The following is a 57,671-nucleotide window of genomic DNA, read 5'->3' as shown; positions in this document are numbered from 1 at the left end:
ATCCTTTTCAAACAAACGCCTCCTCATACAATGAAGAAAGTTAAACAAATCGATATCCCTGTTTGTTATGGTGGGCAGCTAGGACCGGATTTACTTGATGTGGCGCAGTACACAAAGCTGACGCCGAAAGAAGTCATCCAATTTCATTCTGAGCGTACATACACCGTCTATATGATTGGCTGTGCTCCTGGCTTTCCTTATTTAGGTGAATTAAATCAAAAACTTCATATCCCGCGACGTACGAGCCCTCGCCTATTTGTTCCAGCAGGCTCTGTCGGAATCGGCGGTGAGCAAACGGGCGTATACCCGCTCGATTCACCTGGGGATTGGCAGATAATCGGTCAGACACCTCTTACACTATTTCTTAAAAATGCTGAACCACCGTCTTTACTGAAAAGCGGCGATCAAATACGGTTTGTACCAATTTCAGAAGCAGAATACGCCACTTTACGAAACAAAGAGGGGTAGATAATGAGGATAAGGAGTTGTATAAAACGATGTTTACTATTATCAGGTCTGGCATGTTAACGACAATACAAGATTTAGGACGTCACGGCTATCAACAATACGGGGTCAGCGTTTCTGGAGCGATGGATACATTTGCCCATCGAATCGCCAATCTCTTAGTTGGAAACGATGAACAGCAAGCGACGCTAGAAATGACCCTTATTGGCCCCGCCATCCTTTTCGAGGAAGATACATTTATCTCTATTTGTGGAGCGGATTTGTCTCCAACCATTGATAATGAACCATTGCCATTATGGCGACCGATTTTTGTTCGCAAAGGCAGTAAGCTTTCATTTGGCTTTTGCAAAAACGGCTGTCGCTCCTATTTAGCTATTGCAGGAGGAATCCATGTTGCAAAAGTAATGGGCAGTCGCTCCACTTTTTTAAAAGCACGCATAGGAGGTATACAAGGACGCGCCGTTCAAAGCGGCGACCAATTATCAAGTTATTCTCCCTCTCCCTACATAACCAAACTTATCGAACGATTTACTTGCATGACGATGAAAAACTACCTTCCATTAAAATGGCATATTGCTTATGAATGTATCCCGCATTTCAATAAGAAGCGTATCGTTTTTATTATGAAAGGAAAACATTTTTCACAGTTTACACGAGATAGCCAAGAACAACTTTTCACGAAACCTTTTACCATTTCCATGAACTCAGATCGTATGAGCTATCGTTTAAAAGGAACTCCTCTATCATTAGCAGCGCCAAAAGAATATTTGTCTGAACCCGTTACATTCGGTTCGATTCAAGTTCCTACTAATGGCCGCCCAATTCTTTTAATGGCTGATCATCAAACAACAGATAACTATCCACGAATCGGTGAAGTCGCATCAGTCGACCTGCCGCTCATCGCTCAATTAAAGCCAGGTGACGTCTTATCCTTTCAAGAAATCTCTGTTCAGCAAGCACAACGACTCTTACTTGAACGAGAAGCAATGATAGGTGCCCTTAAACAAGGAATTAAATTAGCACTTAAAAGAGCAGGAAATTAGTGACCTCTTAAATATGACGCAATTGTTCATATTTTGAATCTAAACTTTTGAAACCTCGATAACTTCAATAAGAGCGATCGAGGTTTCTGTGTGAGATTGAAGTTTCTAAAACTCTCCAGTATTCCATTATATAATCTCACTCTTTGAATCTCTCTCGCACTCTTTCACCAACTTATACACAGTCGTCTTTTTAATCCCTAACTCCTCCATTGCTTTAACAGCTGTCATTTCCCCATTTTTCCACCGGTGATAGACTTGTTTAAACTCTTCCGCCATCCAGGATAGAATTTGCAATACAAGGGGGAGCGTCAGGATTTTGACAATTTGCAGCGTTAAGCACTCATGAAAAATAAATATTGTTTTTCCACAACGATAATATTTTAAAACGAGTCTTATTAGAAAGTGAATAAGTGGAGCTTTAATTAAATAAGCAGTAAAAGTTCTTCAATGGAAGGTCCCTTTTTATTGCCGATAAATAAAACTTATGTAAAGCAATTTTATATATAGTATTCATCTTTATCTATTAGAACTAATGATATAAAGCGTAGTACAGTAGTACAATCATTTTTAATCTACTTACATACAGTAATAGAAATAATAAGTGAGTAGGTGACCAATAGTGTCAGATTACAAACGGAAAAAATCCTCACCCGCCTATGGCTACGTTACCCTCATAGGTTCCAAGCCCATCATGGTTCAGTCGGGTGAAAGTATAACATTTAATCAAAACGGTTTATTAAATAATATACAGTTTAGCCCTCCTAGCGACACTTTAATAATTCGTAAATCAGGTGACTATAGGATTGAATATGTATTATTAATCGATGGTCCTGCTTCCTCTTCAACATATGGTTTGATCTTAAATGATTCTTTAGTACAGGGAAGGCTCACTAATGAGGGGTCACTATAGAGGAATTGTCAAGGAAATACGAAATTTCACGCACCGCTTACACTTCGATTACTTTTATGTAAGTATGTACCATTATCATTCATTCAGCGTAGATTCCTTATTAAGTAAACACAGTAGCAAAACCACTCTGGTAGTTGAAAAACTTTTGAGTATAATAGCTATTAAGAAAAAGCATATATAAACACAAATAAGGCCTAGTCATCAATTGACTGGGCATCTAATAGGAAAAGTATTAACTCTGTTTAAGTTTCAATTAATAACCCCTACCATTGCAATCACCACAAGTCACCGTTGTTTCACCCCATCCAACATCTACAGTGATTACTCCTTCACCATCACATTCTGGACAGTTTTCTACGGCCATTTAGCAACCTCCTTTTTTTCTTTTTATACCATTCATATTATTCTCTAATATATTGTCATATTCCTTTTATTTATCAAACCATTGAGGAAAACAAATACAATCCTTGCACCAGAACCACATAAAGCACCTTATCAGCAGTCACTTCTTCGTAAATCATACGCTTAGGTATAAAAAAAAGACTAGTTTTTCATAGTCCACTTTAATGTATAATCCATACATTCCTAGTTACCATATAATAAATCTTATTGGCAACCAAAAAAGGTTGCTTCGTCGGAATCATTCTGGTTACGTTACAGAGTCACCCTTCAGTCTATTCGTCAGATTTTCCTTTAAGTATTTTTACTGCTTTTTTAATGACCTCAGGCATTGGTATGTTTAATCTTCCTGCATTTTCGATAATGGACAATAATTCATTCGATAAGTAAAAGTAAAGAGTAACGTCTCTGATAATATGTCCTCCCAAAAACTTATCAAGTGAATGAGCGATTGCAACAATAAATAACATAAATATTTTTTTAAAGATACCTATAAAGCCAAATGAACTGGAAAGTTTCCCCTCATATGCTGATGCCATCATTCCAGATATATAATCCACAATCATAAATAGAACAAGTGTGTCTAAAAGTAGAGACATCGGACCGAAGAGATAGCTTGTAAATCCACCTATACAAGCGATACATAACTTAAATAATAATGAAATGTGTTCGATTAGCACTCCCTCCCTCTTTTTTATAGTATATGGTGATGATAGAAATAGGATTGAGTAGGAGTCTATAAAAAAAAAATAAGAGTGAAAAAAATCTGCTAGTTTATATAACCGATCTTTCAGGAAGTAAGAATGCTAAAAACCCTTTGAGCGCCAAAGGGGTTAACATCTTTCGTTGTAAATTTAAGTTTTTTAACCAGTAGCAGGTGTCGTTGTATTTGTCCTTTTTCCTAATTCTTGATCCAATAATAAAAGAGCAGACGGATTATTTTCAGCAAGCTTTAGACGATTAACAATTGTTAGACTCTGCGATAAGAATTTGTAACAAATTGTTCATGAGCTAATACCTTTTGAAAAGTTTCTAATGGTGTTCCGAAGTCGCTTGGTTGGGCAGGAATATTATTAAGTTTTACAGTTCCATCCTTATCAACAACATAATCAATCAATTTAAGCATATGAGTTCTTTCTTCTTCTGATTGCAAACGTAACCAGTGTGCCATGCCTGTTAAATTCAACCTACCCATATACGCAGACATTGTAAGATATAGCGTTGTTGAAACATGTTCAATTTGAATTAAATTGTTAATTAACTTTTGAAGTTCATCATTCATTTTTTACACTCCTATATAACTTTCTAACTACTTCATTTAAGTTATGTTCCACATAGGTAAATGACACAGTTTATTTAAAGGGTAACCTTGCAGTCTATAACGTTTGCCTTATCTGACTAATCTCCCTCGTTCGTTGAAGGAGATCCCTAAAGAGATATGTACACAAACCTAGTTCACATAATCCGATGTTATTGGTATGAAAAAAGGATCTTCAGTTTTGAAGACCCTTTTAGCTACTTGTTTAATTAAAGTGCCCGTTCGTATTGAATAAAGTAAAATTTTAATCAGTAAAGGAATTTTCATTTAGACCAGCGTTTATAAAATATATTTTACAAGATTACCTGCATACAAAACTCTAAGATTCAATTATGAGTATACATTCGCATTTATCCAAAAATTAAATTAAAAGCTTATTTGGAAGGGTTACAATTAAGGTTGTACCGATTCCATCCCCACTGACAATTTGAATGGTACCACGATGCAGGGCTACTATTTGTTGCACGATTGTTAGTCCTAGTCCATTCCCTTTAACAGCTACATCGCTTCCTTGGTCAACCTTATAAAAAGGAGTGAAAACAAGCTTTTGTTCACTCTCTGGAATACCAGGACCAAGATCCTTAATGGAGATTTCAATTTTATCCATATCTAATTGCTTACCACATACATATATTTCACCGTTTTCAGGAGAAAATTTTATAGCATTACTAATAAGATTCACCCATACTTGTTGTAATAAACTCTCATCAGCTTTGATTAAAGAACGTTCTAAATCAAGTGATATTTTTAAGTTTTTCGCAGACCATTGGGGTTCTTGGGTGATCAATACATTGCGTATTTGTTCATCAAGGGAAAACGTAGAAAGTACGAGTTGATATTGTCCATGCTGCAAATGAGATAATCTTAAAATATCTTTACTGAGATATGATAATCGCTCACTTTCGCTTCTGATAATGGATAAATAACGTTTTCGTTGTTCCTCTGTAAGCTGCTTGTGCTGAAGTGCCTTGGTGAAACCTAAAATCGATGTAATAGGGGTTTGAAATTCATGAGATACGTTCGATACAAAATCCTCTCTCATCTTAACGAGTAAGCTTAATTCCTTTGCCATTTCGTTAAAGCTTTCTGAAAGCTGGCCAATTTCATCTTTTCGCTTCGTTTGATAGGTTGCATCAAAATTCCCTTGTGCGAGTTGTTTTGTTGCTTCTGTTAACTTTGTAACAGGAAAGACAATGCTTCTTGTGACGATAAGTATAAAGATGGTTCCTATCAATATAGCAATCCAAGTAATGTCGAAGAGGGATTTAAATAACATAGACATTCCAATATCACTTTTCTTAAGAATTAAAGCAACTTTCTCACCTTCAATTGTTATAGGCAGTCCAATATACATATTCGATCCTGGTATTGGGTTATAAATTTCTTTACCGGAATAAATTTCTTCCAATTCATCTTTTGGGATATCGTCTGAACTCTTTCCGTATGGAATGAAATCAACTTGATAGTGATAAATTAATTGAATATTTTCTTTTATCTCATTGATATTTGCATATTGCAATTGCGCTTCAATCGATTGTTTTACATCTGATATTTCATTTTTCATTACTTCTTCGAAACGATTTTTATAAAAATACGAAGTTACTGAAAATGCAATGAGAAAGCTTAGGGCAACAATTCCAACAAATGTAACGGCAAGTCTAATGTATAAGCTTTTAACCATCCTGTACCTCAATTCTATAACCAATTCCCCTGAGTGTGACGATTTGCTTTGCTAGATCATAAGGTTCTAAACGTTCTCTTAGCTTGCGAATATGCACATCTACAGTTCGGTCGACTCCAATAAAATCCATACCCCAGATTTTTTCGAGCAGCACTTCTCGAGTAAATACTTGGCCTGAACAACTACCCAACAGGAAAAGAAGCTCAAACTCTTTTAAAGGCAGGATTTCCTTCTCACCAGTTGGGTAAGTGATTTCATAAGTTGTCCGGTCTAGTGAGATTTTGCCTATCGTTAATATTTGATCTGTATGTAAACGCGCTCTTTTTAACAGCGCTTTAACACGAAGAACCATTTCTACTGGATCAAATGGCTTTGCTAAATAATCATCCGTACCGGCTTGAAATCCTTTAATCCGATCCTGTGTTTGATCCTTTGCAGTAATCATTAAAATAGGAACATCATATAGTTTCCGAATTTCTTGACAAAGCTTAATACCATCCATTTTAGGCATCATAATATCTAGGATAATAAGGTCAACACGATGCTTTTCTAAATATTCATACGCTAATTGCCCATTGCTTTTCTCAATGACTTCAAAATTTTCATCTTCTAAATACAATTTCATTAATTCACGAATGTGCATATCATCATCTACAATCAAAATTTTAATCAATATTAGTCCTCCCTTGACCATTTTATCTTGAAATATCCTCTGTTTTTAATCTTTTATACCTTTGATTAGTATATATAAAAAAGCGATGTAGTTGTACGATTGTACAAAACATCACTTTTTTAAACAAACTTATTGAAATCTTCAGGCTACATTTAAAGTTCTAACGAAGGCCGCGACGGTTGAATTTCTTTACCCCAAATATGGCAAGAAGTAAGATGAATAGTGAACCTAGGGTCAATGCCAAACTTTTCATAGAAGAGACAGGATCAACATTCTCACCTGCATCTCTCATTTGTCCTGGGCCCATTCCTTCAGGCATAGTATCTGGGATGAACCCTTTAGGAGGATTCATCCCCTCAGGCATATTACTTGGGTCGAAACCCTCAGGAGGATTCATCCCCTCGGGTTTCTCACTTTGACCAGAACCATCTTGAGTTGATTGGTTTTGGGGGAATTCCTTTGGTTCCGCATTATTATCAGCAACTGGATCTTCTTTAGTAGCATTCTTCTCAATGACCAGCTCTCCAGAAAGCTGCTTTAAGATGGAATCTGACCTTGCACCGGCAAAAGCGGCCAAGCTATTTTCGCCGCTTACACCTTCTAGAAATTGTTCTGTCGTCCCTAATTTGGATGGATCCGCTTCTACATACGTTAAAATGGTTGCTGACACTTCTTTTGTTATACTACTTACATTTTCTTCTGTAAAATATTTGGTGGATACTTCTTCTAAATACTTTTCATATTTAGCTAAATATTCTTCATTTTCTAACAGAGCATTCAATAAAGGGCGATCCTCTAAAGTAGTGCCTTGAACTGGATTATAAATATCAAAGTTAATGGCTTCGTCTGTCATAATCTCTTCATTTGTTAATCCATCCAACATGTTTTTACCTTTAAAGCCTTCTGGCATTTCTTGTCCTTCAGGAAGTTGCATTTCTCCGCTAGGCATGTCTGGTTTGTCCTTTTTACTGAATTCTGAAGGGGCCATTCCTTCAGGCATCATCATGCCACCCATACCGAAACCACCGAATGCCATATTATAATCCCATGGGATTATGGAAAACTGGCCATCCTCTTCATATAAATAGTAGTTATGCTTCATCATGCCCTGATAGCTATCCATGCTGACAAGAGCTGTATTTGTGGCAAAATAGCGCAGCATGTTATCAACATCGATATATTTTTCTATGTCTCCGCCATTATTAATGACATCAATCATGTCCAGAATATTGGATTGATCGAGATTGTCTTCGTTTGTTTTCGGATTAAGACCTGAGTAATCCTCAATATCTGAGCTTATATATTTCAAATCACTTCCAGTTCCATCAGGCTTAAACAAAAAGCCGTCATTGCTTCCATAGTTTTTAGCAAGGAAGGTCTCATCGACTACTTCTACTCCCAGCATCAGTCCATAATCCTCACCATTGACCGTAACATACATATAGGAATGCTCTGGAGCGGCTAGTCCCATTGATTCCATCATTTCATAAGACATATACTCTTTCATCTGGGTTGTATCACTGAAATTATTATTTAAATTCAGTTTTTTTAACCCATAAAAGCTTTGTGTGCTATCATAATAGTCAAAATCTATTTTTAAACTATAACGATTTGAATCACTATTCGCTACCGACGTAAGAGATGAGTTTCCTTTTGTTCTGACTGCCACATTCTCGATTTTCTTGCCATTGATTGTTACTGCAGCTTCTTTGAATTCCTCTTCAGTCGGATTCTCTAAAATATCTGCCCAATCTTCTTCGTTTATTTCAATATTGATTGTGGTAACTTTTTTATCATTAAACAGTTTTGTTTCATAAGAAAATTCATCATTCCCAGCTTCAACACCTAGATTCGGCAGGACCATGAGGACGATTAAAAAAAGAGCGATTAACCCAGCCATTATTGAGTATACAATTTTATTACTTATCATCTATTGCACTCCTTTTAAAAATAGGAAACCTGCCGAAACAGATTTCCTAAAGACTACGTTACGCTGTAAAGTTACCATCATAACTTAGCATGACAGCAGAGGCTACGCCTTTCACCTTGGCAATACTATTTACAATCTGTGAATCATTTTCTTTTACGCGTACTTCATATGTGGCTTCGGTTTCACTCGTCATCATTATAGATTTTGACTTTAAACTAAATTTTTTAGTTTTCTCTTTTAAAATCGTTTCAATTTCCTGGCCTGTTGCTTCTGAGTCAAACTTTACGACAACTAGATAGGGATTTTGAACCGTAATTTTGTTTGCGAACACAATTAATACTATCCCTATAACAATGGATCCTATTACAGCTAATAAAATGAATCCGGCTCCACACAATATACCAACTATAATGGACCAGAATAAATAGACTAAATCCATCGGGTCTTTAATTGGTGTACGAAAGCGAACAATTGATAATGCACCAACCATACCTAAAGATAATAAAACATTTGAGCTAATCCCCATTATGACCAAAGCAGTTGCCATTGTCATGATCATAAGTGAAATATTAAATGAATGTGAGTAAATGACTCCGTTAAATGTCTTTTTGTAAACGGCATAAACAAATAAGCCAAGTAAAAAAGCAGATAGTAATCCTAGCAAAGAATCTGTCAGTGAAAATGAAGTTGTTTTTTCTATGAAGCTTGATTTGAAAATATCATTGAAATTCATTGTATTTTTATCCATCATGTCACTCCTTCTAATTAAATCCTAAATTAAACGTACATTCGACTTAATTGGTATTTTGAATAGGCCTCATGCTTAGTATTGATGCCTTGCAGCATATACCGTATGATTTCTGGCAAATACCCGTCATATTTAACCTCAAGAATGAATTCGGTTGGCTCGAGTACATCTACCATTGGCAGATGTTTATTGAACATATCAGTATTCCTAAGGCTAGACTGCACTTTGCTGTCAAAAGTTACACGAACATTACCATATAAATAAATGTAGGCTTCACGTTCATAATCAACCACTGTCATTGGCTTCAGCTGATATTGCATCATTTCGATATATAAATCACGCATTAGCTCACGGTCATCACCCTTCATCCAATCAATATCGCCAACACGAATCTTTTCAAATTCTTCTCTCGAAGTTTTGCATTTCGACTTAAATGTCAAGTTATTTCTTTTGCTTTTTCTCTCTAAGTTTACAACCTCTGCACTTTTTCCATAAATACGAACACGGTATTTATCGCGATTCAGGTAGCCCTCTTTTTTCTCATTCAAAACTTTGTTATTAATATTGTCAAAATAGCAAGATCGAATGAGATATTTACCTTTTGGACCAGCGTTAGGGTCGAGTTTCATTACATGCCTTAGCTTATTCTTTAACAGCATGTAATCAATATAAGAAATCCCATACTTTAACTCTTGTCGACCGTTTGGATTAAATGAAGTGTGAATCGGCATATAAATGGTTCTCCTTTCTTAAATAAATTTCATAGGTTTGTCGTTTTATTGCTATGACGACCTAATGAATCATAACAACTTACATAAGGATAGCTGCCTAGCGTTTTAAAGAGTTTGTCTGAAGAAAACTAATCTTTTGAGGGGGAATTTTCCTCAACTGATTTTATTTAACAGAAACTTGATACATATAAGATAGACTAGTAATGTTAACTCAATATTAACTAAGTAAAGAAAATCATTTTTTTGTAAAAAGTAAGTAATCAGTAGATAAAGAAGAATGGGAGAAGAAAAAGAGGATTCCTATAGCGCAACCGAAAATTCCGAATTTATTTACGATTTTGTGGGACATTTTTAAATAGAGTTTCTTCTATACCGCGAAGAAATTATCAAGTATCTACAGACATTCTAGTAAAAGCTGAATCATCTTCTTCTGAGCTTTTTCATTAAAAAAAGCTATGTTATTATGATACTGTTGATTTTTGGGTCATTTCGTGGAGCCTGAGCTAAAATGAGCCAAAAATCGTTTAATCAACAAACAATAGGGTTTAACACAGCCAATAAGAAAAAAAGCCGTTAATAAATAACAGCTTTTTTCCTTATATGACTTTCACTACTTCTCTATTAGCAATTTCCAATGTTAGTTCATGAAGAGTCATTTCAGGTCGGCTTCCTACACGGATATTAACACCTGTTTGACCAAGTCCTTCACTGATATAGAATGGCTTTCCATCCCGCATATGAAATCCTTTAATAATATTCATTCGTGCCAGTTTCCCCATTTTTACAAGGTGATACGCTTTTGGATAGCAAATTTGTCCACCATGAAAATGACCGGCAAGCAAATAATCAAAATGATAGTTCTTCATATTCAAAACAATATTTGGATCATGAGTTAATACTAAGTTTGTTCCAAATGTAATTCCTTTATAAGCGGCTTCAATGTTGCTTCGTTTTGTACTAAAGTCATCGATACCAATAATATTGACTCGTGTACCTTGGACCGAAATGATATCCGTTTCGTTTTGTAAAACCTTACAGTTATATTTTTCAAGTGTTTCAATTAATACCTTTAAATTTTTGGAGCGTAATACATAATCATGGTTGCCTAAGACAGCATAAATGCCATACTTTGGCTGTAATTGGTTTATTGTTTTTAAATACGGAATAAGCTTGGGGATTGTACGTTTGCGATCGAGAAAATCTCCAGTGAGTGCAATTAAATCAATCGGTTCGTCTTTTAACTTCTCATACAATTCATTAGGGGAAATTGATATATTTTCGAGATGCAAATCAGAAAGCTGCAGAATATTTAATTTTGGATGGTGTTGATTGGATGATTGTGCATTGATTTTCAATTTATTTATCACGATATCTTTCGTGTTTTTATATGCTTTTTTAATGAAACAATAAAGAATAATCATTAAAGCAAACATCAATAATATTTTCAATAATCACGCCTCCTTCCTAATAGATTATATAGGAAAAAGGCTGTTATTTTTACAAGAAATAGATGGGATAAATGTTGTTACCATATGGCTTCCCTTTATTTTGGACAAAAAATATATAAGTCCAAATTGATTTTTCTGACATTATCCCATCTAGCCAGCGGAACAATTCCTGTCTCCTGCCTGCTCTAGCTCCATGAAATGATGAGGTAGTAAACCTTTCACTTTTCTTCTTCTTCCCAAAATAAATCATTTAACGTACGAGATAATGCTTTGCAAATATTAATGCACAAACTTAATGAGGGATTATACTTTCCCGATTCAATCAATCCAATTGTTTGTCTAGAAACACCAACAATCTTGGCTAGCTCTTCTTGCGACAAGTCCTTCTCTACTCTCGCAAGCTTCAATTTCATATTTTTCAAAAGACTTCACCTACAACTCTTTATCATCTTCTTGATTTCTCATACTAACTTTCTTGGCCAGCAAGTATATACCGCCAAACAAGAGCAGTAAAATAGGCAAATAGATTATAACGGAAACAAATGATACTAATGTAAAATACCATAAACCTTGAGAACTGCTATCTGCATAGGATACAGCACTATTTATGCCCATCACTACAGCTATAATAAACGCTAAACCAATACTACTAAAAATAGTCTTCATACTCATAGATGTTTTGCTAGTACGATCATGCATTTCGACTTCATCCCAGAATACTCCTAAGAAAATAGAACGAGCTAAAAAGTATACTCCTCCGCCAATCAAAATCACTAATTCTAGAACTACCTCTTCAATGCCTGCACCATACTTATACATTTTCACGACAAAACTGATTAAGCAAATCGCCATAATAACATGATACATTTCTCTATAAATTTTATTTCCAACATTTTCAATTCTTTCATCCGTTGTTTTTTTCGTTCGTTTAAATAGATTCATTTTGTATCAACCTCCTGTTTTATTCCATCACTTACCACTATTATATACTTTATTTAACTTTTTGCAATATATATATTACATTTAGAAAATTATATATTGCGAAGTGTATGAATAAAAGAATGATCAAACTTTATTTAAAAGCAACAAATTCAACAAGTTTTATAAAAGTATTTGGGGAAGAGGAATAAAAAAGAAAAAACGAACACCTTAAAGTGGCAAACAAAGAAAATTTATGTTATATTTTGGTTTCCATATAGTATCTAAAAAAGAGGTGTATCAAAATGAATAAAACCGAATTAGTACAAGCTGTATCCGCACAAGCTGAAATCACACAGAAAGATGCCGCAAAAGTAGTTGATGCATTGTTTGAAACGATTTCTAACACACTTGCTAAAGATGAAAAAATCCAATTAATTGGATTCGGTACATTTGAAGTACGTGAACGTTCAGCTCGAAAAGGTCGCAATCCACAAACAGGTGAAGAAATAGACATTGCTGCTTCTAAAGTTCCAGCTTTTAAACCAGGTAAGGAATTAAAAGAAGCCGTTAAATAAAATTACTATACATTTAATGTAATAGACTCTGGATATGGGACAACCTCCAGAGTCTTTCTTCTTTATATTATAGAACGTTATTGATTTCTACTCGCTCCGCTCCACGAAACTCTTAGAAAGAGGACACTGGCTCTTACTTCGAAGTGCCCGTAGGTTTAAATAAAAAAACCCTTCTCGATTAAAAAGGGCTTGATATCAAACTTTTATTAATTATCCAAAACTTTAGCAATATAATTTAGCTATTACTCCGAAGACTTACGTGGCTACATGTGTATTATATACCTTTTTGAATTTCACATAACTTATGATTCTCCATAACCCAACATACACAAACAGAGAAATGATGGATAGGGCATTTAATGTCAAAACATCCATGTCTGACAAAAAGTAATTAACTAATCGTCGGCTAATAAATACTGAGATTAAAGCAATTACAAAACCTATGCTCTTTTTTGCATATATTTTCCCATCCTCTCGAATCTCATAACCAGTTGTATAAATCAATGGAGCAGATAGGATGATACCAAATATCACAGAAACCACAATTTCTATTGAAGCCATATGTACGGAAGGTTGTATCACTACAGAAAAGGCAGGTGACATATAGAGCAGCGGTAACAAAATTCGCAAACCAGAACCTTTAATTGGGCGGACCATCGCTCTTGTTCGCCTCCAAAGTATCAATCCAAAAATAACAAGTAAAATTGCATACATTCCATATTGCTGCATGTTTATTATTCACTCCATCCTGTATACTTCAATTGGAATCGAACATCTAAATTGATAATGGAGAATATCGTGTAAATTTACGAACTTCATTTTAAATATTCAATGAACAAAGGTATAAATCCTCTTTGGATCTATTCTTATTAATCTGTACTGCCAAAACATCTACCAATTAATTTTTTGCCAACTAAGTTTGCAAAGAATCTAAAAAAGCAGCCAAATGTTTAATCTGACTGCTTTTTTTCATCCTTATAATATTGGTGATAATAATCTCGATAATGATTCCTTCATACGTATCTTTCTAGAACGTTTTTCATACAATTCCCTCGTTAATTCTGTGGACACCTCGATATCTTTGTAAAAAACAGCTGTCAGCGTCTGGGCAATACTTTCATCATAAATGAAGGCATTGACTTCAAAATTCAATTTAAAGCTTCTTACATCAATATTGGCTGTGCCAACCGATGAAACCTCTTCATCTACTACAATCATTTTGGCATGAATAAAACCGTTATCATAAATATATACTTGTGCTCCAGTCTTTAATAACTCCCCTGCATAATACGTCGTCGCCCAGTACACAAACACATGGTCTGGCTTATTCGGAATCATAAGCTTCACGCTAATTCCCGAAAGGCTCGCAATTCTTAGTGCATCTAACAAGCTGGAATCCGGAATAAAATATGGTGTTTGAATCAAAATCGACTTTTTCGCTGATGTAATTAATTTAATATACCCATTTTTAATTTGTTCCCATTCTGAGTCTGGGCCGCTTGTGACAATTTGTAAACCAATAGAGCCATTTGGTTCAAGCACAGGAAAATAATTTGGTTGATACACAATATCATGATGTTTAGACGCTTGATTCCAATCGAGAATAAACCGAGTTTGAATCGCATATACCGCTGAACCCTCTATCCGTAAATGGGTATCACGCCAATAGCCGAATTTTTGAACTAATCCTAAATACTCATCCCCTACATTAAAGCCTCCAACATAGCCAATTTCCCCATCGATAATGACTAATTTCCGGTGATTACGGAAATTAAGACGCGGATTAAAAAACTTTACTTTAGACGGAAAGAACACTTCCACACGTCCACCGGCTTCGCGGAACTCTTTAAAAAACTTCTTCTTCAACGTTCGCGATCCTAAATCATCATATAATACGCGAACTTTAACCCCTTCTCTAACCTTAGCTGTTAACGCTTCAATAAATCGCTTCCCTAAAGAATCATTTTGAATAATATAATACTGAATATGTATATGATTTTTCGCTTGCTCAATATCTTTAAACAATTGCTCGAACTTTTGCTTACCATCCGTAAAAATCGAAACTTCATTATCTTCCGTTAACACGGCATCATTTGTCCATAAATGCATATAAATTAAATCGCGATAGTCTCTAGTGGAATCATTCCTAAATAAAAATTGGTTATTTGTTAAGCCTGTTAACTGTCGATCTAAAATCTTTTCAATTCCAATTTTCTTCTTATCCTCCCAATAAAATAAATGGGAGCGGCGTAATGTGCGTCCAAATAAAAGGTAAAGAACAAAGCCAGCAACAGGTAAAAAATATAACACTAATAACCAAGCCCATGTTGTACTCGGCTCTCTTCTTTCAATAAAAATAACAATCGTCGCAAATAAAAGATTTAAAATGAGAATTAAAATAAGGAAAATCGATGTAATTGACATAGTTAAATCCTCACAAACAAGTTTTATCTTCTTCTGTTAAGGATAACATTCATTTCTTATTAAAAAAAGAATTAAACGTCGTTTCATAAGGACCATTTCACTAAAAAAAACAAGAGACCCATCCAAAAACTATGGAAAGCCTCTTTCTATAACGGCAAAAAATCAAGTGACTCCATTATTGCTCACACAATATCAATCCATATTTTTATTGCTGTCGCAGAAATTAAGAACGCAAGGAGCACTTGCAAAACCTTTGTATTCATTTTCTTACCTGCTTTTGCACCAAGCGGGGAGGCAATTAAACTTGCAATAATCATAATAACAGCTGGGTATAAATCTACTTGTCCAGTAGACACCTTACCAACTGTTGAGCCAATAGAGGAAATAAACGTAATCGCTAAAGAAGAAGCAATCGTCATCCTTGTCGGAATTTTTAACACGGTCAACATAATCGGCACGAGTAAGAAAGAACCTGCCGCACCAACAATTCCTGAACCAATTCCAACAATAAACGCCAATCCTGTTGCTACCCATTTATTAAATGTAACTTGATTAAATGATTGGTCGTCTATATTCTTCTTCGGTATAAACATCATGACAGCGGCAATCAAAGCAAGAATGCCATAAATAACGTTAATCCCCGATTCGGACATCCAGCGTGATCCATAACTGCCAATGAGGCTTCCTAATAAAATACTAATTCCCATATAGCCAATGAGTGTTTTATTTAAATAGCCGCCTTTTCGATAAACCCAAACACCGCCAATCGTAGCAAACAATACTTGTACGGCACTAATACCGGATACTTCATGGGCGCTAAATGCTGCAATGCCAAATAGAGGCGGAATATAGAGCAGCATCGGATACTTAATGATGGACCCGCCGATTCCAATCATCCCCGAAAGATAGGAGCCGATAAATCCAATTAGAAAAATAACAATCATAAATCCTATATCCATTTTAAACTCTCCCTTTAAGAAAAGGGACCAAATAAGGGGCCCTTTTCAAATTGATTCTGTAACCGACAATAAGCTTTACAGAATAAAGGTTGTTTTTTATCCCACACTTAACGGGCAGTAATACCCCGACCTCAAGCTTATGATGAGGAACCAAAGAAGAAAGGTGGGGAATGAGGGGCCCTCACTAATGGAAGTTTCACTTTATCTTACAGCACAGCGATTAGGGCCAATCTCCATTTCTCTTTGCTCTTCTTCATCCGGTATGATTTTCCCCATATTAACTTCACGAATTTGTTGATACGCATTTGGTTGTGGCGGCAGATTCTCCGATACAACGCTTCGAAATACCGCTTCATCTTTAATATTTAGCCCATGATTTTCAGCAAATAGTTTGCCTAATTTCTCAGAAACCGTACCATCTTCATTAAGCTCGCTCACAGTCATGAAATGAGCCGGTAGAACAAGTAACTCATCCGATAGTGCACGGTAACGTTTATATAATGTTTCACGTAAATCCCCCACCCAATCGTCTGCTAAGCCTGCTAAATCAGGACGACCAATCGAATCAATGAAAAGGATATCTCCTGATAATAGATATGTGTTATCGACTACAAAGGAAGTAGAACCAATTGTATGCCCTGGAGAGTATAGTGCTTCAATTGAAATAGCTGTACTTCCAATCATTACTTCACGGCCACCTTCAAGCTTGTTATAGTCAAACGTTACCTCAGCCGCATCTTTTGGAGGTAACCAGTAACTCGCACCTGTTTCTTTCGCAATGATTCGGCCGCCAGAAATATGGTCTGCATGTAAATGTGTGTCAAATACATGCTTAATAGTTGCTTGTTTTTCTTTAGCAAAATGGAGGAACACATCCGTCATTCTTGTCGCATCAATCACAGCAGCTTCACCATCTGAAATGACCATATAAGAAAGACAGCCTTTTCCAATACGAACGAATTGATAAATCTCGCCACCGTCTTTTAAATCCCCAACCCGCACTGGTTCTAAATGTTCACTCCACGCTTTCATACCACCTTGTAAATAGCTAACATCTCGCTCAGCTTCAGAAAGCATGTCAGCTACCATGACCGAAGATCCTTCTTTGGCACAAACGACTAGAATGTCTTGATCAGTCGGAAGCTTCGGCAGTACTTCTTCTACTCCGTCTAATAAGTCAAAGTAAGGAATATTTAAATGTGTGAAATTAGCTCCTTCCACTTTCCAATCTTCAAAATCACTTGTATTTCGTACATCTAAAATAAAAAGTGGCTCTTTATTAAAAATCTTTTTCGTTACTTCTTTAGCTGTCATTGGTTGATACGTCACCCTATATACCCCCTATAGTATTCAAAAGTGTATTTTTTTACTACTCCTATTAACTAGGAGTAGTTATTTACTTCAGATTAACAGCAAGTCAATCTCCTCAATAAGTAAAGCTTTCCTTTATGCTTTATAACGATTCCGTTGCCCCAGTCCATTGACTCATTCCAGGCACGACATTTATAACATGTTGAAAGCCTTGTTTCGCTAATTGTTGAGCCGCCAAATCACTTCGGTTTCCGGTACGACATACCACATAAATTTCAGCCTCTTTATTTAACGAAGATGCTTCTTTTTCTAAATCTCCTATTGGAATAGATACAGCACCAGGTATATGAGTAAATGCATACTCTGCTGCTTCACGAACATCTACAATAATGACGGAAGAATCTTGTAACTTCTCAACCAACTCTTCATTTGAAATTACATAGGGATGTTTTTTCTCTGTTTCTTCTTCTCCGTTAGACTTACGTAAATAATGCTTTAACACTGAACCTTCTTCGATGATTCCAATATATTGATGCCCGCTGCTAGCAGCCCAGGCCTGTAAATCTGCTTTAGATCCTTTATCTGTCGCTAGCACTTCTAAAACTTGCCCGGGTTCCATCGCATTCATCGCTTTTTTTGTTTTCACGATGGGCATTGGACAAGCTAATCCTATTGCATCAAGTGTTACATTTGTTTGAATAGCCATTTCAAACCTCCCACTATACCTGTATGGGTATATTTCAAATTAAAATTTTTTATTTCATACTTCATAAGCAATGCCCTATGACTGATGTAAATTTCACTTTATTCTACATCGCCTTCCCAAGCAAGCATGCCGCCATCCATGTTTATCACCTTAAACCCTCGATGTTCTAGAAATAATGCAGCTTGAGCACTGCGTCCACCCGAACGACAAACGATAATATATTCTTTCGTTTTATCTAAATCTTGAAGACGAAATTCTAATAAACCAAGAGGAATATGACAAGCGGTCGGAATTTTTCCCTCTGCCACTTCCTTCGCTTCACGTACATCAATTAAATGTAGTTGCTCCCCTTTTTCTAAAAGAGACTTCACTTCTTCCGCTGAAATAGTTTTCATTATACTCCTCCTCATTTAAATAAATAAATTAACATGTCCCTCTTCTGCATCGGCTAAATAGGCAGCTACGCCTGCATACTCAATGCCCTCTAACAATTCTTCTTGCTGTAAGCCAAGCAAATCCATCGTCATCGTACAAGCCACTAACTTCACGTCTTGCTCCTGAGCCATTTCAATTAATTGTGGTAAAGTCATCGCATTATGCTTTGCCATTACATGTTTAATCATTTTTGGACCGAATCCTGCAAAATTCATTTTAGAGATGCCCATTTTATCTGCTCCACGCGGCATCATTTTTGCAAACATCTTTTCAATGAATCCTTTATTTACTTTCACTTCTTCCTCTTTACGAAGCGCGTTCAATCCCCAAAATGTATGAAAAATTGTCACTTCATGATCATAGGCCGCTGCTCCATTCGCAATAATATAAGCTGCCATCGCTTTGTCGTAATCTCCACTAAACAAGATAATCGTTGTTCTTTTCTTTTCAGTCACTTGTTTACCCTCTCTCTACATACATACCCCTATAGGTATATAGAAATATAAAAAAATTAATGCTTTTTAATTAGAAATTGAATGACATCATTCTCCTCTGTCACTTCTATTAATTCGTGACCCGTTGATTTAGTCCAAGCTGCAAAGTCATTTTTTGATCCTTTATCCGTTGTATGCACTTCAAGAATTTGTCCTTCTTCTAACTCTTGAATCGCCTTTTTCGCTCGAACAATTGGCATTGGACACGCTAAACTTTTTGCATCTAAAAATTTATCTACTTTCATGTTTCATTCCTCCAAGTGTCATTTTATACCCCACAGGGTATATTATATATAAAATAAAAAAGGTTGCAAGCCTTTTTTTATTTTATCTACTTTTCACAAGTAGATTCACTGCCTCTTTGACAAGTTCTTCAGGATTTTTATCACCTGTTTCATTTGCCATACGAACACATTCTACAAGATTAGAACTAACAATTACACCAATTGTACGATCAATCGCGGAACGTGTGGCTGAAAGCTGTGTTACAACATCTTTACAGTCTTTATTCTCTTCCATCATTTTCAGAATACCGCGAAGTTGACCTTCAATTCGCTTGACTCGATTTTTCACTTGAGCATCGTATTCCATGCGGAACGGCCTCCTTTACTGCTTGTATGTAGGTTACCCTATTATACAAGCTCATTATGAAAGAAAACTACTACACTCAATATATACCCTTGCAGGTATGTTGTCAACGTTCAAAGTTTCAATAAAATATCTCCTAAATCAGCCGATTCGCTAATATTAGGAGATATCGTTAACCACTCACAAAGAGGTTGGGCGTTTTATTTCAAATGTTTGACCTAATTTACTGTAATTGTTTCCAGCTAGTCGGGCTACAGGCTTTAATGCTTCAGCATTTATTCGGCCCGCTTGATAGAGCGACGGTTCGATATGATAACAGACGATTTTGCCAATTAATAAATCGCAACCAACTTCTCCACTTTGGCCTCCAAGCTGAATCGCTTCTTCCAGCTTACATTCAAAGCGAATTTTTGCCTCTTTCACAGCAGGTACAGCAATTCGTTCACTCTTCACTAACGTAAAATTAGTTCGTGATAACTCACTTTCATTTGCTGGCAATTCAGCCGCTGTTTCATTCACATCCGCAACAATGTCTTCATCAACAATATGAACGACAAACTCTTTTAACTTTAATGCATTTCTTGCGGTGTCTTTCATCGCTCCATTTTTTCGTTGAACCGATACTGAAATAAGCGGGGGATTGGCACTGACAATATTAAAATAACTAAACGGCGCGGCATTCACCACTCCTTCGTCCGATTGTGTCGTGACAAACGCAATTGGACGGGGAATAATACTCCCCGTTAAAAATTTATAATTCTCTCTTTGACTCATACTTTCTGGAGTAATAGAAATCATCTGTAACCCCCCTCTTTATTATCCTTAACTAAAATTTTTTTGAAACCAACTAGCGGCTGCCTCTACTTCAGAACGAGTCAGCTGATGCCCAAAGTTTTCCCAAATTACACTTACATCCGCATGGGCTGATTGAAGTAACTCCGCTAATTCCTCTGTTTCACGAGCTGGACAAATGGGATCATTTTTACCTGCAGCAATAAAGACTTGTACTTGAGAAAGTGACGATAGCTCTAGACCACGGCGAGGTACCATTGGATGATGAAGAATCGCTCCTTTTAAAGCGTTCTTATAATGGAATAATAAGCTAGCTGCAATATTGGCACCATTTGAATAGCCAATTGCTACAACATTACTACGATTAAATCCATATTCTTTCGATGCAGCGTCTAGAAACTCTTGTAATTCTTTTGTACGGAACACTAAATCTTCTTCATCGAAAACTCCTTCTGCTAAACGACGGAAAAAGCGTGGCATTCCGTTCTCTAACACATTTCCTCGTACACTTAAAACAGAAGAGCCGGGAGATACCATTTCCGCTAATGGTAATAAATCCGTTTCCGTACCACCTGTTCCATGTAAAAGCAGCAATACAGGTGCATTCGGATTGCTCCCTTGTTGATAAATATGTTTCATGGTCATATTATATCCTCCTCAAGAACTCGCGGAATAGCTGGTAAAAGCGTTTCCTCTAAAAATTCCCGTTTTTCTTCCAACCACGGCGGCAGCATTAACTTGCTTCCCAATGTTTCCTTCGACTCATCGCGAGTAAATCCTGGCGGGTCTGTCGCAATTTCAAACAGAATACCTCCTGGTTCACGGAAGTATATTGCGTCAAAATATTGACGGTCCTTAAAGGGTGTTACCCCTATACCAAAGCTGCTTACATGCTCTCGCCATTCCTTATGGTCATCGAAATCATTGGCACGCCAAGCAATATGATGCACCGTTCCGACCCCCATTTGTCCCATTGGTAAAGTCGATTTCTTCACGTCAATGATATTTCCGATATCTCCTGTTGCTTGAAAGCGGACAAACTCTCCTTCTTCCCCAACCTTTTGAAGACCCATCACATTTTCTAACACTTGCATTGTTTTTTCAGGATTTGCCGTTAATAAAATAGCTCCCCCAAATCCTTTAATCGCTTGATCCGCCTGTACACCACCAAATGCCCATTCACTGTTCTGTCCAGATTGACGAGCAACTAGCTCTAAATGTAAGCCATGTGGATCATTAAATTTAAGAAATTCTTCGCCGAAACGTGTCACTTTTTCAAAGACAATCTTAAATTTCCCTAATCGTTTTTCCCAAAAATCTAACGTCCCTTCTGGAACGACATACGTAGTAGTTTCAACTTGCCCTGAGCCAATACGTCCCTTATAAGCATCTGGCCAAGGGAAGAAAGTAATAATCGTTCCGGGCGAGCCTGCTTCATTTCCAAAATAAAGGTGATACGTACCTGGGTCATCAAAGTTTACCGTTTTTTTCACAAGGCGCATCCCTAATACACCTGCATAAAAGTCTACATTTTCCTGCGGATTACCGACTATAGCGGTAATATGATGGATGCCTGTTGTTTGCCTATTCATGTACGTTCTCCTCTCCATATTCTATCTTATTCTTCAACAGTTGTGTTTAATGGCTTTAAGTGCGCCTCAATTTCCGTTCGTTTCGATTCTAAAAACGGTGGTAAAGAAAGAGATTCACCTAAATGCTCTAATTCTTCATCTGTTGCAAATCCAGGTCCATCCGTAGCTAATTCAAATAAGATGCCATTTGGCTCTCTAAAATAAAGTGAACGGAAGAAGAAGCGATCAACAAATCCGGAATTTGCATATCTAGCATAATTCACTCGTTCAATCCATTGCTGCAATTCTTCTTCATTATCAACTCGGAATGCTACGTGATGCACGCCGCCTCGTCCTAAATATTCTGGCGGTAGATCATTTCTTTTCTCAATATGGATTTCAGCACCTGTTCCGCCTTCTCCCGTTGCATATACTTCAATACTCCCTTGTCCTGCTACAAGCGCTGGATAGGAGCCAACTTTTCGAAAACCTAACACGTCTGTTAATACTTCTGCTGTCGGATTAATAATTGGTACCGTTAATTTAATCGGCCCTAAACCAAGAATTGCAAACTCTTTTGGAATTGGACTTTTATCCCACGGTACACCACCGGCAACCCCTTTGTTTGTTTCATCGGATACTAAAAGCAATCTTTGACCTTCTGGATCTTTAAACGAAAGAACTTTCCGATTAAAGCGTTCACCAATCTCTTCATGCTCTACTTCATACTCTTCAAAACGTTTTTTCCAAAATTGAAGTGCCGCATCGTTGGCTACACGTAAAGACGTTTCAGAAATACTATTATTTCCTTCGTGCACGCGTGCTGCATGTGGAATTTCAAAAAACGTTAATTCTGTTCCAGGTGAACCTACTTCATCACCGTAAAATAAATGATAGACACGAACATCATCTTGATTGACAGTCTTTTTAATTAAGCGTAATCCTAATGTTTTTGTATAGAAATCATAGTTTGCAGCGGCATCTGCTGTAATCGCTGATAAATGATGAATTCCTTTGAGTTGCATATATAATCCCTCCATATTCGATAACCACTTAAATAGTTTAAATTTAAATATCTTGATTTAAAGATAATTCTTTTTTATGAAAATGTCAACAAAATCAATAATATTGAAAGCCTGATTCATTATGTAGAATTATCTAATATAGTATGAACAATATTAAAGACAGGTATGAGAAAGCTACAGCGCAATATATTTAATTAAATACATAACCCAAATAAAAAAAACGCCTTCTTAAAAGGCGCTCGATTATGGAAAAGTTCGCACTTCTCAAACAACGTTAGTAAAAAAATTAAACATGCTTGTACTCAACCTTCTGAACAAATCTTCTATTATCACAGAAACTTCTTTAACTTAACGTAAAGCAATATTGAAGAATTTTACTATTTTTTAGTTTAAACTATTTTTAAGACTAATTTTTGCATTTTTCAACAGCCCAAAACCAAGGCCAAACATAAATCCAATGCCCGTTACAATAAAAAACAATAAACCGATTCCTTCTTTCAAAACAACCATCTGCAAAATAACACCTAACAATGCACCCGCTGTTAAACCAATAAACATGAACGCAGCATAATATAAACCGATCGCCTCTTCAATATTTGATTCAAAATGATGCAACCATTTGGCATCACTATCTAACAATGGATTCTCTGGATTTTCTACAGCAAATGTTACTTTCGCTTTTTCAAAAGCATCTGCTTCCGTATATCCACCTTCCACAACCAAATCCTGAATATAGTCAATCATATAGCTCATTAAATCCTCTTGCGCCTCTTTGTTCTTTTTCGATGTCCATTTAAATTTAGCCGCCGTTTTTTTCGCTTCCCCCAACTTTATATTGGCATGAAGAGCAAGCTGTTCAAAATAAGTTAATTCTTCATTGTCTATTAACTGTGTATTTTGCTTTACAAATTTCTTAATCTTTTGTTCTATGTCTTTACTTAAAGCCATGCTATTCAACTCCTTCTAAAAATTGATCCATTAACTGTTTCATAAAAAGCCACTCTTTTTTCTTGTAATTAAGGTAAGCTCTTCCACTATTCGTTAGATGATAATACTTTCTTCTAGCCGCAGTACTTCCTTCTTGCCAATAGCTTGTAACATATCCATTACTTTCAAGACGCTTAAAAGCAAGATATAAAGTCCCCTCCTTGATTTCAAAAGAATCTTGACTTTTTTTCTTGACCTCTTTGCTCAAGTCATAACCATAAAGATCAGTTTGATAAAGCAAGCTTAAGATAATTGTATCGATATATCCTCGTAATATTTCCTTATCAACTTTCAAAATCTTTCTCCTTCTCGCATACATTGCTTTATTAGGTATAAGAAGAGTATAAATCCTCATACCTAATAAAGCAATGTACAATTTAAAGATAGGTATAAAAAATTTATTTTATAGCCTAACGAGTGTGTCTTAATAAAAAATAGCACCATCCCTGTCTTTTTTATCTGTTGTAGTATAATAAACAACAACAAAAAGGAGGTTTAACATGGCAACACATCATTTTCATTTACAAGCACACTGGCCTGATGGCAGAAATGGTTCAGGGACTATTTCATCCGGCCAGTTACAAACAAAAGTAAGTATCCCGCCAGAGATGAACGGACCTGGAATTGGTACAAATCCAGACGAAATGCTGCTAGGGGCTGCGGCAACCTGCTATATCATCACACTGGCCGCAATGTTAGAGCGAAGTAACATTGAAAAAAAAGATTTACATATGAATTCAGAGGGCATTGTTGATGTAACAAACGGAGTGTTTACGTATAAAAAAATTATCCATCGACCGACTCTCACTCTTTCCCCAACGACAACCGAGCGGGATAGAGAAAGAGCAAAAAAGCTAGCTATAAAAGCAGAATCTTCTTGCATGATCTCGAAAGCACTAAAAGGAAATGTAGATATCGAATTAGAGCTTACCCTGTTGTAATGAAACAAGCCAGGTCATCATTTAAGACCTGGCTTGTTTTTACACATCAATGTCTTAGTTTTTGCTCTACTTGCTGACAAACTTCATCCGCAGTCAGACCATTCGCTTCAATAACTGATCCTTTAATAGATGTCGTTTGTTCGCCAAGTACATTGCTGTCTAATCCCGTAACAACACAACAATCTACATTTTGTGCATCTGATTCCTGTTTTAGTTCAACAATGTCGTAACCCTTTGCACGCAATGCGTCTTGCACATTCGTTAATGATTGCTCTACACCAATTTTTGACATAATAAGGTTACACCTCCTCTCTGTTAAATTGTCCATTTTTTCTTTTATCTATGTATGCAAATAAAAGACCAACTCCAATTGAATGAAGTTGGCCTAAACAATTAAAAATATTTCTTTTTCCAAAAAATAAAAGCGACTGTCCCCGCTAAGCTTAAAGCAATCATTAAAGTAAACATAAAGGCATGCTGGTTATGAGAGAATGGCAAATTAACATTCATGCCGAAAAAGCTAGCGACCATCGTTGGCAACGTTAAAATAATCGTAACCGAGGTCAAAAACTTCATCGCATTGTTTACATTATTAGAAATAATAGAAGCAAATGCATCCATCATTCCATTCAAAATCGATGCATATACTTCCGTCATCTCTATCGCCTGGTTCGTTTCAATAATTACATCTTCTAATAATTCTTTATCTTCTTCATACATTTTTAAATAATTGAAGCGAAGAATTTTATCTAATACTACTTTATTAGATTTTAAGGAAGTCGTAAAATAGACTAAACTTTTTTCCAATGCTAAAAATGTGTATAACTCCTTATTTTTCATCGATTGATGAAGCTCTCGTTCTGATTCCGTTGTCATTTTATTAATTTGCTTTAAATAGCGTAAATAATATAATGAAATCTCAAATAATAATTGCAGGGCAAACCTTGTTTTTTTATTCGTATAAAATTGTTTAATTTTATTATTTTTAAAGCTTGCTAGAATAGGAGTATCTTTAAGCGAAATCGTAACAAAGCAATCGGGAGTAAAAATCATCCCAATTGGAATCGTTTCATAAATGCGCGAACCCGCTTCATCATGTGTCATATAAGGATAGTCAACGATAAGCAATAAATGATCGTCTTCCCTTTCAATCCTTGGACGTTCCTCATCATCAAGAGGATCCTTCATAAAATCCAGCGGCAATTGTAGTTTCACACAAACTTCATTAATTTCAGCCTCTGTCGGGGCAATCATATTCACCCAAGAACCTTTAACAATTTCATCAACAGTTATTAATTCTCGGTTTTCCACTGTTTTGAAAATTTCTATCATCTGCTCGACCTCCTCTTCTTTAAAGAGAAAGCCTATTTATCTGTCTGTTCGAGAGGATACTCTGAGAAGAATACGCAAACTCGATTCTTTAGAATAAGATAAGCTTTCTCATATCTACTGGGTTCAGGGTCGTAAGAACTTCCGCCCATCGTATCATCTCCTCCTTCTTGATTCTTCTATCTTAATGCTAATATTTTTAAAGCACAACCGTGAATTCGTACATATACTCAAAAATAATTAACCCACCAATTAATTATTTTCCATCATTCATGTTCTGTCATACGACTTTGAGCTAGTTTCTGTCGAAATGCTGCTGTTTTTTGTAGCAATCGTTTTTTAAAGAAAAACCCAATGAAAAAGGTTATTATGAAAAACAAAAACAAAATAAACGCATCCATGTTCACAACGCTCCAAACCATTCCTCCAACAGTTTCTCGTAATAAACTAATTGCATACGTAAAAGGCAAGTACGGATTGATAAATTGAAAAAATGGCGGAGTCACTTGAACTGGAAACGTGCCGCCTGAGGACGAAATTTGCAACACAAGTAAAATTACACAAACAGCTTTCCCTCCATTACTGAAGAGCGCTACTAATGTATAAATCAGCATGCCAAACACTGTAGCAATGAAAGCCGAGAACAAAAAAAACCATAGTTTTTCAACTACATATGTGTGAAGGAACACAATATTACCAACGGAAATAATGATTGACTGTAAGATACCTATACAAAAGAAAGTTAGATAACGCCCAACATAAATTTGGTAAGATTTATACGTTCCCTCTACATCCTGAATATCGACTCCAAAAATAGAAACGAGTACAAGACCTGCAAACCAAAGAGCTAACGTTGTAAAAAATGGTGACATCGCCGAACCATAGTTAGGGATTGGAAATAGTTTATGTTCAGTTAACAATACAGGTTCCGCAAAAAAATCACTTTCTTTTTTAATATCATTTCGTAATAAATCAATAATTTCATGTAAATCATGATTTTTGTCAAATGCACGCATTTGATTCGCTATTTCTGAAATCTTTCTTTTTAATTCAGGTAATTGAGTTTGAAAAAGAGCAAGGTCTTTACTACCAGTCACAACAAGTTGTTTTGTATGCTGAAGCATTGCTTGTGCTTCATTTAACTTATTTTGCCCTTGCTTACTTAACACCTCAAATTCTTTCATCGTTGTTCTTGCTTGATTAACCACTTTGGCTAGCTTTGGACTTGTTTCTAAAGCAAATCTCTCTTGTAATCCTTCCCATTCACCTACGTTGGCTTCAGCTAATTGTTGAAGCTCTGAAACCGACAGATTGTGTTGCCTTAACCCCTCAATCTGTTTATTTTGATTAGCAAGCACCCTTTCTAGCGCACCCTGTTCGGTTTGAAATAAGTTTGTACCGGCAAAAACATTTAGACGTTGAATCATCTGCTGAATGGCAACTAACACATTCCTATTGCTAGAAACTCTATCCAATACAGTTTGTACCGCCTCTTGATTGTTTATATCCAACGTTCCCATCATCGCAGCTATCGTCATTTCCTGCTGCAATAGATTTTCTATATTTTGTTTAAGATTAGGACCAAGAGCCTGTAACGTCTCGTTTGTCGTAGATACATAGTTCTCTATCGCTTTATGTAATGCTTCCCCATTTGAGGTAACTTGCTTGATGTTATCAAGGACCGCGTTTGCTCGATCCATTCTTTTTTCTACCTTCTGAACATCTGTCAATGCCTGCTCTGTAATAAGTTCTATTTCCGGAAATGTATCTTCTAACCGATATACCATTTGTTTCACCTTTTGAATGGTTGGTAACTCTCGCTCAAGCTCAATTCCTATTTCATTAAATACCGTTAAGAGCATTATACTGGATGTTTTCACAAAGCTTTTACTCACTTGCTCTACAATGCCGCTTGCACCTTTAGATGTGATTTTCGGAGCAATCGCATTGCTTTTTTCATTCACGTAATATATGATTTCCGGCTTAACAGGCTCGCCGGTTAATACAGTTGTAATCCGTTCAGACAGATTTTCTGGGATGATGATACAGGCATAGTATTCACCTAGTCTCACTTTTTGCTTTGCTTCCGCTTCGCTCGTAAAATGCCACCCAAGTGATTGATCTTCCTTGAGAGCATCAGTAATTTTTTTTCCGATATTGATTTTTTTATTTTGAAACACAACCCCTCTATCATTATTCACAACTCCGATTGGAATCGTATTCGTATGCTTATAGGGGTCCCATGAAGCTTCTATGTTTATCCACGCATACAGACCGGGTAAAAATAACAGCCCAAATACCACGATAAGGACTGCCCAATTTGTATATATACTTCGTAAATCATCTTGAAAGATACGTATAATGGCTTTCATCTTTCATCACCTGTTTTCGTTTCAATACAGGTATTATTAGAGCCCCAACAAGCTTCTATACATAAAAAATCACTAGGCCAAGTATTAACCTAATGATTTTTATGTTTAGCTGCTATATTGTTTAATAAGGCTTTTTTTGATAAAAGAAATTAGGCTTTACCTTTTGATTACGATATGGCCTATGAAAGATATGAGTGGTTGCAGGTGAAACAGGTGGAATTAGCCATGTCCAATCTCCTGTTGTATTCCGTCCACATGCTGTTTCTTTTTCTTCAAAATGTTTAAATTGCTTGGCTGCATTATGATGATCCACTATACTTACGCCCGCTTCTTTAAAGGAATGCAGCACAGCCACATTTAATTCAACTAGCGCGCGATCTTTCCAAAGTGTTGCATCACGTTTAATATCAAGCCCCATCATTTTTCCGATTTGCGGTAGCATATTATAGCGACCCTCATCCGCAAAATTTCGCGCTCCAATTTCCGTTCCCATATACCAGCCGTTAAATGGTGCCGCCGAATACTTAATTCCTCCAATTTCTAAACACATATCTGATATAATAGGAACGGCATACCACTTTAGATTTAGCTCACTAAACCATTCAAAATCGGGGTGATGAATCGGTACTTCCTTTACAATGGAAGCAGGTGTTTCAAACCATGCTGGCTGTTGCCCATTCACTTGAATAACCTGTGGTAATATATCAAAAGACCCCAAACTCCCTTTCCAACCTAGCTCCTGACAGACCTTCGTAAATTCAACAGAAGCTGGGTCACCAACAATCCCATGTTCTGTCTCATAGCCTGCATAACGAAGCAATTGATGGTTCCATAAGCGAATCGAGAATTTGTCATCTGCTGGCTTAAAGATTGTAATCGTCGGAATAATGGCACCACCATTTGTAGCAAATTGGATATGATCACGCAATGCTTGATTAATTTGTTCTTCATCTCGAAGATGGCGTTGATCAATTACACGAAGCGAATCCCAAAATAATCGGCCAATGCAGCGATTGCTATTCCGCCATGCTTGTTTCGCTCCTATTTCAAGCTCTTCTAGCGTATGCTCATATGTATTTGTTTCTTCTATTTCTTTTTGGATATCCATGATTCGGCTATTGATTTCATCCTCCGTCTTCCCCATTTCTAAATAACTGCTACGGATGAACGCTTCTGCCTCTTGAAATATAAGGTTCATCTATCCAACCCCTTCCACAATTACATACTCTTTCTATAAGGTATCATATTTTTTACTATCTTTTCCCTCGATTCGCTGCACTACTTTATACATTTTGTGAAATTTAACACAAAACTTACTTAATATAAGTAACGAACCTTTTATTAATACCCTTTATGAAGTAACTTTATTTTAATATGTAAAGTTGTTACATAAACAGTAAATGATTTATAATAGTATCGAGGGGGTGATTTTATGAATAATACAACGATTTGTCCTCGGTTTGAAAAAGGGATGCAAATTTTAAGCAAACGATGGACAGGATTAATCGTCCACCAATTACTGAATGGCCCTCAACGGTTTTGCAGAATTGAAGCCGCCTTCCCAATTAGTGGTCGAATTCTCTCGGAACGTTTAAAAGACCTAGAACAAGAAGGCATTGTAAAAAGAGACGTCTATCCTGAAACACCAGTTCGAATTGAATATTCATTAACAGAAAAAGGGCTTGCATTAGCACCTGTCATTAATGAAATTCAACAATGGTCATCAGACTGGATTAAATCAGTAGAAGAAGAATCGTAAGAGCTGATACGGATTAGCTCCAAATTATAAGATGAAACGTAGGGCCCTTTTATAGCAGAAGGGCCCTATCTATCTTCTTCTAAAATGATTTTAGGCTATGTAAATCAGTATTATTGATTTAACAGAACCTTATTAAAAAAACCTCTCCACTTCTCCTCTGTTATATATGGATAAATTCTCCTAATAAAAACTACTCTACATGAAGTATAGTTTTGTATAAACAAACCAGTTATACAAATAATAAACATGTGTATCGTAATTCATTTATAAAAAGGAGACAGTCACTATGAAAAAACTACTTATATTAGGATTAACCTGCATACTACTTTCTCTATCTCCTATGGCCCAGGTATATTCACAAGAGAAACAAACAGAGAATAAAACACCAGAAGTCACCTTTACCGAAGAGCAAAAATCAGAACTAAGCAAACTGCATCAAAAGATTTTGACAGACAAAAAAGAGCTGTTGAATAAATACGTAGAATATGGCGCTCTCAAGCAAGAACAAGCTGATAAAATAATTGAACATTTAGAGAAACGATATGAAATGATTGAAGAACGAGGCTTTCAATATCCACCTCACCATATGCACCATAAACCTCATCATCACTAAAAAAATCCGACCAGACAACGGTCGGATTTTTTTATCCTTCACTTAACAGGCTGTATAATATGTTTCACTTTATTCAAACAAGGGATTCGACAGTACATAACGAATAGTATATTCTAGTTTAATGGAAAGGATGATAAAAATGAATACACAAGGTATGACTGCTGAAGACTTATTTCACTTACAATCCGTAACAGACCCTCAACTTTCTCCTGATGGACATCTAGTCATGTATGTTCAAACGAGCATTGATCGAGCAAGCGAGAAATATATATCTAATCTTTATTTATATAATATCCTTACAAAAGAAACGAAACAATGGACGACTGGACAAAACAGACATTCCAGCCCTCGTTGGTCTCCAGACGGTAAATATATGAGCTTCATCTCTAACCAATCAGGAAGTAACCAATTGTATGTAATGAGCTCCACGGGAGGAGAAGCAAAGCAAATAACCAACTTGAAATCTGAAGTATCTCACCCCATCTGGTCTCCCTGCTCAACGAAGCTTTTAGTTTCAACTAGTCGTCCAGCTAGCGGCCAAGAAGAGTACAGAGATGAAGAAAAGAAAACGGCACTTCGATTTGAACGCATTCAATATAAGTCAGAAGGGCAAGGGTATTTTAACGGGCTGTATAAACATCTAGCTGTTGTTGATGTAATGACGGAAGAAATCGAATTTTTGACAAAAGGACGACAACATTATTCTCCAAGTGCATGGTCTCCAGATGGAAAGAATATTACATACGTTAGTAAAACGATAGAACAAGGTGAATACGATTTTATTTCTGATATTTTCACTATGGATATTTCAACAAAGAAATCAGTCAACATTACAAATGGAGCTGGATTTTTTTATGACCCCAAATGGTCTCCTAACGGTGAATACCTCTCTTTTCTTGGACATAAGCGGGAATTTCTCAATGCGACATTAGCTAAAATCTGGCTATATGACATAAACAAGCAAGCTACTTCTTGCTTAACGGAAGGCTGGGATGTAGAATTAGGAAATTCTTGTATTACCGATTTTCAAATAGGGGCTGTCGACCCGGGTATTCTTTGGACGAATGACAGTACAGGGTTTTATTTTTTAATGAGTGATCATGGGAACACAGGAGTATACTATGGCTCCATTGAAGGCGCTATGTATCCATCTATCTTAGAAAATCAGCATATTTACGGGCTTTCTATTGATCCAAATCACCACCAAGCCGTTGTAGCAATCAGTACCCCAACAAATCCTGGAGAACTGTATTATTTTAATTTAATGACCGGGCAACAGGAGCAAATCTCCTTTGTAAATACAAGCTTTGTACAGAACAAATCATTAGCTGAGGCTGAAGCGATTAGCTGGGAAGCGAAAGATGGCTTGAATCTTCACGGTTGGCTTATAAAGCCTCTATGTTACGAAGAAGGAAAAACCTATCCCCTTATTTTAGAGATTCATGGTGGACCTCATTTAATGTATGGAAACAGCTACATGCATGAATTTCAAACATTAGCAAACGAAGGATATGCAGTTCTATATACAAATCCGCGTGGCAGCGTCGGTTATGGTCAACAATTTGTAAACGCTTGTCGTGGTGATTATGGCGGTATGGATTACGAAGATTTAATGTCTGCTGTTGATTATGTGATTAACACATACGACTTTATAGACCACAATAGACTAGGAGTTAGTGGCGGCAGCTACGGCGGCTTCATGACAAACTGGATTGTTGGATACGGATCGTTTTAAAGCAGCTGTCAGCCAACGTTCCATTTCCAACTGGTTTAGCTTTTATGGGGTAAGTGATATTGGCTATTATTTTACAGAATGGCAACTCGAAGGCGATATTTTTCAAACACCAGAGAAGCTATGGAATCATTCACCATTAAAGTATGCCGCTAATATCCAAACGCCTTTGCTTCTACTACATGGTGAAAAGGATTTACGTTGCCCACTGGAACAAAGCGAGCAACTATTTATTACCTTAAAACGACAAAAGAAAGAAACTACTTTCGTTATTTTTCCAGATGAAACACATGAAATTACACGTAAAGGCTCACCAGATATGCGCTTGCAGCATCTTCAAGAAATTAAAAATTGGTTTAATAAATATATAAGAAACCTCTGTTAGCACTCGCTAACAGAGGTTTCTTTTGTTAATGCTGAATTTGATTATGCTGTTCCGAAATGGAACTTAAGGCTATGCCCGCTCTTTGATCCGATTCTTTACGAACAGCTAAATCCCCAAGTGCAACAATACCAACCAGTCGATCATTCTCAATAATTGGAACACGACGAATTTGTTCGGTCGCCATTAACTCTTCGATATCATCAATAGACATATCTGGTGTGCCTGTTACTAGACGTGTGGAAATCACATCAGTAATTTTTGTTGAATTTGGTTTCTTTTCAGCGACACAGCGAATAACAATATCACGGTCAGTAATAACGCCGACTAACTTATCATTATCTAAAACAGGAATCATCCCCACATTATCCTGTTTCATTTTTAGCGCCGCTTCATAAATATTATCTAGTGTTGTACAACAATCCACATTCGTTGTCATAATATCTCTTACTGTTTGCATGAGAATTCCTCCACTTCTGTAGTTGGTACAAATTTATTATTATCCACGCTACAATCTCATACACGTGGAAAATGAAAACAGCCTCTATAAAGAATAAAGTGAAACTAACCATCAGTAGCGAGGTTCCTTCCCCCCACCTACCCTCTTTAGTTCCTCATATGTTTGAGGTAAGGATTACCGCCCGTTAAGCTTGAGGTAAAATTGTCTAATATACATCTTTTCGAATAAATACGATAAATGAAACAATCAACGCCGCCAGCCACCACACAAAAAGAATAAGTACAGACGATAAAAGCGTCATTCCTTCAATCGGTGGAGCGACTCCACTTAAATAATTAGTAAGCTGTAAATTGACCATAAAAAAATATTTGGCAGACTCCCAAGACGATACCATATTATTCAGAATAGCCCCCGAAATAAGAGCTGCCAGCATAATTCCCATCCCTGCAGGAGTACTGCGTATCAATACAGATAACATAAACGCAAGCGTACCAACGACAACAGCGATATACCAAACTAATCCAAAATCCATCAATAATAGCTGCCATTGGCTAATTAAACGAACACCGCTTGTATCTACATTTCCAGCTTCCACTGTAAATCCAGTAATAATTGGAGCATTCCAACCATGATAACCGAAAACGACACCCGATAATGCATATGCTAAAACTCCTGTCATCGCTACAATTATGGAAATCGATAAGAGTAACGTAATATACTTACTCATTAATATTTTCCAACGCAGCACAGGCCTTGTTAACAATAACTTAATCGTTCCTTGACTACTTTCAGATGAGACTAAATCACTCGCTACAATCATGACTAATAAAGGAATGAATAAAGAACTCGCATTTTCGATAAACATTCTCGTAAATGTAGCCGCTCCAGGTTCAGATGGATTAATATTATGATCAAGATAATATTGCTGCTGTTTAACCGTTACCTGCAGCTGTTCTCTCCACTCATCTAACATCCGACTAGAACTTAAACGATTTTGAATATCGATAATTTGCTGCTGTACAGCTGTACGCCAATCATCTGTTCCAAGCTTCTCTCTTTGTTCTTCGGCTTGTTTATATTGAGCATATGTAAATAGAATGATTAATACAGCGACAATTACACCAATAATAAGCAGCCTTTTCTTCGCCAACAGCTTCATCATTTCGTTTTGAATTAAGTTACTCAATACCTGCACCTCCTCCGTCTGTAAGCTCTAAAAATAAATCCTCCAACGTCGGAAGTCTTCTGTTCATTTCAAGTATTTTCACACCATGCTTTACGAGCGCTTTATTCCATTTCGGCGTTTCCTCTTCATCAAAACTTGTCAGTACATAACCATCTTCTGTTTCCATTACCTCTGTTAATGAACGTAATACTTCTTTTCCAAGTTCTATGGGCTCAACACGCCAGCTCATCCGCTCTTGTACACTTAATAAATCACTAACTGTACCTACCTTCACAATTTCACCTTTCGTAATAATCGCTACGCGGTCACAGAGCAGTTGAATTTCACTTAATAAATGTGAAGAAACGAGCACACTCATTCCTTCCTCTTCTGCAAGCATACGAATAAATTGTCTCATTTCACGAATTCCTGCTGGGTCAAGACCATTTGTTGGCTCATCTAAAATTAATAACTTGGGACGATTTAACATCGCTTGGGCAATTCCAAGTCGTTGGCGCATACCAAGAGAATACGTTTTTACCGTATCATGAATTCTTTGCTCTAGCCCAACTAACTTGACCACTTCCATCATTCGCTCTTCCCCTACATTCGGCAGCATTCTCGCAAAATGAAGTAAGTTATTCCAGCCACTCAAAAAAGGATATAGTTCAGGATTTTCAACAATACAGCCTAAATGCTGCATGGCCTTCTTATAATCCTTTTTCACATCATAGCCACAAATGCGAATGGAACCTGCTGTTGGTTTAATTAGTCCAACGAGCATTCGAATGGTCGTTGTTTTACCTGCACCATTTGGCCCTAAAAATCCAAAGACCTCTCCTTTTCTAACAGTGAAGTTAATATCTTTAATAATTTCTCGTTTTCTAATTGTCTTTCTTACAGAGTTTACTTCTAATGTCACATTACTCATCATCTTTTGCCTCCCATTCAATTAATGGGGCAATTCGTTCAGCCATTAAGCGGTATCCAGCACTATTTGGGTGAAACTTGTCCGAGTATAAATACTCATTAACCGATAATTGGAACAAGTCAAAAGTTGGCACAAACACCATGTCTTCATATTTCGCTAACACCTCAGCTGTCTCATTATTCCATTGCCGTACAATGGCATTTAGCTCCCCATTTTCATCCAATTCAATAAACGGATTATATAACCCAAGCATAAACAGTTGAGCTGAACTGTTATTCTGACGAATTGTCGATAAAATTGCATCTAAATGTACTAAATAATTTTTTTGTAATTTAGAAACCTTTGTTGAATCTAGATTTAGCAACGTCTCTCCTTTTTGAAATAAATCATTGCCTCCTATGGTTACTAAAATCGCATCTGCTCGTTGAAGCTGTCGTTTCACTTCTCGTTCTTGTACTTGTTCTGCTAATTGAGCAGATACTAATCCTTTAATCCCAAGATTTTGAACCGTAATAGGATGATCAAATTTCTTTTCAAGCTCTTCAGTCACAGTGCCTACATATCCTTTTCCTGTTTCATCACCTGTTCCCCGGGTTAATGAATCTCCTAAAGCAACAACAATAAACTCGTCTGGACGCTTTTCAATCGGTTGTGCGGATAGATCTTCAACACCAGAAGCTTCTCCATGATAATAATCAACGATTGCCCAGCTAAGACAGCCTATCCACAACAGACCGAGCAGCGCCGAGAAAACCGTGACGATTCTTACCCTCCATCTGCTCACCTTCATCCCTCCAAAACATTCTAATGTTTCCATTAAAACACATCTCTATAAAAAGACAAAAAAAAAGACAGGAAGAAAGTTTCTTCTGTCTTTATCTCTCTTGCTTTCTTTTTTCCATCAATTTTTGAACGATTTCTGTCGGAGACCAACAATTAAATTGATATTTTGGATGCGTTTCATAACGAAGTCTTGAACAATAATAACGCATCTTATCATCAACTCTCTCGCTGCGAAAGTGTTCACATGTTGCGCAACAATGAAATGTATTCATCTATCATCCCTACTCACACATCATAATTTGATAAACCCCTATGCCGTTTCTAACGGTAATAAAATATTAAAAGCGGTTCCTTTATTCACTTCACTTTCAACAACTATACGCCCTTGATGACTTTCAATAATTTTAAAGCTCACCATTAACCCTAAGCCATTTCCGGTTTCCTTCGTCGTATAAAATGGTTCGCCCAGCTTTTTCAAACGATCGGGCGGAATGCCGACACCAGTATCTTCAAAAGAAATTTGTACTTCGCCTTCTCTAAGCTCTGTTGTCACTTTAATATGACCGCCATTAGGCATGGCCTCAATTCCATTTTTCACAAAGTTTAAAAACACTTGCTTCAAACGATTTTCATCACAACGAACGAAAATGAAATCATACATGTTTTCAAAATAAAAATTGACCTTTTTCTTTCTCGCATCAAATTCCATTAAGGATAAAACATTTTGAATGATTGGAACAATATTTTTTGTTTCTAACTTAACAGACTGAGGCTTCGCAAGCACAAGAAACTCCTCAACAATTTGGTTTACACGGTCAATTTCATCTAAGATAATATCCAAATATTCGAGCCTTGTTGGGTCTTTTTCATCCAATTGTAAAAACTCTGTATATCCCTTCATCGATGTAAGCGGATTACGAATCTCATGGGCCACACCTGCTGCTAATTGGCCGACGGCGGCTAATTTATCTTGTTGATGTAATAGCTCTTCTGATTTTTTCCGTTCGGTAATATCATGAAGAATGGATAAGAAGTACGTCGGTTTTCCTGCTTCAGAACGATACGGAACAATGGTCGCGTCTACCCAATACTCCCCGCCATCTTTCGCCAGATTGCGTAATTCCCCTTTCCATACTTTTCCTGACCGAACCGTTTCCCCAATTTCTTTTAATAATGCTTCTGTATAATAATCCGATTGCAGGATGGAATGTGAACGACCGATTAGTTCCTCTGCTGTATATCCAGAAATAGCAATAAATTGGTCATTCACTTGAACGATTTTCCCTGCTTTATCCGTAATCATGACAATAGACGAATGATTAAGTGCATTATAAATATCTTGTAATTCGCGAATCGATGTTTTCAAATCCTGCTCTGCTTGTTTACGACGCGTAATATCCGAACGAATCGAAATAAATTGATATGGCTTCCCATTCTCCATAAAAGGCACAATCGTCGTATAGACCCAATAGAAGTTGCCATATTTGTCTTTATTGCATATTTCCCCGCTCCATGTGCGTCCTTGCTTAATCGTGCTCCATAAATTCCCGAAAAACTCTTTCGGATGATATCCCGAGTTAATAATAGAATGACTCTGTCCAAGCAGCTCTTCTTCACTGTACTTTGAAATCTCAACAAACTTATCATTTACATACGTAATAATACCTTTTGGATCGGTAATCGCAATAATAGAAGATTGATCAAGCGCAAAGCGAATATCCTTTACATAATTATCACTTTTGGCTAAACGACGATTAATAATCGTACTAGACGTAATCAAACCTGATAATACAAGAAGCGAAACAAAAAAGAGTAAATACATAATAAAAGGCATCTCACTCAAAAGTTCATTAATACTGCCGATTGCGTGATTAACAGGGAACGCGCTTAACAGCAAAAAATGCCCTTGGGTAATCGCCCCCGTCATGACCAACGTACTAACCAACTTCAAAAAGTACGTATTCCCTCGATTAAATCTGCTTGGATAAAATAAAATAAGAAGGGCCACAACAAATAAACAAAAAAGAATAGCAAATGGTATACCGAGTAAGACTACATTATACGCAAATGAATGCTGCAGGGCATACATTCCAATAATATAACTAGACAATACAGCCATGGAGAGCAAAAAGCTGGCCATTAACAACTGGGAAAGACGCAGCTTTTTTTTAGATAAACTTAAGAAACCCATTGCTGCTAAAGCCGTTCCAAGTACAAAAGCTAAAACACTAATAGCTACGTTCATTGAAACGATACGATTGTCACCGCCAATTAAACTATTAAAGAAATTAAGTGTCCAAATCGCAATTCCTAACGCAAAGCTGCTGCCTACATATAAGAAACGCTTCATATGCCCTTTCGTTGTCCGCATCATCAATAATAGCTCAATCGCTGTATATGTCGAAATAAAAGTCAACATTACCGCGGTAATAAAAATAACTGAATTGGGTGATACAATAAGTCCGTCCATTATTTCATATTACCTTTCTACATCTATTTTCTTTATATTGTAATGGAAAAAGTGACTATATTAAAAACTTTTTTTGTTTTTATTTCATTTTATAATATTCCTTTTCTCCCATTTTCGGCCCAAAATAAGTAATATCAGCAAAAAACTTCACATTTATGATGTAAAGTCCTTTATTTACAAATCTCTCTATGTTTATAATTAGTAGTACATATTACGTATATTTATAGGAAAAGGAGTGGGACAAGCATATGTCAGACATAATAAGCCATCATGCAGCGGAAGCTGTCCAAAAAAAAGCGCAGCATAAACGCTTAACAATGCGCCAAATTATCCAACGTGCTTTTCTTATTACACTAGGCGCCATCTTAATGAGTATCGGTCTTGAAATCTTTTTAGTACCGAATAATGTAATCGATGGAGGCATTACTGGAATTTCGATTATGTTATCTTACACGACCGGTTTGAAATTAGGGATATTTATCTTTCTTTTAAACCTTCCTTTCTTTTTTATCGGCTATAAACAAATTGGTAAAACCTTCGCTATTTCCACCCTTTATGGAATTATCATTCTTTCTATCTCAACAACCTTATTACATCATGTTTCTGCCTTTACGCAGGACATTCTGCTCGCTTCAATTTTTGGCGGTATGATTCTTGGTGTTGGAATCGGGATTGTTATTCGATATGGCGGCTCTCTCGACGGTACAGAAATTATGGCGATTTTAGCCAGTAAGAAATTGCCCTTTTCTGTTGGCGAAATCGTCATGTTTTTCAACATCTTCATTTTAGGAAGCGCTGGTTTTGTCTTCTCCTGGGATCGTGCTATGTACTCTATTCTTGCTTACTTCGTCGCTTATAAAACAATGGATGTCGTGATTGCAGGACTTGATGAATCGAAATTCGTTTGGATTATTAGTGACAACTTTCATGACATTAGCGATGCCATTCTCCATCGACTTGGCCGCGGGGTTACCTATTTAACTGGTGAAGGTGCTTACTCTGGGGATGATAAGAAAGTTATCTTCTGTGTCATTAACCGTCTTGAAGAAGCCAAGTTAAAAGATATCGTAAAAGAATACGATCCCTCTGCCTTTCTAGCCGTTGGGGATATTGCTGAAGTACGCGGCGGCCGCTTTAAGAAAAAAGATATTCATTAAAAAAGAGCAAATGCTGTTTTAAGCATTTGCTCTTTTTCCACTTAATAGTTTTTTGGATTATTAATTGCTTGCAGCATGCGTGTTCCGGCCTTCATTTCACTACCACATAACGGACACTTTTGATCATCGCTGCTTGTAAAGTTATCACGAATCCATCCTTTACAATCATCAGCTACACATTCCCATACTTTCGTTTCTTCTGGGACAACTTCTTCTGCATTATTTCGTCTATACAATATATCTCACTCCTTAGATTCTTTGAAAAGCTATTTTTCATTCAAGCGGAACGAGATACGAGAACCCGTTAGTATGAACAAGAAATCTAATTCTATTATATCATATTACAGCTCAACTATTTGGATAAAAGTCCCAACTGGTATATAAACAAAGCATTTCCTATTAAGCTACTTTATACACGAGCGTAATTTCTGCCCAAACCTGAAACAATGAAAGCCCTGCCTCTCTCTCATCCATACGGCTCCAAAGCCGCGCCTGTGAGAATCAAGTTCTAGGACACAAAGCACATCTTTATTCACAAAATCTCTCATAATAATGGAAAATGAAATTTACACATAAAAGGGTTGTAGAAAATCTTGAAGGCTAAATAAATGTGGAGAAATCAATTGATTAATCTTTCATGCTTATACTCAACTCACGAGCATAATTTAATAGAAATGCTACTTTATAAAAGGCTATGTTATATGAGGCGATTGATTGTTAGTTTCTTTTCATACAGCTATGTGTGAAACAGTAATTGTGTACACACTAAGCTAAAAATTACGTCAATCAATAGTATTCACAAACTGTGCCTTATAAAAAATTACCCTCTAGCGATTTACCATTCAAATCACTGAATTTCAATAATAACATATATTTTTCTACATGTAAAGAGTTACAAAAAAAATAAAGAGGTGAACAACTCACCCCTCACTTAAATGAATTAAAGTCTGTTTGGATTTTTGGCAGTTCTCGTACTTCTTCAATTAACTGACTGCCGCACATTGGGCATACATAATTTTCAGAAGCAAAGTCCTTCCTCATCCACCCATTACAACTAGCTGATTCGCATGCGTATACAACGGTATTCTCAATAACTATTTCAGGCTCCTCTGAATTTCTCTTAGCAAAATACATGGGCAACCTCCTCTTTTCCATAGTATACGCATTACGTTTATAACTTATTTATGAACTGAAAAAAATTTAATTACTCTTCTATCCTCGCTTTTACAAGGGCTGCTTTAATCATAAAATAGGATATTTCCTCAGGTAACGCTTCTTTTAACGGCTTAAGCTTGTCTGCACCGAGCCGATTGGCTGTTTCAATAATTTGTTGATATTCCGCTACCGAAAAAATTTGATTCCAGTCTATTTCCAAACCTTCTTCAGCACACTTGATAATATGACTTTCAATCGTCACAATTGATAAACTGCGAGTTGTCGCAATGTCCTTTATCGCGTTGCCTTCACGATACAATTGATAACTTTCAAGATGCGTTGGTATTCCTCCATTTTGTCGTGATTTCTCCTTCGGTTGGGGTATATGCGCTACATCGGAGTGCTCAGCGACATATGCTCGAATACTCTCCATAAAAGCTTGACCATATCGTTCAAGCTTTTGTTGCCCGACTCCTTTCACATTCAGGAGTTGCTCCTTCGTTTGCGGTAATTTAGCCGCCATATCCTTTAACGTTACATCTGAAAAAATGATAAATGGTGCAACATTTTCCGCACTCGCCAATTCTTTACGCACATGACGTAATTGTTCAAACAAGACATTATCCATTGTAAGGGCAGCAACTTGCTTTCTTTCCTTACGGTACACTTGCTTCTGCCCCATTAAAACTTCTTTCCCACTATGCGTTACTTTTAATACCGGATACTGCCCACCTGTCATTTCGATATATTGCTTAGCGGTAAGAAAATCAATAAAGTCCGCTACTTCCTTCGCTGTTTGCTGCCTCATAATACCATAGGTTGATAAACGCCCAAAACCAAACTCTTCAATTTTCTTATTACGCGAGCCTGTTAACACTTGACTAATTAATGTTTTTCCAAAACGTTCCCCCATACGAATCATACAAGATAGTACCATTTGAGCTTCCGTTGTTACATCCATTGAATGGCGTTGATCTGTACAATTCTCACAATGACCACAATCTTCAGGGTTTGCATCGCCAAAATAGCGTAAAATAAAAGCTTGTAAACAGCCTTCGGTAAAACTATAATCTTTCATTTTATTTAATTTCTTTAACTCTTCTTCTTTTCGTTCAGGATCTGGGTGAGATTGTTCAATTAAAAAACGCTGCACTTGCATATCTTGCGGAGAATATAAGAGAATACACTCACTATCTAATCCATCTCGTCCAGCACGTCCCGCTTCTTGATAATAACTTTCCATGTTTTTAGGAGTTTGATAATGAATCACATATCGGACATTCGATTTATCAATCCCCATTCCGAATGCAGACGTTGCGACCATCACCGATAGGTCATCCTGAATAAATTGATCCTGCATGAAAGAGCGTTCGCCTTCATTCATTCCCGCATGATAACGTCCAACTTGGATGCCTGCTTTTTGTAACCGTTGATAAAGCAAATCAACATCTTTTCTTGTTGCCGCATAGATGATACCCGATTCCTGCTTATTCTTTTCTATATAACGCGTGAGAAATTGATCGCGATTCTCCTCTTTCACAACCGAAAAAAACAAATTATCCCGAGCAAACCCTGTAGAAATCGTCGTTTCATTATCAATTCCAAGCGACTGACAAATGTCTGCTGTTACTTCCGGTGTAGCTGTCGCTGTTAAAGCAAGCACAATTGGTTTCGATGGCAACTCTTTTAAAAGGGTTTTAATTTTTAAATAGCTTGGCCGAAAATCATGTCCCCACTGCGAAATACAATGAGCCTCATCAATAGCTACTAAGGATAGATTCATATGCTGCCATTCTTGTTGAAAAGCGGAATGATCTAGACGCTCCGGAGCAATATAAACCAGCTTATATTTTCCTTGCTTAATATCGTTCATTCGCATAGATGCTTCACTAGCAGAAATCGAGCTGTTTAAATACGTCGCTTCAATTCCATTATGTACAAGCGCATCCACCTGATCTTTCATTAAAGAAATGAGAGGCGAAATAACAAGTGTTATGCCTGGAAACAAAAGAGCTGGAATTTGATAACAAATCGACTTTCCTCCACCAGTTGGCATAATTCCTGCTGTATTTTTTCCTGCAAGCACCCGTTCAATAATTGCTTCCTGACCACTTCGAAACGACTCATATCCAAAATAATGTTGTAAATATTCACGTGCTTTTTCAATCAATAAAAAGCCCTCCTCACTGCTGATTCATAGTTATATTGTACATGTCTTTTTTAATAACGTGAACTAGTAGCTATTTTACCGATTTAAGCATAAACAGGTAGAATGTGCATAGTTTTGTATAGGCAGAATTTTTCTGTGAAGGAGGGATTTTATAATGGATCAACAGCATGAACAATCGTTTACACAGGTCAAAACGTGGCAACCTTTCCACAGTCCATTTGACCCATGTCCACCTATCGGCAATAAATTTTACCGAACTCCTATTAACATATATATGACCTTTCAACCACCAAACCTTGAACAATTTTCTCCACAAGAAGCATTAAGGAGCGGCACACTTTGGAAAGTTTTTTATGATTATTATGAAAACCCATATCGAGAGAGGGATTCTTAAATGAACAAGAAACTAGATGCAGAGTACTATCAACTGCTGGAGCAAATCCAAGCCGCCGACTTTGTTCTCGTTGAATTAACCCTGTACTTGGATACACACCCAGATGATCAAAATGCATTAACGCAATTCAATCAATACTCGGAGTATTCGAGACAATTAAAAGCCATCTTCGAGCCAAGATATGGTCCGTTATTACAATATGGAAATAGCCCGGTTGGTCAACAATGGGACTGGGGAAGCGGCCCATGGCCATGGCAAGTGTGAGGAGGGAAAAATATGTGGATTTACGAAAAAAAATTACAATATCCTGTGAAAGTCAGCACTTGCAATCCAAAGCTCGCAAAATATCTCATTGAACAATATGGAGGTGCAGACGGTGAACTCGCCGCTGCTCTCCGTTATTTAAATCAACGATACACGATTCCAGATAAAGTAATCGGACTACTTACAGACATTGGAACCGAGGAATTTGCGCATCTCGAAATGATTGCAACAATGGTGTATAAACTAACAAAAGACGCCACGCCGCAGCAAATGCGGGCAGCTGGCCTTGCTGAGCGGTATGTAAATCACGATGGTGCTCTTTTCTACGAAAATGCTGCTGGAGAGCCATGGAGCGCAAAGTATATTCAAGCAAAAGGAGATCCCATTGCCGATTTATACGAAGATATCGCCGCCGAAGAAAAAGCAAGGGCTACCTATCAATGGCTAATTGACATTTCCGATGACCCAGATGTTAACGATTCATTACGTTTTTTACGCGAACGTGAAATTGTACACTCTATGCGTTTTCGAGAAGCTGTCGAAATTTTAAAAGAAGAACAAAACAGGAAAAAGATTTTTTAATACTTTTGAACCTCCCCCACTTATTAATCCAGCCTGAAGTGGGGGATTTCTATGAACCCAAGCTAATGCTTAACTTTTTGCGTAGCCCCCTAGTCCCCAGAATCAGAACCAAAAGTTTTATACGCTAGGTTCAACCTTCTCGCTTATGTATGATACACTAAAGAAAAATTTAGATTACTTAACAAAAGTCATGAAAAAACATGGTTTTTCAACTATTAACAGTGAGTGGCGGCATTATGAAGATACAAATTGGAGCAAGTATCCGATTTTAAACGTACCTTTACAAGATTTCAAATAAGTCATAAGAAAAACGAGCAAGGCCATGAATTCTAAAAAATTCATGGCCTGTTTCAATGTATATGTTTTATTTTCGATCAGACGAATACGTCCAACCGTCTTCTTGATAAACTTTTCCTTCTTTCATTAGCTTCCCTAATGCGCGTTTGAACGCTCCTTTGCTCAACCCAAAATGAAATTGAACGTCTTCTGGCTGCGTTTTATCCCCATATGGCATCGCCCCGCCACGATTCATTAAGTAACGGAAAATGACCTCGGCATCTTCCACCATTTTATCTTGTTTAAATGGCATTAACGACACATTTAATGTGCCATCTTCTTTGCTATCAATGACGCGGCCTTCTACGAATTCTCCTAATCGCGGCTCTTGTTTTCGCTCACTTTCATGTACAAAGCAACGATAGCCTTCTTCTGAAACGAAGAACGATCCAACCATTAATAAGCGATATACATTTCCTTTAACCGTCGTATTACGTACACCTTTTAACGGCGCTTTTACCGCCATTTCCTGAATGACGTCCTCCGTTGCTAACTTAGCAAATAAACGTTCTTGACGATCTGTTTTTAAAGAAACATATAAACGGTCACCTACTGCTGGCCATAGATGCTGCAAATTCGGTAAATCATCTAATGATACTAAAATGTCCTTAGATAGACCGATATTGACAAATACACCTAACTCTCTTCTAACATTCACTACTTCCGCCCAGCCATATGTACCAACTTGAATACTTGGAATCTTCATCGTTGACGTTAAACGACCTTGTTTATCTAAGTAAATAAAAACGGTTACTTCCTGCCCAATTTCTAGTTCTGTTCCTTCTGTTATTTCACTATTATGAAGCAATACATCATCTGTGCCATCTGTTAAAAAATAGCCAAATTCCGTTTCGCGATCGACTTCTAATTCAACGGCCTTTCCGACCTGTATCATTTGCATGTATAATTTCCTCCCGTACGTTCCTTTACTTCTCATTGTACCCCAATATGTATTTTTCAACATAGTTGAATCTATCACTTTTTACACTCAATGTACAGAGCGAGTATACAGCAACTATTATGCTCATTATCATTTAATTTTATCAATTTGTAAGTGACTAACTCCATGCTTCTCTAAGTGAAGATGATATTCTTCTTCTAGTTCGACAATGCGCTCAAAAGCACGTTCCTCATCATATACATGCTCCGCCATTTCATGAGCCAAGTCCCGGCGTGCAAGATAATACGCTAATTTATCTTTAAACACCATCTCTTCATACTGATCAATTACCTGTTGTATGTCATTTTTACATGTTGCTGTCATATCATATAAGTTATACTCTTCATCCCATTCAACACCGTCAAAACCGAAGTCTTTTGCCAGTGACAATATATGCTGTTCCATTTCACCAAACGCTTGAGCCTCATTCGTTTCCTGGTCAGAAGAAGCTATCCAATATCCATATTGAACAAGCTTAAGTAATGTTTCATATTGTTCTCTTTTCAAGTGAATATTCATAAAAAACTCCTCTATATTTTTTACTTTATAATCTTAAACAGTATACTAGTGTACCACTTATGTACAGTTTAAGAAACATAGAAGATGACATGTTTCTATACGTTTTAATATAATTAGGGTTATGTTAAATAATCTGGTTGATAAAAGCTCCATAAACAGGAGAGAAACTTAAAAATCCACACCATCATATTTGTAACTAAACAAAAAACGGAAGTGATTTTTTGAACATTAGAAAAGCTACGGAAGAAGATGTAACCGACATTGCCCATGTTCACGTTGAAACTTGGCGCTCTACATATGCAGGCATTATTCCCGATGATTATTTAAACTCATTAACAATTGAGAGCCGGGCAAAACATTGGAGAAGAAATTTAAAGACCATCCATTCTGCGATCTTTGTAGCGGAAAATGCCGATGGAGAAATTATCGGTTTTGCTGCCGGTGGAACCGAGCAAACGAGAGACCCTGTTTATCAAGGGGAAATTTACGCGATTTATATTTTAAAGGAGTATCAACGACAAGGCATTGGCAAACAGCTTATCAAGCCAATTCTTGATATTTTTATCACAAAGGAGTATAAAAATGTCGTCATCTGGGCATTAGAAGAGAATGTACATCGCGTTTTTTATAGCTCAATGGGCGGACAACTTATTGCGTCAAAACCAATTTCTATCTATGAAAAAGAACTAATTCAAGTAGCTTATGCCTGGGAAAATATTCATGATTTAATGAGAGCAGTAACGGTGTAAAGGGAGGCTGTCCAGCTCCCTTTACACCTAACCTCCTTTTTAAAGACAATTTTTCTTCAATCATTGCTAATTCTTTATCTTCTTGAGCGGATGGTGAAATAGGAGTTGAACAGGAAACTAAAAGAAAACAAGCATATATAAGAACCATTATATATTTTATCGGCACTTCCTACACTTCCCTCCTTTCAAACTGCCTTTATAATATGTAGCTATGTATAGAACACTGTTACATGGTGATGAACCGTGTTAGTTGACGTTACCTACTAGTTAAACGAATAAACCTATCAAAAAGTTTCATAAAAATTGAAAAATAACCTAAAACCCCCTCATTTCAGTCCTGTTATCCTATTAATTTTAAAAGAAGTTTTTATAATTCCTCGCCCCCTATAGAGTCTATAAACTCCTCTTAAGATGATTTATCAAAAAATTAACAGAGATGCCTCTATCCCAAGGAATGTAAAGAACAATAGCCCTTGAATAATTAATGAAAAGTCTATTTTCAGTGGTCGTTGCATACACAAACTGTATATGGCCTCTATTATATATTCTAACGAGCTTTATTTTATGATTCATTATGCACCTTAAATCCTTGCGCTCCCTTAGTGGTTGTTCGATGTGTACCCCTAGGTGGGCTTTCACCACCTAGATAGTTGGCCATGTCTGGCACACAAAAAAGCACCCTGTAGGATGCCCGCTGCTCTTGTTTTTTAAAATATCCATGAGTTCTTTCATACTCAGTTACCTATAAGTTAGTATATCTTTCCACCCTTACCGAACAATCCTTTAACTTTTCACTGAAATAAGGTACAATTTAGCGAGGCACAGTTTAAAATATACACGGTTGTAAACTGCGGCTCGTGCAATTCAACGTCAAATTTAGTAAAATAAATTAATAGAAACGTTGATATAACAGTCTTTTTGGAGGAATGCAAATACATGATTACTGTAAATAATGTTGGTTTACGCTATGGTGACCGTAAACTATTTGAAGATGTTAATATAAAGTTCACACCTGGTAACTGTTATGGATTAATCGGCGCAAATGGTGCTGGTAAATCTACATTTTTAAAAATCCTTTCTGGTGAAATTGAACCACAATCTGGCGACGTTCACATGGGACCAGGCGAACGCCTTGCTGTCTTAAAACAAAACCATTTCGAGTATGAAGAAGAAGAAGTATTGAAAGTGGTTATTATGGGACACGAGAGATTGTATCAAGTAATGCAAGAGAAAGATGCAATCTATATGAAAGAAGATTTTACAGATGAAGACGGTATGAGAGCAGCTGAGCTGGAAGGCGAATTTGCTGATATGAATGGTTGGGAAGCAGATTCAGAAGCAGCCATCCTTCTTAAAGGACTAGGAATTGGTGAAGATCTTCATTACAAAAAAATGGCCGAACTAACAGGTGGAGAGAAAGTAAAAGTATTGCTTGCTCAAGCGTTATTTGGAAAACCAGACGTTCTTCTTCTTGATGAGCCGACCAACCACCTTGACCTACAAGCCATTCAATGGTTAGAGGAATTTTTAATTAACTTTGAAAATACCGTAATTGTTGTTTCACACGACCGTCATTTCTTAAATAAAGTATGTACACATATCGCTGACCTTGATTTTGGTAAAATTAAAATCTATGTTGGTAACTACGATTTCTGGTATGAATCTAGTCAACTTGCTCTTAAAATGGCACAAGATGCAAATAAGAAAAAAGAAGAAAAAATTAAAGAATTACAAAACTTTATTGCACGCTTTAGTGCAAATGCGTCTAAATCAAGTCAAGCAACTTCTCGTAAAAAATTACTCGATAAAATTACGTTAGATGATATCCAACCATCTTCTCGTCGCTATCCGTATGTAGCCTTTACACCGGACCGTGAAATCGGAAATGATCTTCTTCGTGTCGAAGGCATTTCTAAAACAATTGATGGCGTCAAAGTATTAGACAATGTAAGTTTTATTATGAACAAAGATGATAAAATTGCTTTAGTCGGTAAAGATGAAATTGCTAAAACAACATTATTTAAAATTCTTGCTGGTGAAATGGAGCCTGATAGCGGCACATTCAAATGGGGCGTAACGACTTCTCAAGCCTACTTCCCAAAAGATAACGCAGAATTCTTCGAAGGATGCGAGTTATCATTAGTCGATTGGTTACGCCAATTCTCACCAAATGATCAAACAGAAAGTTTCTTACGTGGCTTCTTAGGCCGCATGCTGTTCTCTGGCGAAGAAGTAATGAAAAAAGCAAGTGTTCTATCCGGTGGGGAAAAAGTACGTTGTATGCTTTCTAAAATGATGTTAAGCGGCTCAAACGTATTAATGTTAGATGAACCAACGAGTCACCTTGACTTAGAATCTATCACAGCCTTGAATAATGGACTGATTGCTTTTAAAGGTTCTTTAATCTTTGCTTCTCACGATCATCAGTTTACAGAAACCATTGCAAATCGTATTATTGAAATCACACCTAAAGGCATTATTGATAAACAAATGACATATGATGAGTATTTAAATAATAAAGACTTGCAAAAACAAATTACTGAAATGTATCAATAAGTTTCGTAAGAGAACGCACAGCTCAAATCTTAGCTGTGCGTTTTTCGCGTCTCTCCCTGAATAAAAGAGATAAAAAACAGGTATATTGATACCGGAGGCGAAAATTTGATGGACATGCAATCAATTAAACAATCTTTTGATAATACAGGGTACTCTTTTTTATACGAAAAATTTAAATATCAATTTTATGTGAGTGATTTATTCGCCAAAGTTGAACAAACAGCAATTATCGAAAGTTTTTTAGAACATTATTGTTTTAACGAAGATCAACGGCTATACTATGATGATTTTTCTTATTATTTTAGAACCTTTCAATATTACATAGACAAAAGAAACCTGCAGTCCCTGTTTAATGAAACCGAATGAATAGATTACTAAAACCCATAGTACGGATAGTATGGATAGTATGGATATCCACCATAGAATGGTGCTCCACTAATTAAAGCACCTGCAGCTAAGCCACCTAATAGGCCACCGACAAATGGTGCTCCAAATCCAAATCCACCCCAGCCCCAAGGTCTTCTTCCCCACGGCCTTCTTCCCCATGGACGTCTCATATCATATGCATCAATAGAAACCGGTTGTAAATATGGATTCATTCTCCTGTACCTCCTCATAGTAGTCAAATATCTCTTCCCTTTAACACTATGCATCCTGTATACAGTCCGTCTAGGCAGGTAACTAAAATTTTGAAAATATTAGACCCATTAAACAACACAGTTGATTAGACGTAATAAAATAAAGTGGCATCCCTAATGGAAATGCCACTTTACCCTGTTTATTCTTTTTCTTCTGCTATTACTGCTGTCGTTTCCGTATATCCTTCATTCTTTTGAGCTGATAATACCGTTTGTTTTCCTGCAAAGTTTTCGAGCAGTTCTTTTACATCAATACCTGAAGAAGCTTTTAAAGATTCCTGTAAGGTAGACATTAGGTTCGTTGCATAAGCTGTCACTTTATTGGCACCGCCATTTTCACCACTGCCCCCCGTATCCACAACTGTAATTTTATCAATATTCCCTAGTGGACTAGCGACTTGTTTTGCATATTCGGGAAGCATTTTCAAAATCATGTCCATCACAGCCGCTTGGCCGAATCGCTCGAATGCTTCAGCAATTTTTTGTTTCGCTTCCGCTTCGGCAACCCCTTTTAAGCGAATAATTTCCGCTTCCGTTTCCCCTTGTGCTTTTTGTGCTTCAGCTCTAGCAAGTCCATCCATACGAATTCGTTCTGCTTCCGCTTTGGCCATTGCTTCAACTTTATATTTATTAGCATCCGCCTCTGTAATTTGTTTCATTTTATTCGCAGATGCAGCTTGCTCAACAGCATAGCGGTCAGCGTCGGCTTTTTTCTTCACTTCAGAATCATATTGCTTCTCACGGCGCAAAATTTCTTTTTCTTCTAGTTCAATTTGCTTTTGACGTTCAATAATCCGAATTTGCATTTCTTGTTCGGTTACTTCCTGCTTCGCTCGTGCTGTTTCTAAATCATATGCTTGGTCGGCACGAGCTTTGGCGATATCTTGTTCCCGACGATATTCTGCAATTTTCAGTTTATTTTGTTTCTCGGCTTCCGCAATTTCTGTAGCGCGTTCAAGCTCAGCTTTTTGGGCATCCTTAGAGGCTTCCGCTCGCTTAATTCTCGTTTCTTTTTCCGCTTCAGCCATCGCAATATCTGCATCACGCTTCACTTGAGCAATTCTTGGTTTTCCTAATGATTCTAAATAACCGTTTTTATCTCGGACATCTTTAATCGTGAAAGAAACAATAACAAGCCCCATTTTCGCTAAATCTTGAGAAGCTACACGCTGCACTTCTTGCGAAAATTTTTCACGATTTTTATAAATTTCTTCAACGGTCATCGACCCTAAAATCGAACGAAGATGACCTTCCAATACTTCACGTGCTTCCTGCTCTAAATCTTCTTTCGATTTCCCAAGGAATTGTTCGGCTGCCGTTGCAATTTCTGTAATTGAACCACCAATTTTAATGATGGATACACCATCTGCCATCACAGGTACACCTTGTTCTGTATATACTTCCGGTGTTGAGACTTCAAGCTTACTAGATAATAAGCTTAAAGGTTCCGCTTGTTGAAAAACAGGAAGTACGAAAGCACCTCCACCACGAACAATCTTAATTTTATTGCCGGATTCATCAATATGCACATTTTTATTGCCTAAATAACTCCCGGTTACAATTAAAGCTTCATCTGGACCCGCTGTACGATATTTGGTCACAAAAACGGCTAGTAGAGCAATCAATAAAAAAGCAACTACCACAATAACAATCCAAATCATAGCAAACCTCCTCAGTTCCCTTAAATTTGCTTATAAGCAATAACATATAAAACGCCTTCTTTCACTTCAATAACGAGCACCTTCGTGTCAAAAGGAATCGCCTCATTGTTATAACTTGCAGCAGGTTTAGCAATATTCCCACTATTACTCTCAATTAACACTTCACCAAATCCATCTACCGGTACAGCCGTCAAAACACGTCCTACCCTTCCTTGAAGATCATCCTCTGTAAAGGCAAGCGATTCCTCAGCAGTTGAAATCGGTATAAGAATAAATAGATTCAATAAAGTTACCATTATTAAGGAAATGACAAATGATAAGCTAGCTACGAGCCATTCATGAAGTCCTGTACCCCATGTAAAGAGAAAGGCAGTAGCAAAAAAGAGTGTAAAAAAACTAAAAACAAGCGTTGGATTAAACATGTCGGGGAGTTCAAAACCACTAAACACATCATGAAATAAAATAAAAAGAAATGTAACTGCTCCTGAAATAATAAGTCCATAAAGATAAAACGTTTGCAACGACACCCCAAATATCTCCATAAGCTTCACCCTTATATATATAATCACCCACCTCTTCAACTATCCCCCTTTTTTGGTTGAATACACCATTATATACGTACCATTCCTTCCTAGGGTTTCACAATTATGATAAAATTCATAATTAAATTGACAATTTTCCTAAATCCTATTAAAATTTTATTTGTTAACTGATTATACGAAAATAGTTTACAATAGGAGGCTATTATGACTAACAGCCATGAAAAACTGCGAATGATGATGATTATCGCCTTATTCGCTGCATTAATAGGAATCTTTTCTCAACTTATCATCCCCTTACCGCTTGTCCCAATCACAGGTCAAACGCTTGCCATTGGGCTTGCGGCAACCATATTAGGTGCACGTTATGGTACATATTCTGTAATATTATACTTATTTATTGGTGCAACGGGTGTACCTGTGTATGCTCAAATGACTGGAGGACTAGGCAAACTGTTTGGGCCAACCGGCGGATTCTTATTTTCCTTTGTCATTTCTGCTTTCATTATCGGATTCATTCTTGAAAAAACACGATTTAATATTTCGATGGCTTTTGTTGCAAACATCGTTGGAATGATTATTAACCTAACAATTGGTACTATTTGGTTAAAGCTTTTTGCTTCTTTAACGTGGGAAGCTGCTTTTCTAGGGGGGTTTGCTCCTTTTATTATCGGAGGTATTATTAAGGCCTTTTTAGCTGCGTGGATAGGTATTTTAATTCGGTCGAGACTTGAAAGTGCCAAAATGCTTCCAAAAAAAGCTACTATTTCTTAGGAAATATCTAGTAAAAAAGCTACCACTAAACAATTTAGTGGTAGCTTTTTTTACTAACGATAGTTCACTATCGATTACGGCCCTATCCCCATAAGTCCGAGTAGAATAGTCTTTATATAACCCCTTTGTTACATAAAGACTATTTTACTATATTAACACTTGTTTGACAACGTATGTATGTTGCGTTATTCTTCCTTAATTACTGGTGCTGCTCATATTGTTTTTTCATGCCATCCTCAAATGTTACTTCAAGGTCAAATTCTTGATAATCATCTTTTAAGTTAAACACCTTCAATACTTCTTGAATAACTTCCGCTTGAGGTGTATCTTGATTAAATGTTAATTGATCAAACAGTGGAGTTAACTCTTTCATTGCTTCATCTCCATGAAGATTTTTGTCATTTATAGAATCTTCAATAGATGCCTCTATTTTTCCTTCTAAAGTATCATATTCAACTTCATAATCTTGATTCGTTCCTTTGTAATCCACATCTAATTCGAACTCTTTAAATGAAAATGCTGCTGTCTCATTATTATTTGTTTGTGTATTATTCTCTGCTGGTGGATTATTCACTTCATCCTGATCTCCACAACCAGCTAACATTATAACGGCTAAGAATGGTACAAGTTTTAGTATATTTTTCATATTGTTACCCCTCCTTAAGTTGTATACATTAGTTATTCCCTAATCATTCACTTCTCAAACAAAGGCCCAATTAAAAATACTCCAAAATAAAAAAACAGATTTATCACAAATCTGTTTCTTACTGAGGGATCACATAAAATAATACAGCAAAGAAATGAGCGACAGAGCCCGCTAATACAAAAATATGCCATACAGCATGATGAAAAGGAAAAGCGCGCCATACATAAAATATTGCTCCAAATGTATACAATAAGCCGCCTGCAACAAGAAGTTGAATCCCCTCCGATGGTAACGCAGTTGTTAAAGGCTCCCAAGCAAGTACAATGAGCCACCCCATAGCAATATACAAAATCGTTGAAATAAAAAGAAACTTTTTCACAAAAAAGGCTTTAAATACTACACCAATAACAGCTACTCCCCACACGATACCGAGCAATGTCCAGCCAAGTGCTCCTTTAATAACAAGCAACATAATCGGCGTATACGTTCCTGCAATAAAGATATAGATAGCAGAGTGGTCAAAAATTTCAAACAAATCTTTTACTTTCCCCTCAGGAAAACTATGGACAAGCGTAGAGGAAGCATATAACAGGAGCATTGACACCCCATAAATGGTTGCAGAGGTAACGTGCCAAGCCGTTCCTTGCTGTGCAGCATAAATAATTAAAAATACTAAAGCTGCGATGCTAAGTAATACACCAATTCCATGTGTGATAGCATTCACAAGCTCTTCTTTTCGGGTAAACACATGTGTAGTTGCCATAATATAAGCCCTCCTTCCTTTCCCTATTATACCCTATGCATCCAAAAACTCTACATAAATAAAAAAGACCGTAAACACAACGTCTCAAACTGTGTAAACGGTTCTTCTCTTCTCCATTTAAATGGCAAAATGATGATCCCCAATCACTTTTACAACATCCAGTTTATTCATCCATTCAACATCTGAAATATCTGGATTCCAAAAGTAAAGAGCATCCGTTAATTCATCATGATTCTTCAAAGCATCATCCACGGCTTGAACAGCTTCCTTACTTGGCTTTTGGTTGATATGACCATTCGCCACTGGTTGAAACTGATTCTTTTGATAAATTACCTCATGAACCGTATCTGGAAAATCTTCATGCTCTACACGATTTAACACAACCGTTGCAACAGCAACTTTCCCTTGATATGGTTCACCCTTTGCTTCTGCGTGAACAAGTCTTGCTAATAATTCTTTCTCTTCTTTCTTTATTGGTTTGGAGAACTGATTACTCTCTTTTTTATTGGATTGTATATGAGGTTTTTTTTCTATAGCGGATAATGTATTCGACGGCATTTCGCGTGGAGTAAAAAGACTTAAAACAACAATAATAGCTGTCACAATAAATGACATTATATACGTGTATTTCATTGTATCCCTCCTTGTTTGGGCTCTTTAATTAGAATAACAAACTTAAAGAGAGAATTCAGGGCTAAAATATTACCAAGGAAAACAAGGAATTATTATACAGGATTAAAAAAGGAGCTATCATGAAGTAGCTCCTTGTATTGTCTATAATTGTTTCTTCCATATACCTAATAGCAACGCTGTAATAAACGAACCCATCAATATACTGATTAAATACAATAATGGATGATTCACAAGAGGAATAACAAATACTCCGCCATGTGGAGCAGGCAATGTAATTCCAAATAGCATAGTTAGTGCACCTGTTATAGCCGCTCCAATGGTACAGCTCCCAATAACACGTATTGGATCTGCTGCTCCGTAAGGAATCGCTCCTTCTGTTATAAAGGAAGCACCTAAAAGATAATTGGTCATACCCGATTTTCTTTCTGTTTCCGTGAATTTATTTTTAAAAAGAGTTGTCGCCATAGCAATTCCAAGTGGAGGGACCATCCCTCCCGCCATAATCGCCGCCTGCGGTCCAAAACTGTGCGCTTCGATTGCAGCCAACCCAAAGGTAAATGCTGCCTTATTGAGCGGACCCCCTAAATCAATCGCCATCATCGCTCCAAGAATCATACCGAGCATGATTGCATTGGTCCCAGAAAGCCCTTTCAACCAACCAGTTAACGCCTCATTGATTGCGGTTACTGGCTCGTTTACAATAAAAATCATAAATAGACCAGTAATTAAAACCCCGAATACCGGATAGAGCAAAGTAGGTTTAATTCCTTGTAGTGAAAAAGGTAAAAAACCAAAGCATTTCTTCAACAAGAGAACAATGTAGCCTGCTAAAAAACCAGCTACAAGTCCACCGAGAAAACCGGCTCCTTCATTAGCTGCAAGTAAGCCTCCAACCATTCCAGGAGCAAATCCGGGTCGATCGGCAATACTGCTAGCAATGAATCCCGCAAGTACGGGAACAAGTAAGAAAAAAGCTCCTGTACTTCCACCAATATCATTTAAAGCCTTTGCAAATGGGTGATAATTTGGATCATCAGGATTCACGCCAAACATAAACGACAAAGCAAGTAACACTCCACCACCAACAACAAATGGCAGCATATTACTAACACCATTCATTACATGCTTATAAATAAAGAATCCTTTCGTCGCAAATTTAATCTCTTCATGTCCTTGATAAATCGGTACTTCTTCTAATACCGCACGATTCAGCAGCTCTTCTGGATGTCGAATTCCTTCTGCAACAGGTACAACAATTACTCTTTTTCCACGAAAACGAGTCATATCTATGTGTTTATCAGCAGCGATAATAATCGTCGATGCATCTGCTATTTCTGCAGCTGTTAAGGCATTTTTAACACCCGTTGAGCCGTTCGTTTCAACTCTAAAATCAATGCCTAGCTCTTCCGCTTTCTTCTTTAAAGCATCAGCAGCCATATATGTATGAGCAATGCCTGTTGGACAAGAGGTTACCGCAAGAATTTTTTTCGCAGATGCCTTCTTTGCTTCGTATTCTTTTGCCCGAAACAAAGTTAAAACCTCTTCCTTCTTTTTTGCATTCATTAATTGTGTCCGAAATTGTTCATCTAATAAAAAAGTCGTTAAGGTAGAAAGTGTGTCGAGATAATCCATCTCTTCCTGTTCATTAATCGCAATTAGAAAAAACAAATGAACAGGCTTTCCATCGAGCGACTGAAAATCAACACCGGGTTCGGATTTACCGAAGCAAATCGCCGGCTGTTTCACAGCCTCTGATTTAGCATGTGGAAAAGCCATTCCATCCCCAATTCCTGTCGTCACTTGTTCTTCACGTTCTAAAAGTGCTGTAATAAACTGTTCAACATCTATTACTCGATCTACAGCTCCTAATTGGTTCGCCAACTCATCTATAACAGCTCGTTTTGATGTAGCCTGTAAATCCATAATAATTGTATCCGCTTTAATTAAATCTGTTATATTCATTCCGTTTTACTACATCCTTCCTCGCATCCTCCCTTTTTATCATATCAGAATACGCATAATCAATCTAATATCATAGAAATTAAATTTTTACAGTTTTGTGTATAAAAGAATTTATTAAGAAAAAACCCCCAGAGTGTAGAGAAACCTTTTATTTTTAAATTT

59 protein-coding genes and 2 pseudogenes (1 of these 61 running past the window's edge) are annotated in these 57,671 nt (G+C 36.8%); 15 read left to right on the top strand and 46 right to left on the bottom strand.

Features of this window, described 5'->3' with window-relative positions; genetic code table 11:
• A protein-coding gene (pxpB, locus tag D1953_RS18845; RefSeq protein WP_119118689.1) for a 5-oxoprolinase subunit PxpB crosses the window boundary here: on the top strand, positions 1-468 show its 3' portion. The gene continues 246 nt to the left of window position 1, outside the view; only the last 468 of its 714 coding nucleotides appear in the window; the start codon falls outside the window, past its left edge; its stop codon occupies positions 466-468.
• 29 nt (positions 469-497) lie between these two features.
• Positions 498-1,508, top strand: coding sequence for a 5-oxoprolinase subunit C family protein (locus D1953_RS18840; protein WP_119118688.1), 1,011 nt, complete (start codon positions 498-500; stop codon positions 1,506-1,508).
• 1,584 nt (positions 1,509-3,092) lie between these two features.
• On the opposite strand, the gene D1953_RS18825 is transcribed toward D1953_RS18840, so the two are convergent.
• The 10 genes and pseudogenes from D1953_RS18825 to D1953_RS18780 form a co-directional block, all read right to left on the bottom strand.
• Complete coding sequence (locus D1953_RS18825; protein WP_342769268.1) at positions 3,093-3,497, bottom strand: phage holin family protein; 405 nt, start codon at positions 3,495-3,497, stop codon at positions 3,093-3,095.
• A 183-nt stretch (positions 3,498-3,680) separates the two neighbouring features.
• A pseudogene (locus D1953_RS18820) lies at positions 3,681-4,099 on the bottom strand (ferritin).
• A 397-nt stretch (positions 4,100-4,496) separates the two neighbouring features.
• Entirely contained in the window at positions 4,497-5,816 is a 1,320-nt protein-coding gene (locus D1953_RS18815) for a HAMP domain-containing sensor histidine kinase (protein ID WP_119118686.1), read from the bottom strand.
• Positions 5,809-6,489 (bottom strand): response regulator transcription factor, encoded by a 681-nt coding sequence (locus D1953_RS18810; protein WP_425454290.1) that lies wholly within the window; start codon positions 6,487-6,489, stop codon positions 5,809-5,811. The genes D1953_RS18815 and D1953_RS18810 overlap by 8 nt, the downstream gene beginning before the upstream one ends.
• A 160-nt stretch (positions 6,490-6,649) precedes the next feature.
• A complete protein-coding gene (locus tag D1953_RS18805) occupies positions 6,650-8,419 on the bottom strand; it encodes a CotH kinase family protein (protein WP_119118684.1) in 1,770 nt (589 codons plus the stop codon).
• Positions 8,420-8,477: 58 nt separating this feature from the next.
• Positions 8,478-9,167 carry a DUF4956 domain-containing protein gene (locus D1953_RS18800; protein ID WP_182480681.1) on the bottom strand — a complete coding sequence of 230 codons (690 nt, stop codon included), beginning with the start codon at positions 9,165-9,167 and terminating at the stop codon, positions 8,478-8,480.
• Positions 9,168-9,196: 29 nt separating this feature from the next.
• Positions 9,197-9,898 (bottom strand): polyphosphate polymerase domain-containing protein, encoded by a 702-nt coding sequence (locus tag D1953_RS18795; RefSeq protein ID WP_119118682.1) that lies wholly within the window; start codon positions 9,896-9,898, stop codon positions 9,197-9,199.
• 596 nt (positions 9,899-10,494) lie between these two features.
• Positions 10,495-11,346: a metallophosphoesterase gene (locus tag D1953_RS18790; protein WP_119118681.1), complete on the bottom strand. Its 852-nt coding sequence runs from the start codon at positions 11,344-11,346 to the stop codon at positions 10,495-10,497.
• 218 nt (positions 11,347-11,564) lie between these two features.
• Entirely contained in the window at positions 11,565-11,768 is a 204-nt protein-coding gene (locus D1953_RS18785) for a helix-turn-helix transcriptional regulator (RefSeq protein ID WP_119118680.1), read from the bottom strand.
• 10 nt (positions 11,769-11,778) lie between these two features.
• A complete protein-coding gene (locus D1953_RS18780) occupies positions 11,779-12,288 on the bottom strand; it encodes a DUF6773 family protein (protein ID WP_119118679.1) in 510 nt (169 codons plus the stop codon).
• Between the two features lie 281 nt (positions 12,289-12,569).
• Between D1953_RS18780 and D1953_RS18775 the strand changes: the two genes are divergently transcribed.
• Positions 12,570-12,842: an HU family DNA-binding protein gene (locus D1953_RS18775; RefSeq protein WP_119118678.1), complete on the top strand. Its 273-nt coding sequence runs from the start codon at positions 12,570-12,572 to the stop codon at positions 12,840-12,842.
• A gap of 255 nt (positions 12,843-13,097) precedes the next feature.
• Here the strand turns inward: D1953_RS18775 and D1953_RS18770 are convergent, their stop codons facing one another.
• From D1953_RS18770 to D1953_RS18700, 15 genes are all read right to left on the bottom strand, one after another.
• The gene (locus D1953_RS18770) at positions 13,098-13,571 is read right to left on the bottom strand and encodes a CcdC protein domain-containing protein (RefSeq protein WP_119118677.1); all 474 of its coding nucleotides are present in this window, start codon (positions 13,569-13,571) and stop codon (positions 13,098-13,100) included.
• A 246-nt stretch (positions 13,572-13,817) separates the two neighbouring features.
• Positions 13,818-15,266 carry a cardiolipin synthase gene (gene cls / locus D1953_RS18765; RefSeq protein ID WP_119118676.1) on the bottom strand — a complete coding sequence of 483 codons (1,449 nt, stop codon included), beginning with the start codon at positions 15,264-15,266 and terminating at the stop codon, positions 13,818-13,820.
• 182 nt (positions 15,267-15,448) lie between these two features.
• Positions 15,449-16,225, bottom strand: a complete 777-nt coding sequence (locus tag D1953_RS18760; RefSeq protein WP_119118675.1) for a sulfite exporter TauE/SafE family protein — start codon at positions 16,223-16,225, stop codon at positions 15,449-15,451.
• Positions 16,226-16,426: 201 nt separating this feature from the next.
• The gene (locus tag D1953_RS18755; RefSeq protein ID WP_119118674.1) at positions 16,427-17,554 is read right to left on the bottom strand and encodes an MBL fold metallo-hydrolase; all 1,128 of its coding nucleotides are present in this window, start codon (positions 17,552-17,554) and stop codon (positions 16,427-16,429) included.
• 124 nt (positions 17,555-17,678) lie between these two features.
• A complete protein-coding gene (locus tag D1953_RS18750; protein ID WP_119118673.1) occupies positions 17,679-18,242 on the bottom strand; it encodes a sulfurtransferase TusA family protein in 564 nt (187 codons plus the stop codon).
• Positions 18,243-18,340: 98 nt separating this feature from the next.
• A complete protein-coding gene (locus D1953_RS18745) occupies positions 18,341-18,637 on the bottom strand; it encodes a rhodanese-like domain-containing protein (RefSeq protein WP_119118672.1) in 297 nt (98 codons plus the stop codon).
• Positions 18,638-18,652: 15 nt separating this feature from the next.
• Positions 18,653-19,132: a DsrE/DsrF/DrsH-like family protein gene (locus tag D1953_RS18740; protein WP_119118671.1), complete on the bottom strand. Its 480-nt coding sequence runs from the start codon at positions 19,130-19,132 to the stop codon at positions 18,653-18,655.
• A 56-nt stretch (positions 19,133-19,188) separates the two neighbouring features.
• Positions 19,189-19,416 carry a sulfurtransferase TusA family protein gene (locus tag D1953_RS18735; RefSeq protein ID WP_119118670.1) on the bottom strand — a complete coding sequence of 76 codons (228 nt, stop codon included), beginning with the start codon at positions 19,414-19,416 and terminating at the stop codon, positions 19,189-19,191.
• Positions 19,417-19,498: 82 nt separating this feature from the next.
• Positions 19,499-19,762 (bottom strand): metal-sensitive transcriptional regulator, encoded by a 264-nt coding sequence (locus tag D1953_RS18730; RefSeq protein WP_119118669.1) that lies wholly within the window; start codon positions 19,760-19,762, stop codon positions 19,499-19,501.
• Positions 19,763-19,939: 177 nt separating this feature from the next.
• On the bottom strand, positions 19,940-20,557 hold the full coding sequence (locus D1953_RS18725) for a flavin reductase family protein (RefSeq protein WP_119118668.1): 618 nt from the start codon (positions 20,555-20,557) through the stop codon (positions 19,940-19,942).
• Positions 20,558-20,581: 24 nt separating this feature from the next.
• Positions 20,582-21,190, bottom strand: coding sequence for an alpha/beta hydrolase (locus D1953_RS18720; protein ID WP_182480680.1), 609 nt, complete (start codon positions 21,188-21,190; stop codon positions 20,582-20,584).
• A 2-nt stretch (positions 21,191-21,192) separates the two neighbouring features.
• A complete protein-coding gene (locus D1953_RS18715) occupies positions 21,193-22,143 on the bottom strand; it encodes a ring-cleaving dioxygenase (protein WP_119118666.1) in 951 nt (316 codons plus the stop codon).
• A gap of 26 nt (positions 22,144-22,169) precedes the next feature.
• On the bottom strand, positions 22,170-23,147 hold the full coding sequence (locus D1953_RS18710) for a ring-cleaving dioxygenase (RefSeq protein WP_119118665.1): 978 nt from the start codon (positions 23,145-23,147) through the stop codon (positions 22,170-22,172).
• Positions 23,148-23,531: 384 nt separating this feature from the next.
• Positions 23,532-24,095: a hypothetical protein gene (locus D1953_RS18705; protein WP_119118664.1), complete on the bottom strand. Its 564-nt coding sequence runs from the start codon at positions 24,093-24,095 to the stop codon at positions 23,532-23,534.
• Between the two features lies 1 nt (position 24,096).
• A complete protein-coding gene (locus D1953_RS18700; RefSeq protein WP_119118663.1) occupies positions 24,097-24,429 on the bottom strand; it encodes a PadR family transcriptional regulator in 333 nt (110 codons plus the stop codon).
• 205 nt (positions 24,430-24,634) lie between these two features.
• On the opposite strand from D1953_RS18700, the gene D1953_RS18695 reads away from it, so the two are divergent.
• The gene (locus D1953_RS18695; RefSeq protein ID WP_119118662.1) at positions 24,635-25,075 is read left to right on the top strand and encodes an OsmC family protein; all 441 of its coding nucleotides are present in this window, start codon (positions 24,635-24,637) and stop codon (positions 25,073-25,075) included.
• A 46-nt stretch (positions 25,076-25,121) separates the two neighbouring features.
• Here the strand turns inward: D1953_RS18695 and D1953_RS18690 are convergent, their stop codons facing one another.
• From D1953_RS18690 to D1953_RS18675, 4 genes are all read right to left on the bottom strand, one after another.
• Complete coding sequence (locus D1953_RS18690) at positions 25,122-25,367, bottom strand: YkuS family protein (protein ID WP_119118661.1); 246 nt, start codon at positions 25,365-25,367, stop codon at positions 25,122-25,124.
• Between the two features lie 101 nt (positions 25,368-25,468).
• Positions 25,469-26,407, bottom strand: a complete 939-nt coding sequence (locus D1953_RS18685) for a magnesium transporter CorA family protein (RefSeq protein ID WP_119118660.1) — start codon at positions 26,405-26,407, stop codon at positions 25,469-25,471.
• Positions 26,408-26,670: 263 nt separating this feature from the next.
• Entirely contained in the window at positions 26,671-28,776 is a 2,106-nt protein-coding gene (locus D1953_RS18680) for a YhgE/Pip domain-containing protein (protein WP_119118659.1), read from the bottom strand.
• A 121-nt stretch (positions 28,777-28,897) separates the two neighbouring features.
• Positions 28,898-29,974 carry a nitric oxide synthase oxygenase gene (locus D1953_RS18675; protein ID WP_119118658.1) on the bottom strand — a complete coding sequence of 359 codons (1,077 nt, stop codon included), beginning with the start codon at positions 29,972-29,974 and terminating at the stop codon, positions 28,898-28,900.
• A 234-nt stretch (positions 29,975-30,208) separates the two neighbouring features.
• Here D1953_RS18675 and D1953_RS18670 point away from each other — a divergent pair, with 234 nt between their 5' ends.
• From D1953_RS18670 to D1953_RS18660, 3 genes and pseudogenes are all read left to right on the top strand, one after another.
• Complete coding sequence (locus tag D1953_RS18670; RefSeq protein WP_119118657.1) at positions 30,209-30,535, top strand: winged helix-turn-helix transcriptional regulator; 327 nt, start codon at positions 30,209-30,211, stop codon at positions 30,533-30,535.
• A 286-nt stretch (positions 30,536-30,821) separates the two neighbouring features.
• Complete coding sequence (locus D1953_RS18665; RefSeq protein ID WP_119118656.1) at positions 30,822-31,148, top strand: DUF2680 domain-containing protein; 327 nt, start codon at positions 30,822-30,824, stop codon at positions 31,146-31,148.
• Between the two features lie 121 nt (positions 31,149-31,269).
• Positions 31,270-33,265: pseudogene (locus tag D1953_RS18660) on the top strand (S9 family peptidase).
• A gap of 25 nt (positions 33,266-33,290) precedes the next feature.
• Here D1953_RS18660 and D1953_RS18655 read toward each other — a convergent pair.
• The 5 genes from D1953_RS18655 to D1953_RS18630 form a co-directional block, all read right to left on the bottom strand.
• Positions 33,291-33,722, bottom strand: coding sequence for a CBS domain-containing protein (locus tag D1953_RS18655; protein ID WP_119118655.1), 432 nt, complete (start codon positions 33,720-33,722; stop codon positions 33,291-33,293).
• A 205-nt stretch (positions 33,723-33,927) separates the two neighbouring features.
• The gene (locus D1953_RS18650) at positions 33,928-34,908 is read right to left on the bottom strand and encodes an ABC transporter permease (protein ID WP_119118654.1); all 981 of its coding nucleotides are present in this window, start codon (positions 34,906-34,908) and stop codon (positions 33,928-33,930) included.
• Positions 34,901-35,821 (bottom strand): ABC transporter ATP-binding protein, encoded by a 921-nt coding sequence (locus D1953_RS18645; protein WP_245980260.1) that lies wholly within the window; start codon positions 35,819-35,821, stop codon positions 34,901-34,903. The genes D1953_RS18650 and D1953_RS18645 overlap by 8 nt, the downstream gene beginning before the upstream one ends.
• Positions 35,811-36,602, bottom strand: coding sequence for an SGNH/GDSL hydrolase family protein (locus D1953_RS18640; protein WP_119118698.1), 792 nt, complete (start codon positions 36,600-36,602; stop codon positions 35,811-35,813). The genes D1953_RS18645 and D1953_RS18640 overlap by 11 nt, the downstream gene beginning before the upstream one ends.
• 309 nt (positions 36,603-36,911) lie before the next feature.
• Positions 36,912-39,071 (bottom strand): PAS domain S-box protein, encoded by a 2,160-nt coding sequence (locus D1953_RS18630; protein ID WP_119118652.1) that lies wholly within the window; start codon positions 39,069-39,071, stop codon positions 36,912-36,914.
• A gap of 317 nt (positions 39,072-39,388) precedes the next feature.
• Here D1953_RS18630 and D1953_RS18625 point away from each other — a divergent pair, with 317 nt between their 5' ends.
• Entirely contained in the window at positions 39,389-40,228 is an 840-nt protein-coding gene (locus D1953_RS18625) for a YitT family protein (protein WP_425454291.1), read from the top strand.
• A 41-nt stretch (positions 40,229-40,269) separates the two neighbouring features.
• Here the strand turns inward: D1953_RS18625 and D1953_RS18620 are convergent, their stop codons facing one another.
• The 3 genes from D1953_RS18620 to recQ form a co-directional block, all read right to left on the bottom strand.
• A complete protein-coding gene (locus tag D1953_RS18620; protein ID WP_119118650.1) occupies positions 40,270-40,464 on the bottom strand; it encodes a cold-shock protein in 195 nt (64 codons plus the stop codon).
• Positions 40,465-41,155: 691 nt separating this feature from the next.
• Positions 41,156-41,362 (bottom strand): cold-inducible protein YdjO-related protein, encoded by a 207-nt coding sequence (locus D1953_RS18615; RefSeq protein WP_119118649.1) that lies wholly within the window; start codon positions 41,360-41,362, stop codon positions 41,156-41,158.
• Positions 41,363-41,432: 70 nt separating this feature from the next.
• Entirely contained in the window at positions 41,433-43,553 is a 2,121-nt protein-coding gene (gene recQ / locus D1953_RS18610; RefSeq protein ID WP_119118648.1) for a DNA helicase RecQ, read from the bottom strand.
• Between the two features lie 154 nt (positions 43,554-43,707).
• On the opposite strand from recQ, the gene D1953_RS21455 reads away from it, so the two are divergent.
• Genes D1953_RS21455 through cotJC form a run of 3 tightly spaced genes read left to right on the top strand, consistent with a single transcriptional unit; the run spans position 43,708 to position 44,793 of the window.
• Positions 43,708-43,947, top strand: a complete 240-nt coding sequence (locus D1953_RS21455) for a spore coat associated protein CotJA (RefSeq protein ID WP_182480678.1) — start codon at positions 43,708-43,710, stop codon at positions 43,945-43,947.
• Positions 43,948-44,211 (top strand): spore coat protein CotJB, encoded by a 264-nt coding sequence (gene cotJB / locus D1953_RS21450; protein ID WP_182480677.1) that lies wholly within the window; start codon positions 43,948-43,950, stop codon positions 44,209-44,211. It begins immediately after the preceding gene.
• A 12-nt stretch (positions 44,212-44,223) separates the two neighbouring features.
• A complete protein-coding gene (cotJC, locus tag D1953_RS18600; RefSeq protein WP_119118647.1) occupies positions 44,224-44,793 on the top strand; it encodes a spore coat protein CotJC in 570 nt (189 codons plus the stop codon).
• Between the two features lie 364 nt (positions 44,794-45,157).
• Here the strand turns inward: cotJC and D1953_RS18590 are convergent, their stop codons facing one another.
• Together D1953_RS18590 and D1953_RS18585 are read right to left on the bottom strand one after the other, a co-directional pair.
• Positions 45,158-46,030, bottom strand: coding sequence for a CvfB family protein (locus D1953_RS18590; RefSeq protein ID WP_119118645.1), 873 nt, complete (start codon positions 46,028-46,030; stop codon positions 45,158-45,160).
• Positions 46,031-46,159: 129 nt separating this feature from the next.
• Positions 46,160-46,588, bottom strand: a complete 429-nt coding sequence (locus D1953_RS18585; RefSeq protein ID WP_119118644.1) for a hypothetical protein — start codon at positions 46,586-46,588, stop codon at positions 46,160-46,162.
• A gap of 221 nt (positions 46,589-46,809) precedes the next feature.
• Between D1953_RS18585 and D1953_RS18580 the strand changes: the two genes are divergently transcribed.
• From D1953_RS18580 to D1953_RS18570, 3 genes are all read left to right on the top strand, one after another.
• Positions 46,810-47,337: a GNAT family N-acetyltransferase gene (locus tag D1953_RS18580; RefSeq protein WP_119118643.1), complete on the top strand. Its 528-nt coding sequence runs from the start codon at positions 46,810-46,812 to the stop codon at positions 47,335-47,337.
• Between the two features lie 936 nt (positions 47,338-48,273).
• Positions 48,274-49,893 carry an ABC-F family ATP-binding cassette domain-containing protein gene (locus D1953_RS18575; protein WP_119118642.1) on the top strand — a complete coding sequence of 540 codons (1,620 nt, stop codon included), beginning with the start codon at positions 48,274-48,276 and terminating at the stop codon, positions 49,891-49,893.
• Positions 49,894-50,001: 108 nt separating this feature from the next.
• Positions 50,002-50,259, top strand: a complete 258-nt coding sequence (locus tag D1953_RS18570) for a hypothetical protein (RefSeq protein ID WP_119118641.1) — start codon at positions 50,002-50,004, stop codon at positions 50,257-50,259.
• Between the two features lie 8 nt (positions 50,260-50,267).
• Here the strand turns inward: D1953_RS18570 and D1953_RS18565 are convergent, their stop codons facing one another.
• From D1953_RS18565 to D1953_RS18555, 3 genes are all read right to left on the bottom strand, one after another.
• The gene (locus tag D1953_RS18565; RefSeq protein ID WP_119118640.1) at positions 50,268-50,492 is read right to left on the bottom strand and encodes a hypothetical protein; all 225 of its coding nucleotides are present in this window, start codon (positions 50,490-50,492) and stop codon (positions 50,268-50,270) included.
• Between the two features lie 179 nt (positions 50,493-50,671).
• Positions 50,672-52,192, bottom strand: coding sequence for a flotillin lipid rafts scaffold protein FloT (locus D1953_RS18560; protein ID WP_119118639.1), 1,521 nt, complete (start codon positions 52,190-52,192; stop codon positions 50,672-50,674).
• Between the two features lie 20 nt (positions 52,193-52,212).
• Positions 52,213-52,734, bottom strand: a complete 522-nt coding sequence (locus tag D1953_RS18555) for an NfeD family membrane protein (RefSeq protein ID WP_119118697.1) — start codon at positions 52,732-52,734, stop codon at positions 52,213-52,215.
• Between the two features lie 204 nt (positions 52,735-52,938).
• Here D1953_RS18555 and D1953_RS18550 point away from each other — a divergent pair, with 204 nt between their 5' ends.
• On the top strand, positions 52,939-53,505 hold the full coding sequence (locus tag D1953_RS18550) for a biotin transporter BioY (protein ID WP_119118638.1): 567 nt from the start codon (positions 52,939-52,941) through the stop codon (positions 53,503-53,505).
• A gap of 199 nt (positions 53,506-53,704) precedes the next feature.
• Here the strand turns inward: D1953_RS18550 and D1953_RS18545 are convergent, their stop codons facing one another.
• The 4 genes from D1953_RS18545 to D1953_RS18530 form a co-directional block, all read right to left on the bottom strand.
• A complete protein-coding gene (locus D1953_RS18545) occupies positions 53,705-54,151 on the bottom strand; it encodes a YusW family protein (protein WP_119118637.1) in 447 nt (148 codons plus the stop codon).
• A 118-nt stretch (positions 54,152-54,269) separates the two neighbouring features.
• Positions 54,270-54,914, bottom strand: a complete 645-nt coding sequence (trhA, locus tag D1953_RS18540; RefSeq protein ID WP_119118636.1) for a PAQR family membrane homeostasis protein TrhA — start codon at positions 54,912-54,914, stop codon at positions 54,270-54,272.
• Positions 54,915-55,031: 117 nt separating this feature from the next.
• On the bottom strand, positions 55,032-55,547 hold the full coding sequence (locus D1953_RS18535; protein WP_245980258.1) for a cell wall hydrolase: 516 nt from the start codon (positions 55,545-55,547) through the stop codon (positions 55,032-55,034).
• A gap of 141 nt (positions 55,548-55,688) precedes the next feature.
• Complete coding sequence (locus D1953_RS18530; RefSeq protein WP_119118635.1) at positions 55,689-57,509, bottom strand: PTS fructose transporter subunit IIABC; 1,821 nt, start codon at positions 57,507-57,509, stop codon at positions 55,689-55,691.
• Positions 57,510-57,671: the final 162 nt, after the last annotated feature.

The organism is Peribacillus asahii (genome assembly GCF_003570725.1).
Classification (GTDB): domain Bacteria; phylum Bacillota; class Bacilli; order Bacillales; family DSM-1321; genus Peribacillus; species Peribacillus asahii.
The sequence above is the reverse complement of the archived record's forward strand: the minus strand, read 5'-3'. Positions and strand labels throughout refer to the sequence as shown.

What these genes read in the sequence shown, in the direction of transcription:
- D1953_RS18670 (WP_119118657.1), top strand. Translation starts at nt 30,209, where the DNA reads ATGAATAATACAACGATTTGTCCTCGGTTTGAAAAAGGGATGCAAATT.
- D1953_RS18545 (WP_119118637.1), bottom strand. Translation starts at nt 54,151, where the DNA reads ATGAAAAATATACTAAAACTTGTACCATTCTTAGCCGTTATAATGTTA.
- D1953_RS18735 (WP_119118670.1), bottom strand. Translation starts at nt 19,416, where the DNA reads ATGAAAGTAGATAAATTTTTAGATGCAAAAAGTTTAGCGTGTCCAATG.
- D1953_RS18795 (WP_119118682.1), bottom strand. Translation starts at nt 9,898, where the DNA reads ATGCCGATTCACACTTCATTTAATCCAAACGGTCGACAAGAGTTAAAG.
- D1953_RS18570 (WP_119118641.1), top strand. Translation starts at nt 50,002, where the DNA reads ATGGACATGCAATCAATTAAACAATCTTTTGATAATACAGGGTACTCT.
- D1953_RS18575 (WP_119118642.1), top strand. Translation starts at nt 48,274, where the DNA reads ATGATTACTGTAAATAATGTTGGTTTACGCTATGGTGACCGTAAACTA.
- D1953_RS18690 (WP_119118661.1), bottom strand. Translation starts at nt 25,367, where the DNA reads ATGTCAAAAATTGGTGTAGAGCAATCATTAACGAATGTGCAAGACGCA.
- D1953_RS18585 (WP_119118644.1), bottom strand. Translation starts at nt 46,588, where the DNA reads ATGAATATTCACTTGAAAAGAGAACAATATGAAACATTACTTAAGCTT.
- D1953_RS18555 (WP_119118697.1), bottom strand. Translation starts at nt 52,734, where the DNA reads ATGGAGATATTTGGGGTGTCGTTGCAAACGTTTTATCTTTATGGACTT.
- D1953_RS18655 (WP_119118655.1), bottom strand. Translation starts at nt 33,722, where the DNA reads ATGCAAACAGTAAGAGATATTATGACAACGAATGTGGATTGTTGTACA.
- D1953_RS18730 (WP_119118669.1), bottom strand. Translation starts at nt 19,762, where the DNA reads ATGGAATACGATGCTCAAGTGAAAAATCGAGTCAAGCGAATTGAAGGT.
- D1953_RS18615 (WP_119118649.1), bottom strand. Translation starts at nt 41,362, where the DNA reads ATGTATTTTGCTAAGAGAAATTCAGAGGAGCCTGAAATAGTTATTGAG.
- D1953_RS18625 (WP_425454291.1), top strand. Translation starts at nt 39,389, where the DNA reads ATGCGCCAAATTATCCAACGTGCTTTTCTTATTACACTAGGCGCCATC.
- D1953_RS18780 (WP_119118679.1), bottom strand. Translation starts at nt 12,288, where the DNA reads ATGAATCTATTTAAACGAACGAAAAAAACAACGGATGAAAGAATTGAA.
- D1953_RS18705 (WP_119118664.1), bottom strand. Translation starts at nt 24,095, where the DNA reads ATGGCTTTAAGTAAAGACATAGAACAAAAGATTAAGAAATTTGTAAAG.
- D1953_RS18760 (WP_119118675.1), bottom strand. Translation starts at nt 16,225, where the DNA reads ATGGATATAGGATTTATGATTGTTATTTTTCTAATTGGATTTATCGGC.
- D1953_RS18560 (WP_119118639.1), bottom strand. Translation starts at nt 52,192, where the DNA reads ATGATTTGGATTGTTATTGTGGTAGTTGCTTTTTTATTGATTGCTCTA.
- cls (WP_119118676.1), bottom strand. Translation starts at nt 15,266, where the DNA reads ATGTCAATTACATCGATTTTCCTTATTTTAATTCTCATTTTAAATCTT.
- D1953_RS18725 (WP_119118668.1), bottom strand. Translation starts at nt 20,557, where the DNA reads ATGATTTCTATTACTCCAGAAAGTATGAGTCAAAGAGAGAATTATAAA.
- D1953_RS18680 (WP_119118659.1), bottom strand. Translation starts at nt 28,776, where the DNA reads ATGAAAGCCATTATACGTATCTTTCAAGATGATTTACGAAGTATATAT.
- D1953_RS18815 (WP_119118686.1), bottom strand. Translation starts at nt 5,816, where the DNA reads ATGGTTAAAAGCTTATACATTAGACTTGCCGTTACATTTGTTGGAATT.
- D1953_RS18630 (WP_119118652.1), bottom strand. Translation starts at nt 39,071, where the DNA reads ATGGACGGACTTATTGTATCACCCAATTCAGTTATTTTTATTACCGCG.
- D1953_RS18750 (WP_119118673.1), bottom strand. Translation starts at nt 18,242, where the DNA reads ATGGCTATTCAAACAAATGTAACACTTGATGCAATAGGATTAGCTTGT.
- D1953_RS18805 (WP_119118684.1), bottom strand. Translation starts at nt 8,419, where the DNA reads ATGATAAGTAATAAAATTGTATACTCAATAATGGCTGGGTTAATCGCT.
- D1953_RS18775 (WP_119118678.1), top strand. Translation starts at nt 12,570, where the DNA reads ATGAATAAAACCGAATTAGTACAAGCTGTATCCGCACAAGCTGAAATC.
- D1953_RS18535 (WP_245980258.1), bottom strand. Translation starts at nt 55,547, where the DNA reads ATGAAATACACGTATATAATGTCATTTATTGTGACAGCTATTATTGTT.
- D1953_RS18675 (WP_119118658.1), bottom strand. Translation starts at nt 29,974, where the DNA reads ATGAACCTTATATTTCAAGAGGCAGAAGCGTTCATCCGTAGCAGTTAT.
- D1953_RS18550 (WP_119118638.1), top strand. Translation starts at nt 52,939, where the DNA reads ATGACTAACAGCCATGAAAAACTGCGAATGATGATGATTATCGCCTTA.
- D1953_RS18695 (WP_119118662.1), top strand. Translation starts at nt 24,635, where the DNA reads ATGGCAACACATCATTTTCATTTACAAGCACACTGGCCTGATGGCAGA.
- D1953_RS18530 (WP_119118635.1), bottom strand. Translation starts at nt 57,509, where the DNA reads ATGAATATAACAGATTTAATTAAAGCGGATACAATTATTATGGATTTA.
- D1953_RS18710 (WP_119118665.1), bottom strand. Translation starts at nt 23,147, where the DNA reads ATGCAACTCAAAGGAATTCATCATTTATCAGCGATTACAGCAGATGCC.
- D1953_RS18720 (WP_182480680.1), bottom strand. Translation starts at nt 21,190, where the DNA reads ATGAAACATATTTATCAACAAGGGAGCAATCCGAATGCACCTGTATTG.
- D1953_RS18840 (WP_119118688.1), top strand. Translation starts at nt 498, where the DNA reads ATGTTTACTATTATCAGGTCTGGCATGTTAACGACAATACAAGATTTA.
- D1953_RS18685 (WP_119118660.1), bottom strand. Translation starts at nt 26,407, where the DNA reads ATGATAGAAATTTTCAAAACAGTGGAAAACCGAGAATTAATAACTGTT.
- cotJB (WP_182480677.1), top strand. Translation starts at nt 43,948, where the DNA reads ATGAACAAGAAACTAGATGCAGAGTACTATCAACTGCTGGAGCAAATC.
- D1953_RS18745 (WP_119118672.1), bottom strand. Translation starts at nt 18,637, where the DNA reads ATGAAAACTATTTCAGCGGAAGAAGTGAAGTCTCTTTTAGAAAAAGGG.
- D1953_RS18665 (WP_119118656.1), top strand. Translation starts at nt 30,822, where the DNA reads ATGAAAAAACTACTTATATTAGGATTAACCTGCATACTACTTTCTCTA.
- cotJC (WP_119118647.1), top strand. Translation starts at nt 44,224, where the DNA reads ATGTGGATTTACGAAAAAAAATTACAATATCCTGTGAAAGTCAGCACT.
- D1953_RS18715 (WP_119118666.1), bottom strand. Translation starts at nt 22,143, where the DNA reads ATGAATAGGCAAACAACAGGCATCCATCATATTACCGCTATAGTCGGT.
- D1953_RS18770 (WP_119118677.1), bottom strand. Translation starts at nt 13,571, where the DNA reads ATGCAGCAATATGGAATGTATGCAATTTTACTTGTTATTTTTGGATTG.
- D1953_RS18645 (WP_245980260.1), bottom strand. Translation starts at nt 35,821, where the DNA reads ATGATGAGTAATGTGACATTAGAAGTAAACTCTGTAAGAAAGACAATT.
- D1953_RS18590 (WP_119118645.1), bottom strand. Translation starts at nt 46,030, where the DNA reads ATGCAAATGATACAGGTCGGAAAGGCCGTTGAATTAGAAGTCGATCGC.
- D1953_RS21455 (WP_182480678.1), top strand. Translation starts at nt 43,708, where the DNA reads ATGGATCAACAGCATGAACAATCGTTTACACAGGTCAAAACGTGGCAA.
- trhA (WP_119118636.1), bottom strand. Translation starts at nt 54,914, where the DNA reads ATGGCAACTACACATGTGTTTACCCGAAAAGAAGAGCTTGTGAATGCT.
- D1953_RS18565 (WP_119118640.1), bottom strand. Translation starts at nt 50,492, where the DNA reads ATGAATCCATATTTACAACCGGTTTCTATTGATGCATATGATATGAGA.
- D1953_RS18800 (WP_182480681.1), bottom strand. Translation starts at nt 9,167, where the DNA reads ATGGATAAAAATACAATGAATTTCAATGATATTTTCAAATCAAGCTTC.